The 57,671-nt window shown below is 60.2% G+C and carries 37 protein-coding genes and 14 pseudogenes (1 of these 51 running past the window's edge); 27 read left to right on the top strand and 24 right to left on the bottom strand.

What is annotated here, in order from left to right; all coding sequences use genetic code 11:
* Positions 1-297 carry the final stretch of an IS1380-like element ISBdi2 family transposase gene (locus HAP54_RS00255; protein ID WP_166204320.1) on the top strand. Its footprint begins 1,047 nt before the window's first position, so 297 of the gene's 1,344 nt are visible here — the last part of the coding sequence; its start codon lies beyond the left edge, outside the window; it ends in the stop codon at positions 295-297.
* Positions 298-478: 181 nt separating this feature from the next.
* On the opposite strand, the pseudogene HAP54_RS00250 reads toward HAP54_RS00255, so the two are convergent.
* Positions 479-1,585, bottom strand: a pseudogene (locus HAP54_RS00250) (IS630 family transposase).
* Positions 1,586-2,052: 467 nt separating this feature from the next.
* Here HAP54_RS00250 and HAP54_RS00245 point away from each other — a divergent pair.
* From HAP54_RS00245 to tnpC (HAP54_RS00210), 9 genes and pseudogenes are all read left to right on the top strand, one after another.
* Positions 2,053-6,711, top strand: coding sequence for a hypothetical protein (locus tag HAP54_RS00245; protein WP_166298507.1), 4,659 nt, complete (start codon positions 2,053-2,055; stop codon positions 6,709-6,711).
* Positions 6,712-6,812: 101 nt separating this feature from the next.
* Complete coding sequence (locus HAP54_RS00240; protein WP_166298506.1) at positions 6,813-8,537, top strand: type I secretion system permease/ATPase; 1,725 nt, start codon at positions 6,813-6,815, stop codon at positions 8,535-8,537.
* Positions 8,538-8,562: 25 nt separating this feature from the next.
* A complete protein-coding gene (locus HAP54_RS00235) occupies positions 8,563-9,918 on the top strand; it encodes an HlyD family type I secretion periplasmic adaptor subunit (protein ID WP_029084573.1) in 1,356 nt (451 codons plus the stop codon).
* Between the two features lie 739 nt (positions 9,919-10,657).
* On the top strand, positions 10,658-11,644 hold the full coding sequence (locus HAP54_RS00230) for an endo alpha-1,4 polygalactosaminidase (protein ID WP_084518734.1): 987 nt from the start codon (positions 10,658-10,660) through the stop codon (positions 11,642-11,644).
* A complete protein-coding gene (locus HAP54_RS00225) occupies positions 11,641-12,627 on the top strand; it encodes a tetratricopeptide repeat protein (RefSeq protein WP_029084575.1) in 987 nt (328 codons plus the stop codon). Before HAP54_RS00230 ends, HAP54_RS00225 begins: the two co-directional genes overlap by 4 nt.
* 297 nt (positions 12,628-12,924) lie before the next feature.
* A complete protein-coding gene (locus HAP54_RS00220) occupies positions 12,925-13,395 on the top strand; it encodes a helix-turn-helix domain-containing protein (RefSeq protein ID WP_224741436.1) in 471 nt (156 codons plus the stop codon).
* 16 nt (positions 13,396-13,411) lie between these two features.
* The gene (tnpA, locus tag HAP54_RS52330; RefSeq protein ID WP_084518735.1) at positions 13,412-13,726 is read left to right on the top strand and encodes an IS66-like element accessory protein TnpA; all 315 of its coding nucleotides are present in this window, start codon (positions 13,412-13,414) and stop codon (positions 13,724-13,726) included.
* 84 nt (positions 13,727-13,810) lie between these two features.
* On the top strand, positions 13,811-14,158 hold the full coding sequence (gene tnpB / locus HAP54_RS00215) for an IS66 family insertion sequence element accessory protein TnpB (RefSeq protein WP_165125844.1): 348 nt from the start codon (positions 13,811-13,813) through the stop codon (positions 14,156-14,158).
* A 46-nt stretch (positions 14,159-14,204) separates the two neighbouring features.
* Positions 14,205-15,725: pseudogene (tnpC, locus tag HAP54_RS00210) on the top strand (IS66 family transposase); the annotation flags it as partial.
* Positions 15,726-15,907: 182 nt separating this feature from the next.
* Here tnpC (HAP54_RS00210) and HAP54_RS00205 read toward each other — a convergent pair.
* A pseudogene (locus HAP54_RS00205) lies at positions 15,908-16,599 on the bottom strand (IS630 family transposase); the annotation flags it as partial.
* A 233-nt stretch (positions 16,600-16,832) separates the two neighbouring features.
* On the opposite strand from HAP54_RS00205, the gene HAP54_RS00200 reads away from it, so the two are divergent.
* From HAP54_RS00200 to HAP54_RS00155, 9 genes and pseudogenes are all read left to right on the top strand, one after another.
* The gene (locus HAP54_RS00200; RefSeq protein ID WP_166298504.1) at positions 16,833-18,179 is read left to right on the top strand and encodes a polysaccharide biosynthesis/export family protein; all 1,347 of its coding nucleotides are present in this window, start codon (positions 16,833-16,835) and stop codon (positions 18,177-18,179) included.
* A 125-nt stretch (positions 18,180-18,304) separates the two neighbouring features.
* Positions 18,305-19,333, top strand: a complete 1,029-nt coding sequence (locus HAP54_RS00195; RefSeq protein WP_029084933.1) for a GAF domain-containing protein — start codon at positions 18,305-18,307, stop codon at positions 19,331-19,333.
* A gap of 59 nt (positions 19,334-19,392) precedes the next feature.
* Positions 19,393-20,406: a tetratricopeptide repeat protein gene (locus HAP54_RS00190; RefSeq protein ID WP_156929071.1), complete on the top strand. Its 1,014-nt coding sequence runs from the start codon at positions 19,393-19,395 to the stop codon at positions 20,404-20,406.
* On the top strand, positions 20,403-21,920 hold the full coding sequence (gene pelF / locus HAP54_RS00185) for a GT4 family glycosyltransferase PelF (protein WP_166298503.1): 1,518 nt from the start codon (positions 20,403-20,405) through the stop codon (positions 21,918-21,920). Before HAP54_RS00190 ends, pelF begins: the two co-directional genes overlap by 4 nt.
* Positions 21,921-23,300 (top strand): exopolysaccharide Pel transporter PelG, encoded by a 1,380-nt coding sequence (pelG, locus tag HAP54_RS00180; RefSeq protein ID WP_166298502.1) that lies wholly within the window; start codon positions 21,921-21,923, stop codon positions 23,298-23,300. It abuts the gene before it with no gap.
* Positions 23,301-23,865: 565 nt separating this feature from the next.
* Positions 23,866-24,882, top strand: a complete 1,017-nt coding sequence (locus HAP54_RS00175; protein ID WP_063619004.1) for an SDR family NAD(P)-dependent oxidoreductase — start codon at positions 23,866-23,868, stop codon at positions 24,880-24,882.
* A 447-nt stretch (positions 24,883-25,329) separates the two neighbouring features.
* Positions 25,330-26,091, top strand: a pseudogene (locus tag HAP54_RS00170) (IS110 family transposase); the annotation flags it as partial.
* Positions 26,092-26,993: 902 nt separating this feature from the next.
* Positions 26,994-27,758: a Crp/Fnr family transcriptional regulator gene (locus HAP54_RS00160; RefSeq protein ID WP_051346837.1), complete on the top strand. Its 765-nt coding sequence runs from the start codon at positions 26,994-26,996 to the stop codon at positions 27,756-27,758.
* Positions 27,759-27,837: 79 nt separating this feature from the next.
* A pseudogene (locus HAP54_RS00155) lies at positions 27,838-28,796 on the top strand (glutamine--fructose-6-phosphate aminotransferase); the annotation flags it as partial.
* A 21-nt stretch (positions 28,797-28,817) separates the two neighbouring features.
* Here HAP54_RS00155 and tnpC (HAP54_RS00150) read toward each other — a convergent pair.
* The 4 genes and pseudogenes from tnpC (HAP54_RS00150) to HAP54_RS00135 form a co-directional block, all read right to left on the bottom strand.
* Positions 28,818-30,409, bottom strand: a pseudogene (gene tnpC / locus HAP54_RS00150) (IS66 family transposase).
* Positions 30,410-30,415: 6 nt separating this feature from the next.
* On the bottom strand, positions 30,416-31,279 hold the full coding sequence (gene istB / locus HAP54_RS00145; protein WP_166294386.1) for an IS21-like element helper ATPase IstB: 864 nt from the start codon (positions 31,277-31,279) through the stop codon (positions 30,416-30,418).
* A gap of 8 nt (positions 31,280-31,287) precedes the next feature.
* Positions 31,288-32,778 (bottom strand): annotated as a pseudogene (gene istA / locus HAP54_RS00140) (IS21 family transposase); the annotation flags it as partial.
* Between the two features lie 114 nt (positions 32,779-32,892).
* Positions 32,893-33,453, bottom strand: a pseudogene (locus HAP54_RS00135) (sigma factor-like helix-turn-helix DNA-binding protein); the annotation flags it as partial.
* A gap of 175 nt (positions 33,454-33,628) precedes the next feature.
* Here HAP54_RS00135 and tnpC (HAP54_RS00130) point away from each other — a divergent pair.
* A pseudogene (tnpC, locus tag HAP54_RS00130) lies at positions 33,629-34,348 on the top strand (IS66 family transposase); the annotation flags it as partial.
* Between the two features lie 1,036 nt (positions 34,349-35,384).
* Here the strand turns inward: tnpC (HAP54_RS00130) and HAP54_RS00125 are convergent.
* From HAP54_RS00125 to HAP54_RS00115, 3 genes and pseudogenes are all read right to left on the bottom strand, one after another.
* A complete protein-coding gene (locus HAP54_RS00125) occupies positions 35,385-35,642 on the bottom strand; it encodes a hypothetical protein (protein WP_156929117.1) in 258 nt (85 codons plus the stop codon).
* 2,025 nt (positions 35,643-37,667) lie between these two features.
* Positions 37,668-37,862: a DUF3892 domain-containing protein gene (locus HAP54_RS00120; RefSeq protein ID WP_029085162.1), complete on the bottom strand. Its 195-nt coding sequence runs from the start codon at positions 37,860-37,862 to the stop codon at positions 37,668-37,670.
* Positions 37,863-38,696: 834 nt separating this feature from the next.
* Positions 38,697-39,118 (bottom strand): annotated as a pseudogene (locus tag HAP54_RS00115) (helix-turn-helix domain-containing protein); the annotation flags it as partial.
* A gap of 214 nt (positions 39,119-39,332) precedes the next feature.
* Between HAP54_RS00115 and HAP54_RS00110 the strand changes: the two are divergent.
* Both HAP54_RS00110 and HAP54_RS00105 read left to right on the top strand, forming a co-directional pair.
* Positions 39,333-40,676, top strand: coding sequence for an IS1380-like element ISBdi2 family transposase (locus tag HAP54_RS00110; protein ID WP_166204320.1), 1,344 nt, complete (start codon positions 39,333-39,335; stop codon positions 40,674-40,676).
* A gap of 341 nt (positions 40,677-41,017) precedes the next feature.
* Entirely contained in the window at positions 41,018-41,590 is a 573-nt protein-coding gene (locus tag HAP54_RS00105; protein ID WP_156929135.1) for a hypothetical protein, read from the top strand.
* Between the two features lie 158 nt (positions 41,591-41,748).
* On the opposite strand, the gene HAP54_RS00100 is transcribed toward HAP54_RS00105, so the two are convergent.
* Together HAP54_RS00100 and HAP54_RS00095 are read right to left on the bottom strand one after the other, a co-directional pair.
* The gene (locus HAP54_RS00100; protein ID WP_166298500.1) at positions 41,749-42,165 is read right to left on the bottom strand and encodes a hypothetical protein; all 417 of its coding nucleotides are present in this window, start codon (positions 42,163-42,165) and stop codon (positions 41,749-41,751) included.
* A gap of 237 nt (positions 42,166-42,402) precedes the next feature.
* Positions 42,403-42,567: a hypothetical protein gene (locus HAP54_RS00095; protein WP_166298499.1), complete on the bottom strand. Its 165-nt coding sequence runs from the start codon at positions 42,565-42,567 to the stop codon at positions 42,403-42,405.
* 27 nt (positions 42,568-42,594) lie between these two features.
* Between HAP54_RS00095 and HAP54_RS00090 the strand changes: the two genes are divergently transcribed.
* Complete coding sequence (locus HAP54_RS00090) at positions 42,595-42,885, top strand: hypothetical protein (RefSeq protein ID WP_029085208.1); 291 nt, start codon at positions 42,595-42,597, stop codon at positions 42,883-42,885.
* Positions 42,886-43,077: 192 nt separating this feature from the next.
* Here the strand turns inward: HAP54_RS00090 and tnpC (HAP54_RS00085) are convergent, their stop codons facing one another.
* The 4 genes from tnpC (HAP54_RS00085) to HAP54_RS00070 all read right to left on the bottom strand — a co-directional run bounded on the left by tnpC (HAP54_RS00085) (position 43,078) and on the right by HAP54_RS00070 (position 47,150).
* Positions 43,078-44,742, bottom strand: coding sequence for an IS66 family transposase (gene tnpC, locus HAP54_RS00085; protein ID WP_166294112.1), 1,665 nt, complete (start codon positions 44,740-44,742; stop codon positions 43,078-43,080).
* A gap of 45 nt (positions 44,743-44,787) precedes the next feature.
* Positions 44,788-45,135 (bottom strand): IS66 family insertion sequence element accessory protein TnpB, encoded by a 348-nt coding sequence (gene tnpB / locus HAP54_RS00080; RefSeq protein WP_028182053.1) that lies wholly within the window; start codon positions 45,133-45,135, stop codon positions 44,788-44,790.
* Positions 45,132-45,530: an IS66-like element accessory protein TnpA gene (tnpA, locus tag HAP54_RS00075; RefSeq protein WP_166294114.1), complete on the bottom strand. Its 399-nt coding sequence runs from the start codon at positions 45,528-45,530 to the stop codon at positions 45,132-45,134. Before tnpA (HAP54_RS00075) ends, tnpB (HAP54_RS00080) begins: the two co-directional genes overlap by 4 nt.
* A 276-nt stretch (positions 45,531-45,806) precedes the next feature.
* The gene (locus HAP54_RS00070; RefSeq protein WP_166204320.1) at positions 45,807-47,150 is read right to left on the bottom strand and encodes an IS1380-like element ISBdi2 family transposase; all 1,344 of its coding nucleotides are present in this window, start codon (positions 47,148-47,150) and stop codon (positions 45,807-45,809) included.
* A gap of 223 nt (positions 47,151-47,373) precedes the next feature.
* Here HAP54_RS00070 and HAP54_RS00065 point away from each other — a divergent pair, with 223 nt between their 5' ends.
* The 4 genes and pseudogenes from HAP54_RS00065 (at position 47,374) to istB (HAP54_RS00050) (ending at position 51,064) form a co-directional block, all read left to right on the top strand.
* Positions 47,374-47,604 carry a hypothetical protein gene (locus HAP54_RS00065; protein ID WP_175619346.1) on the top strand — a complete coding sequence of 77 codons (231 nt, stop codon included), beginning with the start codon at positions 47,374-47,376 and terminating at the stop codon, positions 47,602-47,604.
* Positions 47,605-47,723: 119 nt separating this feature from the next.
* The gene (locus HAP54_RS00060; RefSeq protein ID WP_029085180.1) at positions 47,724-48,260 is read left to right on the top strand and encodes a GNAT family N-acetyltransferase; all 537 of its coding nucleotides are present in this window, start codon (positions 47,724-47,726) and stop codon (positions 48,258-48,260) included.
* Positions 48,261-48,701: 441 nt separating this feature from the next.
* Positions 48,702-50,192, top strand: a pseudogene (gene istA / locus HAP54_RS00055) (IS21 family transposase); the annotation flags it as partial.
* Positions 50,193-50,200: 8 nt separating this feature from the next.
* Entirely contained in the window at positions 50,201-51,064 is an 864-nt protein-coding gene (gene istB / locus HAP54_RS00050) for an IS21-like element helper ATPase IstB (RefSeq protein ID WP_166294386.1), read from the top strand.
* Positions 51,065-51,140: 76 nt separating this feature from the next.
* Here istB (HAP54_RS00050) and tnpC (HAP54_RS00045) read toward each other — a convergent pair whose 3' ends face one another.
* From tnpC (HAP54_RS00045) to HAP54_RS00005, 9 genes and pseudogenes are all read right to left on the bottom strand, one after another.
* Positions 51,141-52,805, bottom strand: a complete 1,665-nt coding sequence (gene tnpC / locus HAP54_RS00045) for an IS66 family transposase (RefSeq protein ID WP_166294112.1) — start codon at positions 52,803-52,805, stop codon at positions 51,141-51,143.
* Positions 52,806-52,850: 45 nt separating this feature from the next.
* Positions 52,851-53,198: an IS66 family insertion sequence element accessory protein TnpB gene (tnpB, locus tag HAP54_RS00040; RefSeq protein ID WP_028182053.1), complete on the bottom strand. Its 348-nt coding sequence runs from the start codon at positions 53,196-53,198 to the stop codon at positions 52,851-52,853.
* An 84-nt stretch (positions 53,199-53,282) separates the two neighbouring features.
* Positions 53,283-53,594, bottom strand: coding sequence for an IS66-like element accessory protein TnpA (gene tnpA / locus HAP54_RS00035; protein WP_166298498.1), 312 nt, complete (start codon positions 53,592-53,594; stop codon positions 53,283-53,285).
* A gap of 406 nt (positions 53,595-54,000) precedes the next feature.
* Positions 54,001-54,468, bottom strand: a complete 468-nt coding sequence (locus HAP54_RS00030; protein ID WP_165125826.1) for a peptidoglycan-binding domain-containing protein — start codon at positions 54,466-54,468, stop codon at positions 54,001-54,003.
* 645 nt (positions 54,469-55,113) lie between these two features.
* A pseudogene (locus tag HAP54_RS00025) lies at positions 55,114-55,532 on the bottom strand (transposase); the annotation flags it as partial.
* 16 nt (positions 55,533-55,548) lie between these two features.
* Positions 55,549-55,824: pseudogene (locus tag HAP54_RS00020) on the bottom strand (transposase domain-containing protein); the annotation flags it as partial.
* A gap of 275 nt (positions 55,825-56,099) precedes the next feature.
* Positions 56,100-56,447: an IS66 family insertion sequence element accessory protein TnpB gene (tnpB, locus tag HAP54_RS00015; protein ID WP_029084864.1), complete on the bottom strand. Its 348-nt coding sequence runs from the start codon at positions 56,445-56,447 to the stop codon at positions 56,100-56,102.
* Complete coding sequence (gene tnpA, locus HAP54_RS00010; RefSeq protein WP_165125823.1) at positions 56,444-56,839, bottom strand: IS66-like element accessory protein TnpA; 396 nt, start codon at positions 56,837-56,839, stop codon at positions 56,444-56,446. The genes tnpB (HAP54_RS00015) and tnpA (HAP54_RS00010) overlap by 4 nt, the downstream gene beginning before the upstream one ends.
* A gap of 311 nt (positions 56,840-57,150) precedes the next feature.
* Positions 57,151-57,291: pseudogene (locus HAP54_RS00005) on the bottom strand (IS66 family transposase zinc-finger binding domain-containing protein); the annotation flags it as partial.
* Between the last annotated feature and the right edge of the window lie 380 nt (positions 57,292-57,671).

The raw sequence follows: 57,671 nt of genomic DNA, 5'->3' as shown, positions 1-57,671 counted from the left end.
CTGCATAAGACACAGCTCGCCTCCGATCGCACCAGCTGCCGTTCGGCGCTCGCCAATCAAGTCCGCCTCGTTCTCCACACCGCCGCTTATTGGCTGATGCTGACCGTGCGCGACGCGATTCCCAAAGCCCGGGAATTGGCCACAGCCGAGTTCGCGACGCTGCGTCTTCGTCTCTTGAAACTCGCTGCCCGTGTCGTCGAGACCACGAGCCGCATTCGCCTTGCGTTTGCCGCGGCATGTCCCGAAGCCGACCTGATCCGCGGCTTGCCAGGCGCGCTGCTGCCTCTCGGTCCTTGACCGGCGGGGCGTCCGCCCCCCGTTCGCCCAACCTACACCTCAAGCGCGTTGCAAAGTACGGGTCGGTCAGGCGGTGAAAAGCCGAAGGCAATCCCGCGCGCCTCGTCAGAGCAGATGTGCGGCCACATCAATCGGACTAAAAAAAGCACTCTCACGAATAGGACGGGCTAGTCACGTGAATCTAAAGTTCGCCACATAATGTCTGTTGGGCTTTGTGGCAGAAGCGTTTGACGGAAGCCAAAATCTGGTCTGCGGACTTGGTCCATTTGAAGGGCTTCGGGTTTTGGTTGTGCAGGTCGATGAAGGTCCGGATGTCGGCCTCGAGCTGCCTGACGGAGGTGTGAACACCTCGCTGGATTTGCTTTCTGGTGAGTTCAGCGAACCAGCGCTACTGATTGATCCACGACGCGGAAGTCGGCGTAAAATGGACATGATAGTGAGGCCGGCGGGTGAGCCACGCTTTGATCTTGGGTGTCTTGTGGGTGGCGTAGTTATCCATAACGATATGGACATCGAGGCCTTCAGGAACTTGAGCATCGATCTCTTTTAAAAACTTCAAGAACTCGACTGCTCGGTGGCGCTTGTAGCATTTGCCGATGACGAACCCTGAGGCGACATCGAGCGCGGCAAACAGCGAGGTCGTACCATGCCGCACATAGCTGTGCGTACGACGTTCCGGCACGCCAGGCATCATCGGCAAGACCGGTTGCTCGCGATCAAGCGCCTGGATCTGGCTTTTCTCATCGATGCTGAGGACAAGGGCTCGGTTCGGTGGGGACAGGTAAAGGCCGACGATATCGCGCACCTTGTCGACGAACAGTGGATCGCTCGACAACTTGAATGTCTGGCTACGGTGCGGCTGCAAGCCGAACGCCGACCACATTCGGCGGATCGTGGTGTGGGAAAAGCCAGTCTCCGCAGCCATCGAGCGGATCGACCAGTGCGTCGCGTCGGCTGGCGTAGTACGCAGCGTTCGCTCGATCACGGCTGCAACCTGATCGTCGTTGATGGTGCGAGGGCGGCCAGGGCGGGCCTCGTCGAGCAGGCTATCACAGCGATCCTTCAAAAACCGGCGGCGCCACTTGCCAACGGTGTGCTCGTGGATGCCGAGTTCGGCAGCCACGGACTTGCTTGGCAACCCGTCCGCACACCGCAGGATCGCGCGGCATCGCTCAGATAGCGACCGGGCAATACGATGACGACGAACTTGTCTCTCCAAGTACGTCCGCTCCTGCGCACTCAGCACCAACGGCTCGATCGGCCGGCCTCTCACACCCGCATTCGCCACAAGCGCTCTCCTCTATCGAGAGAGATTCGAGCTATCATATAATGTGACGAACTTGCGTTCCAGATGACTAGGAAGAGAGCCGCTTAAGTGAGTTTCCGGATGTCAGTCGGGCCCATTTGTCCAAGAAGCGAGCCCACTCGATTGACTGGGGCGCGGAATTCGTCTGTGGCGGCGCATGGCCTCTTTGGCGATGGCTGAGACCCAGCGCTCTCAAGGAATGTGAGACGAAGTCTGACACGCAACAGGGATTCCCGTTGGACAGGCTTGCTCCTTTTGCATTTTAGTATGCCGTCAACAAGAGGCAGGTCACCCGCCTTGTCGAAGTCAGATCAATCGCAGCATTTCGAATCCCGCGATAATTCGGCGCGACGTCGGAAGGATATTGTCTCCGTGCATCAGGTCATGCGGCCTCGCAACGTCATAGCCATGGCGAAGGAAGACGCAAAACGGTTTGAGGGATCACACAAATGGCGGCAACAATTGGAAACTTGACGCTCGATGGGCGATTCGCCGATTGGTCGCTGAATGACATTGTCGAGAGACCGGGAAACACTGTCGCCAATTATCAGGTCTATGGCGCGCTCGTTGACGATGCGACCGGCAAGAACTATGTGGTCGGCATCAACGCGGCTGTCGCGACCGATCCGGTCATCGCCGCTAATACCTCGATCTATCTCAATACGGATCAAAATGCTGCAACCGGATATTTGGTTTTCGGCAGTGCAATAGGGGCTGAATATGAGGTGAAGTTCCTGCTCGACGCGAATACCGTGCTTCAACCCTACCTGTACTCGCGCACATCTGCCGGCACAGAAACCCTGCTCAACAAGGGCGCGCCGCTCAATTTCGGCGTTTCCAGCGATGGCGAAAGCGTCGAAGTCGCGATCCCGCAGGCGCTGCTGACGCCGACCGGCGGTCCCGCACCCACCTCGATCAACTTTGCCGCGTTGATCAATAACGGAGAGGTGGCTCTGCCCGGCGATTTCACCAACCCGCAATACGTCATCACCGATCCATCGACGCTGGTCCCGGTGGATCACACCATCAAGAAGGTCGGCATCGTTTTTTCCGCGACCACCGCCGCGCTGTATTTCGGCGGCTCGGCGGCTGGTCAAACCGCTTATGCCGATCTGTTCATGGCGGCGCAGCATCAGGCGGCGGCTGCCGGGGTCTCCTATGACCTCCTGACCGAGGCCGACCTCACCAATGTTGCCAAGCTCTCGCAATACAGTGCGCTGATCTTCCCGGACATGGAGAATGTCCAGTCGAGCCAGGTCGCCTCGATCGTGAGTGCCTTGAGCCATGTGGTGTACGGCTATCACGTGCCGATCATTACGGCGGGCAATTTCCTGACCAACGATGAGATCGGGGCGCCGCTGCCGGGCAATTCCTACGCCAACATGCAGGCGCTGCTGGACGTGACGCTGGGCGGGTTCGGTACGGCAACCTATTCGGTAACGGCAGATCCCGCGGCGCTTGCCAATCACAATCCGATCATGGCCGGCTACGCGGCCGGCGAACTCATCGGCGGCGCCAGCGGTCAGTTCGCTGGGACGCCGGCGGGCTACTACACCAACACGGGATACCAGACCTTCTCCGGCGTCACGCAGCCGGCCACGACGCTCGCGGATATCAACGTTCAGGGCGGAGCCTCTGTCGCCGGCGTAGTGCAGACGACCACCGGCGGCACCAACACCTTGTTCGCGACCACCGGCCTGCTCGGCGACAGCAACCTGCTGCAGCACGCCATCCAGAATGCGGTGTTCGGCACCACGCCGAGCCTGTCGCTAGATACCTCCCGCATGGCCGGCATCGTCGCCTCGCGCACTGATCTGGACCAGTCGCAATTCCGGTCCGACGTCTCGCCGGAAGGCGGCCAAGCCGGTATCTACGACCTTCTGATCCCGATCCTGCAGCAGTGGAAACAGCAATATAGTTTTGTCGGCACCTACTACGCCAACATCGGCGACAACGCCAATCCGAACAACGAGAACTTCACCAACTGGGCGGTTTCCGCACCCTACTATCGGTCGATCGTCGCGATGGGCAGCGAGATCGGCAATCACTCCTATACCCACCTCATCAATCCACCGGTCTCCACCTGGAACGAGAACACCAACACGCTCTACGTCACGCCGCCAGCCAACGGTTCGGCGCCCAACTGGACCTTCAATTACGAGTTCGGACAATCGAAGACGATCTTGCAGCAGCAGATCGGCGTCGCGATCGCCGGTGCGGCCGTGCCCGGCGCCGCCGAGACCGTGAGTACGTCCCAGCAGATCATGCAGTACTACCAGAGCGTGGCGGGCGGGCTCACCGGCTACGTCACCGGCGGCTGGACCGGGGCAGGGGCCGGCTATCCCAACGCCTTTGGCTATATTGATCCGACCAATACCGGTTCGGTCTATATCGCGCCCAACATCACCTTCGACTTCACTGAAATCCAGTTTCAGAACAAGACACCCGAGCAGGCGCTGGCCGACTGGCAGGCGCTGTTTAATCAGCTATCGGCCAATTCCCAGGCGCCGATCATCGTATGGCCGTGGCACGACTATGGCGCTACCAATTGGGATACCAACGGCGCCGGCGGTGATCCGGGTTATACGACCCAGATGTTCACGGACTTCATCGCCTACGCCTACAATGCGGGCTATGAGTTCGTGACCATGGAGACGCTCGCCGCCCGCATCGCCGCGCAGCAGAAGGCGACGATTTCCGAAACCACCAATGGCAACGTCATCACCGCGACGATTACGCCGGATTCGACGGCGCCGGACCTTGGCGGGATGGCCTTGAACGTCACCAACGCCGCCGGTCAGGTCATTCAGAACGCCGGCAACTGGTACGCCTACGACAGCGACAGCATCTTTCTGCCGTACGGCGGCGGGACTTTCAAAGTCACCCTCGGCGCGACGCAGGACGATGTCACGCATATCGAGGCGCTGCCGATGCGCGCCGACCTCCTGTCTGTGACCGGCGACGGAGCGAACCTGGCCTTCTCGATGACAGGCGACGGCGTGGTCGACATTCACGTCAAGACGCCGGGCGCGAATATCGTCTCGATCCAGGGCGCACCGCTCGCCACGCTCAACGGAGCCGATCTGTCGCTGGTATTCAATGACGGGCTACTGGCGGTCTCTACGAGTTCACCGCAGGGTGTGCAGGTTCAGCATAATGTCACGGTCTCGGACGGTGCGGCCGCTGTCGCGTCGAGCGGCAACGACATCTTCTTTGGTGGCTCGGCCAACGACATCATCAACGGTGGAGGTGGCAACGACGTCCTCAACGGCGGTGGCGCTACAAATACCGCAGTCTATTCCGGCATCGTGAACAATTACAGTTATACGCAGAATGCAGACGGCAGCGTTACCGTGGCCGACCTGCGTGCAGGTGCGCCCGACGGCACGGATACCGATATCAACATCCAGAACTTCCAGTTTGGCGACGGCCTTGTGCTGACTCAGGCCCAGTTGGCGTTTTCCGTTGTCATGGGAACACCGGGCAACGACGTCTTGACCGGCTCCGCCATTGCTAACTCAGGCCAGATCATCCTCGGGCTGGCAGGCAACGACACGCTGACGGCGGGCATCGGCGGCAACACCATCCTGGACGGCGCCGATGGCAATGACACGCTTCGCGACGCAGGTACAGCCGCTGCGGCAAGCCTCGTCGATACCATGAGCGGCGGAGCCGGCGACGACACCTACGTCGTGACAAGGGCGAATGATGTTATTGTCGAGCAAACCAATGCCGGTACGGACACGGTTCGCACCAACCTTAGAAACTATGTGTTGCCCAACAATGCGGAGAACCTCGTCTACACGGCCAGCGCCGGCATCACCGCCACCGGTAACGCGCTGGGCAACACGTTCAGTGGCTTTGACGGCACAAGCATTCTCAACGGCGGCGACGGCACCGATACCGCCTTGTTCACCGGCCAGTTCGCGCAGTACAGGGTCGCCGCAAATCCGGACGGCAGCCTCAGCCTGACCGATACGAGGGCAGGTTCGCCGGACGGCACCACGACCTTCAGCAATTTCGAGTTGTTCCAATTCAACGGCGGGCTCGTCCTGACGGCCGCGCAACTCGGTGGCAGCACGGGGATTCCACCGACGGCGGTCAACGGAACCACCGGCAATGACGCGCTGACGAGCTCGATGACGGGCGCGATCATTTCGGGGCTTGGAGGTGCTGACACCCTGACAGCCGGCGCGGCTAACCAGACGCTGGACGGCGGCGCTGGGGCGGACATTCTGAATGACAACGGCCAGAGCGGGATCAAGCTGCTCGGCGCCGCGGGTAACGATACCTTCATCGTGAGCAACCCTGGCACCATCATCGCAGAGTCCGCCAACAACGGCACGGACACCGTGCAGACGACGCTATCGACCTACCAGTTGCCAGCCAACGTCGAGAGGCTGGTCTATACCGGCAGCGAAAGTTTCACCGCGACGGCAACAGTGGCCGGCGAACAGATCACCAGCGGAGCGGGCGCCGATTCATTGGGCGATGCCGGTCTCGCCAATGTGGTCCTCAGGGGCGGCGGCGGCGCAGACACCTTCACCGTCACCAGTTCTTCGACCACCGTGAACGAGACGGCGGGCAGCACGAACGCGACCGTGATGACCACGCTCGCCAGCTACACATTGCCGGGCAACGTGCAGAATCTGACTCACTTCGGAACCGGTAACTTCACCGGCAATGGCAACGGTCTGGCGAACACCATCACAGGCGGCATCGGCAATGACACGCTCTTCGGCAATGGAGGCAAAGACCACCTGGAGGGCGGAGTGGGGAACGACAGGCTCTCCGGCGGCGACGGCGCCGATACGTTCGTGTTCAATCATGCCGGCTTCGGCAAGGACGTGATCACCGATTTCACGGCCAATATGACCAACGCCAACCACGATTTTCTGGAGCTATCGTCGTCCATGTTCGCCGCCGGTACGACCGAGACCGCGCTTGTCAATGGGGCGGCCCTCAACGCCGCGGGTGGGCCGGTTACTGTGGTGCAACAAGGCAGCAATGTGCTGATCACGCTGGATCCAACAGACACGATTACGCTGAATAATGTGACGTTGTCGATGCTCAAGGCCAGCGCCACCGCTGACATCCATTTCGTTTGATAGCTGACCAGCGGGAGAGAGGAGCAGCCGAGTAATTGCCGGACGCCGATCTATCAGTGCTCCGGCACGTGTCGTTTCTCTATTGCAATAGGTACAGGACATTGCCGAAGAAGCCGGGCGATCAGCCCAAGAACCAAACTTCCGATCTTGCCGGGGCCTTTGCGGGCTTTCGCGGTGCGATTCTGGCTGTTTCAGTGATATCGGGGATCATCAACCTGCTGACGTTGACCGGTTCCCTCTACATGCTTCAGGTCTATGATCGCGTATTGGCGAGCCACAGCGTGCCGACGCTGGTATCTTTGTCTGTCCTGATGTTCGTCCTGTACGCTTTCTATGGCGTCTTCGACCTGCTGCGCAACCAGGCATCGGGCCGCGCTGCGGTTCTGTTCGATCGCCGCGTCGCTGGCTCGGTGCAAGCCATGGCCGTCAACCTGCCCCTCAAAGGTGCGTCAAGATCGACGGCGCAGCAGCCGGTGCGCGATGTTGACACGATCCGTACCTTTCTCGCCAGCGGCGGTCCGGTCGCCTTCCTGGATTTGCCCTGGATGCCGCTCTATCTCGCTGTTGTGTTCTTGCTGCATCCTTTGCTCGGGGTGATGTGCCTTGCGGGGGTGCTGCTCCTCGTCCTACTCACGTTCCTGTCCGAATTGCTGTCGCGCCACGAGGTGCGGGCGAGCGCGCGCGCTGACGCCGCTCGTAAGGCGATAGCCGACGCCAACGCGAGAAATGCGGAGACGCTGCAGGCGATGGGATTCGTCGGCCGCGCCGTCCATCGGTTCGAAAGGGCCAACCAAAGTTATCTGACGCTGCAGGTCAAGGCGAGCGACGTGACCTCGAAGCTGGCTGCCGTCTCCAAGTTCCTGCGCTTGACGCTGCAATCGGCCATCCTGGGGTTGGGTGCGTACCTGACCATTCGCGGCGAAGTCACCGGCGGGGCAATCATCGCTGCCTCGATCACCACTTCCCGGGCAATGGCCCCGGTCGAGCAGGTAATTGCGCACTGGCGCAACTTTCTGGCCGCACGGCATAGTTTTGATCGGCTGTCGAAGATGCTCGACAGGTTTACGGTCGCTGCGCCGTCGTTGGCTCTTCCGCCTCCAGTCGAGCGGCTGACGCTGGCGAATGCAACGGTGTGTGTGCCCGGTACCCAACGTCCTGTTCTGTGCGACGTGGGTTTTGAGCTGCGGTCCGGCCAGGCGCTGGCGATAATCGGTCCCAGCGCGGCAGGCAAATCGTCGCTGGCGCGTGCAATTACCGGCGTGTGGCCGCTGCTGCATGGGTCCGTTCGCCTTGACGGCGCCGAGCTCGATGGCTGGACGTCCGACGAATTGGGCAAGCATATCGGCTATCTACCGCAGGACGTTACGCTGTTCGAAGGGACCATTGCAGAGAACATCTGCCGCCTCGAGGAGGAGCCGGACAGCCGGGCCATCATCGCGGCGGCCAAGGCCGCCGACGTCCACGATATGATCCTCCACCTTCCCGTTGGCTACGAGACCAATGTCGGCCCCGATGGCTCGGCGCTTTCCGCGGGCCAGCGCCAGCGCGTCGCGCTCGCCCGCGCGCTGTTCGGTGACCCCTTCCTGGTCGTTCTCGACGAGCCCAACTCGAACCTCGATGCCGAAGGTGAATGCGCGTTGTCAGCGGCAATCCAGGGCGTTCGGGACCGTGGCGGCATCGTGCTTGTCATTGCGCATCGGCCCAGCGCGCTCAACTCCGTCGATCACGTCGCCATGATCAATGCGGGGCGATTGAGCGCATTCGGCCCGAAAGACGAGGTGCTGAAGAAGGTCTTGGTCCATCCGGTTCGGACCGCTGTCAGTTGATGAGTTGAAACGGAGTGATTTCGGCATGACGGCTTCGGTTGTAGCCCTGAACAAAAACTTGCGGCGCTCGACAGGAGCCCGCCCGGCGGCTTCGCCGGTGGATGTCGCCGAGCTGCGGCGTCCACTTGCTACCGGCCTGGCTCTTTCCGGCCTGGTTGCACTTGCCGTTTTCGGTTGGGGCAGCGTGGCGACCCTGTCGGGAGCCGTAATCGCGCATGGGATCGTTGTGGTCGACGGCAGCAGCAAAAAGATTCAGCATCAGCAGGGCGGGGTGATTGGAGAGATTCTCGTAAGAGACGGCAGTCGCGTCTCCGCCGGTGATCTGCTGGTCAAGCTGGACGGGACGCAGGCGCGCGCCTTGCTGGGCATCGTCACATCGCAATTGACCGAGTTGGTTGGCCGGAAGACGCGCTTGGCCGCCGAGCGTGACGATCGGGACGACCTGGAGTTCCCACCCGGCTTCACAGCATCCGGCCAGGAAGCGGAGCGGGTCGCCAGCGGAGAGCGGCGGTTATTTCATGCGCGACTGGGATCGTTGAACGGACAGAAGGCGCAACTCGGCGAGCGGATCAAGCAGAACGAAGACGAGGTCAAGGGGCTGACGCTGCAGAACTCCGCCAAGGCCCGCGAAGTAGCGTTGATTCGTGAGGAGTTATCGCGAGTCAATGATCTCTATAAGCGAAATCTGCTGCCGGTAACACGCGTGCTAAGCCTGCAGCGCGACGAGACCCGGATTGAGGGCGAGATCGGAACACTGGTGGCGCAAATCGCCAAAATCGGTGGCGAGATCGCGGAAACGCGGCTCAAGATTCTCGCCGTTGACCAGAACCGCTTCTCCGACGCGCAAAAAGAGCTGCGTGAGGTCGAGGGCCGCATCGCAGAGCTGCAGGAAAGAAAAATCGCGGCTGAGGATCAGCTGCGGCGGGTCGAACTCAGGGCTCCGATCGACGGGATCATTCACGAACTCAGCGTCCATACCGTCGGCGGCGTGGTTAACCCGGCCGAACAGTTGATGCTGGTCGTTCCCAGCAGCGATTTATTGTCTGTCGAGGTTCATATCCCAAGTACAGATATCGACCAGCTGAAGATCGGACGGCAAAGCATGTTGCGATTCACCGCTTTCAACCAGCGCACGACGCCGGAGGTGGAGGGAGTGGTGACCCGGTTGTCTCCGGATGCCACCCGGGACAAGGAAACAGGACAGTTCTACTATACCGCTCGTATTACTCCCGACAGCGGCGAACTCGCTCGGCTTACCGATCACAAGCTGCTTCCCGGGATGCCGGTCGACGCCTTCATCGAGACGTCAGCACGAACCGCGCTGTCATATCTGACGAAACCGCTCACAGATCAGTTCGAACGCGCTTTTCGCGAGCGCTGAAGGCTTAGCTGAAGAGTCGCCTCGATCTACAACGTCAGCTCTGCTTCGGTCGTTCTGGACCCGGTTCGTTGCGATCTTGCCTTGTCGAATGCCAATGGCTTGTCCACCGCGTTAGAACCGCCGAGTATGCGCTGGGTCTGATACAAATCAGATTTTTTCGTTGGTTCGCAGAAAGCGTACCAATTACAATTGCGTCGGAGAAGCTGCGTCTTGTCCCTAACACACCCTTCCGGGAGCAAGGGTCTAAGGATTCAACTGCATTTCAGGAAACGAGTTGGTTAGGCGGGATACTATCATTATGGCATTTAGCTCCAGCGGCGTTGACGAATGAATGAACTCATTTCGCCGGATCACCGGTCTTCGGGCAATGGATGGGCCGACCAACTTACAGCCTATCGCCAGCGGACGAGGGGCCGCAGCCGTAGTCTTGAGCGAGACGCGTCTGAGATCTGCGTGTTTGAACGGCCTGTTGCCGTCGACACGAGCAGTGGGGCGGCACTGTGTCCTCAACCACGACCAATGCCATGATGACCGTAAACGGGCAGTATGGAGCAATGGTTGGCGTGGTCGAAAACGAGCCGGCCACCGGATGTCACGTTGTTCGCGTGCCAACTTCCGAAGCTGACTCCGATTCGCTAGTCGCGATGATCTGTATTTTGTTTCGTCGCTGTACCGAAGAGTCGAGCCGCGCCTTTGCGTCAATTCTGTCGTCACGCCTTCGGCTCTTGGAGATACGTCGATGAAGTTCTGCAAACGGGTGCGACCGTCGCGCAACCGCTCGCTGGCCAAAGGCGAGATTGCTTCGCTCTTGCGGAGGGGCAGAGAAGTCTGGCGATTACCCATGGCCCGTGAGGAGAGGGCACATTTGATCAGCCGCCGACAACTTGGGATCCTGCTAGGCATCATATCGTGTGCTCCGTCTCTCTTGGGAGCAGCCCAGCTGAGCGAAAAACGGAAGAAAGGCCAAATCCCTTTCCTCGTCTATTATGGCGCGAGCACAGATCCAGCCATTGGCGCCTTTGCCCTTGCGGCGCTCGACAGCGATTTAAATCTCGCGCCTCTCGACCGATTCCGTCGCGACGCGACTTACTTGGGCTATCTCAGCTTGAGTGAGGTCCACTCTGGACGCCCTTATTTTGTCGAGCTCGCTGCTGAGGGCTTGCTTTTCGGAGCGAACGCAAACTGGCCAGACGCACGGTTCATCGACTTGCGACATGAAAACTGGCGCCGGCGCGTGGTAAAAGACCTCGTTCCCGGAATTCTTCAAAAAGGCTTTGATGGAGTGTTTCTTGATACACTTGACTCGGCCGAATTCCTTGAGAGGCAGGACCCGAGCCGTTATGGAGGAATGGTTGAGGGCGCTGCCGATCTCGTCCGCGCAATTCGGACGGCCTTTCCGGGCATTCTGATCATGATAAACCGGGGCTTTGCGGTACTCCCGCTGATCGCAGGTCATTTTGACATGGTTCTCGGCGAGTCAGTCCGCACTACGTTCGATGCCGGAACGGGTCGTTACAGCTTCGTCTCAGAGTCGGATTACGAGTGGCAGCGCCAGCAGTTGTGGGCGGCTGGCGGCCGCGACCCCAATCTGCAGCTCTTCTCGCTCGACTACTGGGATCCTAATGACAAAGAAAACATTGCGAAGATCTACACTGAGGAGCGTGCAAACGGGTTTATTCCCTATGTTGCCACGCCAGATCTCACCCGGATTGTACCTCCTCCATGAAGCCCTTCTTTCCGCGCCTCAATCACGGTCCAAAGCTTGGCGACTTGCTGCCCGCGGCTCCGTCGATTCCGGTGTTCCTGATTGTTCTCGTGCTCATGGCAGTTTCGCTCAGCGCGCTTTTGGTCCCTCGCGGAAGCGAACTGGCGCTCCTCGAGTTGGAGGCCGGCAATACGCAAGTCGCGCTCAATCTGCTTGAGCAAATGTTCGAGGCTGGCGACCGATCACCGCCGACTGTTGCAGCGTTAGCGAAGGTCCGAGCTCGTTCCGGTGACGTCGCCGGTTCAATCCGATTGCTGATAGGCCAACTGGACGAGCACCCGCGCGACATTGGGCTAATGCGGCTTTTGGCTGGCCAATACCGGCAGTTAGGCCGTACGGATGACTGCGCGGACATCCTGGTACGGGTTAAGGCCCAGCACCCGACTGCCGAGGTGAGACGTGAACTCGTGCGGACGTATTTGCAGATCGTTGAGGTCGAGCTGCGGCGCGGCCGTGGGCACAAAGCGGTTGCTGCCTTGCGTCAGACGCTGCCGTTTCGATTCGCCCAGGGGCGCCCGCCCGAACTTTCCCATGAACCGGAGCTTCTCCATCCGTCGGTCCTCGTCGACGTCGCCCGGGCTTACATCCGTTTAGGTCTCGTACATGAGAACTGGGCGGTCATGGACGCACTGCTGCGCCAGCAGCCCTCTGCAGAAGCAGAAATGGCATGGGCCCTTGCTGCGGCGGGGGCGGGGCGGGCAAGTGAACTCTTTCATTGGCTTCAAGCCCGCAAGGTGGGCTCGATTAAGCCAGAGTTTCTAAAGGAGATTACCTTCCTGGCCTATCATGCGAAAGCGCACAGCGTCGCGGCGGATGCTGCGAGGCGTCTCGTCGCCGCTCGGGGCAATGATAGCGATCGCATGTTGATGGCTGAGGTCTTCACCGCAGCCGGTTTATCTTGGCTCGGAGCTTCTTCCCGGCGCTCTCTCACTGTCTCCCCATAGGAGCCGACCTAACGAACCGGGATATGCTTTAAACGTAGCATGCAGACCGTGGGCTACAAAGGCGACTGGTTTGTCGGGAATAAGGTTTCGGAGAGTTCACTCAAGTCAGCTTGAGACTATTGGAAATATTGTATTTGAGCCCGGTGCATCATCCTTCACGAAGCCCTCGCCGAACATGATGGCGGATGCGTCTTCGCCCTGGCTAGTGTCCCGAGTCACAAGTTCGCAATCGCAGAATCGCAGCAGGTTCGCGTCGCTGTGCCAAGGCTGGAGGCAGCAGCAGTGACGGAGGATCTGATGGCGGTCCAGCAACTTGCCTCCCTGACATTGAGTGATGAAGAGCGCACCGAACTGAAGGCGCTGACGACGCGGCGGAAGACGGCGCAGGCGCTGGCTCTGAGAGCCCGGATCGTGCTGACCTGCGCGGAAGGCGGTCAAAACAAGGAAGTGGCGGCCAAGCTGGGCTTGGGCCGGTCAACGGTAGGCAAGTGGCGGCGGCGCTTTGTGGAGCAGCGCGTGGACGGGCTGCATGACGAGCCCCGCTCCGGGGCGCCACGTACGGTTGACGATGTCCGTATCGAAGCCATGATCGTGAGGACGTTGGAGAGTTGCCCCGAGAACGCCACTCATTGGAGTTCCCGCGGCATGGCGAAGGCCAGCGGCCTGTCGGTATCGACGGTGCAACGCATCTGGCGGGCCTTCGGGCGTATCCCTCCGTTGAGGGCCGCCTTGTTTGGCGGACGCGAGCGCTGCAGGTCCCAGGGGTAATCCTAGGAGAAGCGCTATGACGATTTCGCGGGCAGAGTTGATCACAACGGTCGAGCGGCGGCGTCGGTGGTCGCAGGATGAGAAGGAACGGCTAGTTGCAGCATCGCTCGAGCCCGGAGCCACTGTTTCCGAGGTGGCTCGCATGGCCGGCCTTCATGTGAGCCAGCTGTTCAGGTGGCGCAAAGAGCTTTGCAAGCACAGTGAGACGAGTATAGCGCCGTTAGTGCCGGTCGAGATTGGGCCGTCTGTGCCGCCGCGAGATGTGGCCGAAGCGCCATTGCGCGACGGCGCCGGCGCGTCGACGGAGGAGCCATGGCATCATCGAGATTGATCTTGGTAGCGGACACCGCATCCGGGTCGATGGCGACGTTGATGGAGACGCGCTGCGTCGAGTTCTCGATGCCCTGGTGCGCCGATGATCCCGGTTCCGACCGGCGCGCGTGTGTGGCTCGCGACAGGCTACACGGATATGCGCAGAGGCTTTCCGTCGTTGGCGCTCCAAGTGCAGGAGGTGCTGCGCAAAGACCCGCTCAGCGGTCATCTGTTCGTCTTCCGCGGTCGCCGCAGCGATCTTGTGAAGATGATCTGGGACGATGGCCAGGGAGCATGCCTGTTTACCAAAAGACTCGAGAGAGGGAGGTTCATCTGGCCATCGGTTGCCGGTGAATCGGTAACGATCTCGCCGGCGCAGTTGAGCTATCTGTTGTCCGGGATCGATTGGCGCAACCCTCAAGAAACCCAGCGCCCGACGCGGGTCGGATAGCCGTTTTACGGTTTGAATCTGCTGCTTGATCTGATTCAATGGCTTCATGATATCGAAGCCGGACGATCTTCCATCGGACCTTGCGAGTGCCCTGGCGGCGCTGCAGGCCGAGCGTGAGGCGCGGCTGCGAGCCGAGGCGGTGGCTGCCAGTGCGCGGGCGGAGCTGTCGGACAACGAGGCGCTGATCGCGCATCTCGAGCTGCGGATCGAGAAGCTCAAACGCGAACTGTACGGGCAGCGCTCCGAGCGCACGGCACGGCTGCTCGAGCAATTGGAGTTGGAGCTCGAAGACCTCGTCACCACGGCGAGCGAGGATGAGCTTGCCGCGCAGGCCGCCGCGGCGAAGACGCAGAACGTCCGCCCCTTCATGCGCAAGCGGCCGGTGCGCAAGCCATGGTCGGGATGACATCGAACGCGAGCGCGTCGTCATTGAGGCTCCAACGACCTGTGCCTGCTGCGGTGGATCACGGCTGGCGAAGATCGGAGAGGATGTGACCAAGACGCTGGAGGAGATCCCGCGCCGGTTCAAGTTGATCGAGACGGTACGCGAGAAGTTCACCTGCCGCGATTGCGAGAAGATCAGCCCGCCGCCCGCGCCGTTCCATGCCACGCCGCGTGGCTTCATCGGCCCGCAATTGCTGACGACGATCGTGTTCGATAAGTTCGGCATGCATATCCCGCTCAACCGCCAGGGTGCGCGCTTCAAGTGCGAGGGGATCGACCTGCCGTTGTCGACGCTGGCCGACCAGGTCGGCCACGGGACCTTCGCCGTCATGCCGCTCTTCCACTTGATCGAACGCCATGTACTCGCGGCCGCTCGCCTTCATGGCGACGATACCACCATCCGTATCCTGGCGAAGGGCAAGTGCACGACCGGCCGGATCTGGACTTATGTGCGGGATGACCGGCCTTCGCCGGGCCTGCGCGGCCGGCGGCGGTGTATTACGCCATCTCAAGCGACCGACGAGGCGAGCATCCCCAGAAGCATCTGGCCGCCTTCGCCGGTATCCTGCAAGCCGATTGCTACAACGGCTTCGAGCCGCTGTTCGACCCGCAGAAGAAGGCGCGGCCGATTACGCCGGCGTTTTGCTTTGCCCATGCGCGGCGGGGCTTCTTCGAGCTGGCTGACATCGAGAAAAATGCTCGGGAAGGTAAGAAGGGCAAACCGGTCTCCCCGATCGCGCTGGAGGCAGTCAGACGCCTCGATACGTTGTTCGAGATCGAGCGCGCCATTAACGGCCGCGGCGCCGACGAGCGGCGCGCCGTGCGCCAGGAAAAGAGCAAGCCGCTTCGCGAGGACGTGCACGCCAGGTTGCTGCGTGAGCGCGAAACCCTCTCGCGCTCCTCCGAGGTCCTGAAGCCGATCAACTACATGCTCAGGCGCTGGGACGACTTCGCGCGCTTCCTCGACGATGGCAGGATCTGCTTGACCAACAATTGTGCTGAGCGCGCATTGAGGGGCATCGCCTTGGGAAGGCGCAACTGGACCTTCGCCGGCAGCCAGCGTGGCGCCGACCGTGCCGCCATCATGCTGACGATGATCACGACCTGTCGCCTCAACGAGGTCGGGTAAACCAGTTCATGGACGAGCGCTTCGAGCGCGCCAAGTTGTTTTGGACCCGATCCGCGAACTCCCATACGGGCCCGCGGCATGTCATGGCCGCAGCAAAGGCCGGACACATGTCAGCACCCGATACGCGCGCCGTTCGTTCCAAAAATTCAGCTTGCTTCCACGGGGCGTCCACACATGTCCATGATAACGGTATCGCCCGGCCGCAGCGATGGGGCGAGCAATTGCTCGACGTAGGCCGGGAAAGCGTCGCCATCCATTGGACCGTCCAGAACAAGCGGCGCGATCAGACCGTCGGAGCGCAATCCAGCGGTGAATGTCGTCGTTTTCCAATGTCCGTGTGGGATAGCTGCACGACATCGCTCGCCGCGTGGCTACCGCCCGTAAAGCCGCTCCATTTTGGTGTTGGCGCTGGTTTCGTCGATGAAGACGAGACGCTCAAGGTCAAGATCGATTTGCCCTTCGAACCACTCCTCACGCGCGGCATTTATATCGCCGCGCCGTTGCTCGGCGGCGTGCGCTGTCTTTCTTTAAGTGTGATCTTTCTGCGCTCGAAAAAACGCCAGAGCGACGCGATGCCAGTCGATGTTCCACGACGCTTCAACAGTTCTCGCAACTCGGCGAGCGTGATATCCGGCTTCGCTGTCACCGCCTCCAGAATCAATTGCGAATGCGCTTCGATGCGCTTCGATTTGCGGTCACCGCCCTGGCGTTTAGGAACGATGTCGCCAACTTCCTTGAGGCGACCGCGCCAGCGGATCGCGCTGGCCGCGCTGACACCAAAGCGCTCGGCAGCCTGTCGACAGGACATGCCACCGTCAATCGCTGCTACCACCCTTTGGCGAAGATCAACCGAAAGCGCCCTGGCCATACATGCTGGCCTCCCTCGCCAGCATGTAGCTTGAATCTGACTCGCGCCGTTTTGGGAATCCCCACCCGATTCGTTCCGGTCGGAAAATGCTCTAGTGGCGGCCTGAGTTTCACATGAGAACGACTAACGTCTTCTGATCCGGATCAGAATATGTTTCGTGCAGAACCAGGTCGAGCGCGCTAAACCTGAAGGTCACGGTACGATGTGATCTGAAACAAATAAGGCCACCGCCGATGAGCAGAGCGCGGCTGATCCAGCTCAACACTCCAAATCCTTTGCGGCGAGGGAAAGTCGGTGCGTTTCTTGCGGCGAAATGGATTTTTTTGCTGTTATTCTGTTTGGGTCGGCCGGCCGCTGCCCATGCCGAAGAATATCGCCTTGGTCCGCAAGATAAGATCCGAGTAAGCGTGGTTGAGTGGTTCGCCGCAACGAATGAGCTTAGATCCCCTCTCACGGGAGAGTACACGATCAGTCCCGCTGGAATGATCTCTCTACCCCTATTGGGAGATACTTCCGCCGCAGGTCTGGACCTGCCTGCGCTGGCCAAGGCGATCTCACAAAAACTCCGGGCTAAATTGTCCCTGAGGGAGCTGCCGACCACATCGGTCGAGATAATAGAGTTCGGGCCGTTCTATGTTCTGGGCGAGGTGGAGCGACCGGGAGCGTACCCCTATCGTCCTGGGCTAACCGTCCTTCGGTGTGTCAGCCTGGCAGGGGGGTTCTACCGCATAAACCCTGCGGTTGCGGTTCAAGCCGAAAGGGATGCCGCCACAGCCAGAGCTACCTTGCAAGCGGGGGCGGCCAGGATCGATGAGCTCCGCGCACGGGAAGCAAGGCTAAATGCGGAGCTCAGCGGCGGGAAAACCGTCGAATTTCCTGCTGACATGTTGAAACGCAAATGGAACTCGTCCATCGCCCAGCTGTTGCGTTTGGAAGAAACCATCTTCGAAGCCCGCCGTCGCGCTTTCGAGACCGCATTGGAGTCTGAGAGGAACGCGGCCACGCTGTTGGAAAAGGAGTTGGAAGCTCATCAGGGACAGGGGGCCAGCCTCAAGCGCCAAGCGGACGGTATTCAACGCCAGGTAGACAACCAACGCAACCTTCAGGCCAAGGGACTAGCACTCTCTGGCCGAGAATTCGACCTGGACCGCATCCTGGCTGACGTAGAAGTCAAGCAGCGGGATCTCGAAAGTCGGGCCTTAAGGGCCCGGCAAGATCGCGGCAGAGCTGAAGCGGCGGCGCTTAATGCCGAGAACCGAAGAAGGGAGGAGATCGCCAGCGAACTGCAGCAGGTTCAGGCAAAGCTGGCTGAACTTTGGCAGCAGGTGCGGACAGCTCAGCCAATCACAACTGAAGCCGAGCGTGTCCAAGGCAAGAACCGGGCGTTCACCTTCAACATTGTCCGCAAAAACCTAGAGAGCGGAAGTGAGACTGAGATCACTGCAACTGAATCGACGCCGATCCTGCCCGGAGACATGCTGAGAGTTCAATTCGGTAGCGATCAGCCATACTCTCCAGGACCAGGTAGATCTGCTTTCAAGACGGGCGCGCTGGAAGGCGCTCCTAAGGGAGCCGAATAGCTTTGCAGATCCAGGCTGGTTACGGGATCAATCCATTGGCGCCGTTCTGATTGGATCACGCCAACGTCCAAGGGTACGGCCGCACCCGGCTATTACTTATACTTCTCGATCCCATGAGATCTCAGATGGCAGAACACAAGGGAACAGAACACGGCACCCGGTCGCCGCGGCGCATCTTTGGGGTGCGCCTTTCCGCGCTACTCGAAATCATCGGCTTCCTGGCTGTCACTCTCGTCTTCTCTTTACTCTTCGACGCTGGCAATCGCTTCTTGAACGTCTCGCCACACCCGTTCTGGATTCCTGTTCTCCTTGTATCTGCTTACTACGGAGCAAACGAGGGATTAGCTGCGGCTATCCTTTCGGCAGCGGCCCTGCTTACCGGAAATCTGCCCGAGCAGGGGTCTAGTGAGGACCTCTCTGCTTGGCTATTGCGGGTCACCGCCGAGCCCGTGCTCTGGTTTGTCGCGGCCATCGTGCTTGGACAAGTTGGAGAGAGTCATCGGCGCGAGCGTGACAGACTGCGTCGTAACCTGCAGGAAGTTGGTCAACAGGCTGATGTCATTTCGCATGCTTACGAGCAGCTCGCCCAAGCGAAGAGTAGCCTAGAGAAGAGGGTGGCGAGCCAAGTGCAAACGGTACACACTGTGTATGTTGCGTCGCGCGCGATCGAGCGACAGAGCACACATGAGGTGTTAATCGGGATCGCTGATCTAGTCCGGTCAGTCATGTCGCCGATTAAATTTTCGCTTTTTTTGCTCAATGGGCAGATCCTGGAGGCCGCGGCAACCGAGGGATGGATCCCAAGCAATCTGCTCGTGCACGAATTCGACGGCTCTTCTGCCCTCTTTGAGGCCATTGTCTCACGTCGGCAGTTTCTTTGTGTAATGAATCCCGTTCATGAAGCCGTTCTGGGGGGGCAGGGCGTGTTAGCCGGGCCACTGGTGTGCGAAACCGGTGAAATCCTAGGCATGCTCAAAATCGAAGAAATCGATTTTCTCGATCTCCACCCTTCCTGCGTGCAGAACTTTCGGATCCTGTGTGAGTGGATCGGCACAGCCTTTGCGAATGCTCAACGCGTCGAGCAACTCCAAGATGGCCTGTACGTCAAGGAGCTGCACCCACATCCGCAAAGCTTGGCAAAGCCACGTCCGTGATCCGCTGGCCCACCAGGCACGGCACCCGTTTGTACGCTTGGATCACTGCAGCGATAGTCTTGGCCGCCGAGTTGACGCTGGCTCAGCTAGCAGTTTCGGGGGGCGATGATCGCATTCCGGTGCTGGTGGTAATTCACGTGGTGCTTGCAGGGGTCTCGGGAGCCTCCGCGAGTTGGCTGTATCGGCGCGGAGAACACAGTCCAATTTTCCTGCTTTTTGTCGTCTCGGTGATAGCTCTAGGCCCCATCGGGGCAGCAGGTTCAACGATTGCCGCCTTGCTTCATTTGGTTTTTGTCCGCCGAGCAATTCCCTTCGAGCGCTGGTATGCGTCACTGTTTCCGGGCGCGGAGCATGATCAAGTCCGAGCTCTCTATGCGACGATTGCACTGCGCGGTGCCGGCCCGGGGGCTCGGTGTACCGCTGCCCCGTTTACAGATATTTTGGCGCTGGGGACGGTAAAACAAAAGGAAACCGTAATTACTCTCATTACAGACAACTTCATCCCCGCGTTTTCCATAGCCCTTCGCAGGGCTTTGAACGATGCTGAGCCAGCAATTCGGGTCCAGGCGGCGTCAGCCGCCGCCCGAATTGAAAATCAATTCCTTGTGCGATCGATGGCTATCGCGGAGTCACGGGCGGCACCGCGCGACGAGCCGGAGCGACTGCTGAATCTGGCGCGTCTCTACGACGAATACGTGCAGACGGGACTCATGGATGAAACACGGGCGAATGCCACGCGCCAACAGGCGTTAGAACTGTACGAAGTTGTGCTCAGCAGGGGCGTTCAGAATCCTTCCATTGTGGAATCCTTGGCTCGACTTCTCATAGAACTTGGCCGAGCCGATGAGGCGGTGATAAGGCTTGAGGCCTGGCTCGCGAAAGCTCGCTCGACGAGGCTACTTGCGCGCTATATCGAGGGTCTCTTCGCCCTCAGGCGCTACGACCAAATACGGAAGGTCTGCATCGGCTTCGTCGACGAGCTCTCGACGGCCGACCTCCCGGACGGCGTGCGCGAGTCAATTAGTTTGTGGTCAGCCCCAGGAGCAATTGCCGAGGAGGCGCGCGCTCTATGACGATTGGTAAATTGAAAGCCGACGTGTGCCTCATCCTAGAGGGCGCTTATCCGTATGTGGCAGGAGGCGTCTCTAGTTGGACGCATGATCTCATGAAGGCTCAGCACCACCTCACGTTCCACATTGTTGCCCTCTCCGCCGATACTTCCCCTAAGACACTCCGATTCAAACTACCGGCGAACGTCACAGGGATTACCGAGATTGTGCTCCAGCAGTCGGAAACTCGCATTCCGGAGGGGCGTGCGATCGGGCGCCTTATTGCAGACTTGGAGCCGCCGCTCGCTCGCCTTCTCAGACAAGGTGGGTTGACGGACTACCGGGCTGTGCTAGCCGCGATTCGGCGGCAGCCGACAATTGCGACCCGAGCAGCTCTCATGAATTCTGAGCCTGCTTTTGAAATGCTCCAGCGTATGTACGAGCAGTCCATCCCCGGCAGCTCATTCCTGAACTACTTCTGGAGCTGGCGAGCACTGGCTGGTGGGCTCTTCTCCGTCGTTCTGGCTGACCTTCCGTGTGCACGCCTCTATCACGCCGTCTCGACGGGTTATGCAGGGTTGGTGATGGCCCGGGCCGTGATCGAAACCGGGCGCCCCGGACTCCTGACAGAGCATGGGATCTACACCAACGAGCGTCGCGTCGAGATCGCGATGGCGGATTGGCTGGCAGATAAGCTGCCAGGATCTCTTGATATCGAGCGAGGACGACGCGATTTGCGAGACGTCTGGATCGATGCCTTTACAGGCTACTCGCATGCCTGTTACGAGGCCGGCAGTCGGATCACGACCCTCTATACCGGCAATCAAATCCTGCAGATCAGGGACGGTGCGCCCGAAGACAAGCTCACAATTATACCTAACGGGATTGATTATGAAAGCCTTTCACGAATTCCACGCGACACCTCGCGTTGGCCCCCCACGGTGGCACTCATCGGCCGCGTAGTCCCAATTAAGGACGTCAAAACATATATTCGTGCAGCCGCCTTGCTACGTGATTTGGTGCCAGGGGTCCGTGTGCTGCTGCTTGGCCCGACGGACGAGGATCCCGGATATTTTCGCGAATGCCAGGAGATGGTCTCCTATCTTGGCCTCTCCGATACTTTCGAATTCACAGGGCCAGTAAAATTGCACGACTACCTGGGACGCGTCGATGTGATCGCCCTTACCAGCATAAGTGAAGCTCAACCTCTCGTCCTGCTCGAGGCGGGGGCGGCCGGTGTGCCTAGTGTAGCCACTGACGTCGGTTCGTGTCGGGATATCATATTTGGTCGTGCTGACGAGGAGCCCCCGCTCGGACCGGGCGGTTTCGTGACCCCTCTTTCGAACCCACTCGCTACGGCAAAAGGACTTGCTGACCTGCTGATCGACCCTGACCTAAGGAAACGCTGCGGCGAAGCGATCCGACGGCGAACGAAGAAGTACTATAATAAGAGGATTGTGGATCAACAATATCGCGCCCTTTATGAGGAGTACCTTGCCATGCCTGATCATGTCGTGAGCGCGGCGGCTGTCTGCTAAATGGCCGGGATTGGTTTCGCACTCCGGCGCCTTTCCCGGCATGACACTTTAACCGCCGGGCTGCTGAGCCATGCCCATGCAGCGGCGGTGTCGGCCGGTCCCTGGCTCTTCACTGTGGTTGCTCTGGGCGGCGTGGAAATGTTCGGCCGGGGCCTACTTCCTCGCGAGGAACTGGCTCGCTTCTCGACCGTGATCATCTACAACTTCGCTTTCTCGTTGGTGCTCGCAGGCCCAATTGTGCTTGTCATCACCCGGCATCTGGCTGACAAAATCTATGCTAAGGACATCGAGGATGCGGCGGGAATGCTGCTGGGAGCACTCGCGTTACTGTACGGCGTGCAGGCCTTAATTGCCATTCCGTTCTATGGCTTTGTCGTGGACATGCCCGCCACAGATCGTGTTCTCGCAATCGTCGGATTTTTTGTGGTTGGGGGAATTTGGCTCGCGTCAGTCTTTCTATCGGCGCTCAAAAGCTTCGAGACAATCAGTGCTGCATTTGGTGTCGGCATGGCGGCGGCTCTCTTCCTCGCTATCCTGCTGACGAAATTTTTTGGAGCCACAGGTACATTGGCCGGTTTCACGGTCGGTCTTGCACTTGTATTTTACATCCTTGTCGCTCGCATTTTTGCCGAGTACCCCTATGATGTCGTCCGCCCTTTCGCTTTCCTGCGTGCATTTCGTTCGCACTGGGAGTTTGCCGTGATCGGCCTTTTGTACAACGCGGCGATCTGGGTCGACAAATGGGTTATGTGGTTGTCGCCCGGACATAAAGTCATCGCGGGTGCGATGGTTGTGCACCCAGCCTACGACGGTGCTATGTTTCTAGCTTACCTGACGATAATACCGGCAATGACTCTCTTTTTGGTATCGCTCGAAACCCGTTTTTTTGAAAAATATCTTCAGTTCTATCGCGATATCGCAAGCCATGCCACCAACGCCGAAATACGGCGCAGCCATGAGGAGATCGTTGGCGCGCTCAGGGAGGGGTTCCGTAATATCGCTGTACTCCAAACGGTCATTTGCTACGTTGCGATTCTCGTCGCGCCAGGGCTCATTGGCATGGCACGCGATGATCTCGAACTGGTTCCGATTTTTCGATTCGGCGTTCTCGGCGCCCTCTTCCAAAGCCTGCTTTTATTCACATTGGTTATTATCTCGTACTTTGACCTTCGCCGAGTCCTGCTCGCGGTGACGGCAGTGTTCTTCTTCCTAAATGCGGCTCTGACCTGGGTGTTTATCCCGTTGGGCGTTGGTTACCAGGGTTACGGCTACTTTCTCGCAACATTACTGTCTTTCGTTTTTGCTTATGCAATGGCGGCGCGACGCATTTCACGGCTGCCATACATCACATTCATTGCAAATAATCCGGCGCTACGTTGATTTGGTGTTCGAGAATGAATCCGTCGCAAAGCACGAGAATGGAGTTCCTGCCATGCGTAAAGACTTTTCCCTAAGTTGATAGGAAACTCGATGGAAGCAGTGACAATCACGCAAGTACTGGGCGATGAGGCGGTGCGCCTTGTCGGTACGAGCAGGCGGTCTGACCAGGCACACCCGGTCCCTCCGTGGCGAATTGTTGGTGTCAGGTCGGCTATTTGCCTGAGGCCGTCCCCGGGCTTGCCGCCCCATCGAAACGACCTGGTCCAGCTTGATCGATCAATCCGGTTGCAGCAGTGGGGCAATTTTGACCGACCGACTTTCGGGCTGAACTAATCGAGCGCGGAATTCTGATCGAAGTCAGTAGAAAAGGACAATATCAGTACAACGCTAAGTGCCGAGACATTGAAATCCGTCTTGGTTTGGAGCACCATCTTAAGGGGAGGTGATGAGCGACGTCGACCGGTGCGGCGCCATTCCAAGCGCGGGACCTTGTCTGCCCATACCAGCGAAATTGCGCTCCGACTGTTTCAAATAAGCGCCATTCCAGGGAGTCCTCTCAATTATTATGGCAACGTATCTCGTTACAGGGGGCTGCGGGTTCATCGGCTCGCATCTCGCGGATGCCCTCATTGCAGCAGGCCATTCCGTTCGCATCTTGGATGACCTCTCTACGGGCAAGCTGGCGAATAAGCCGCAAAAAGCTGATTTCATCCGAGGGGATGTTACCGACGAGAGGAAAGTCGCTAAGGCGATTAGCCAGATTGACGGGTGCTTTCACCTTGCAGCCATTGCATCGGTAGAGCGGAGCAATCTGGATTGGATCGGGACACATCGGACGAATTTGACGGGCGCCATCACCGTGTTCGATGCAGCCCGACGAGCGAAGGCTGCAGGCTCGGTCCCCGTGGTTTTTGCATCCTCCGCCGCGGTGTATGGGGACAACGCGAACATCCCGTTGGCTGAGACGGAAGCCGGAAAGCCGCTATCGGCCTACGGCGCGGATAAGCTGGGCTGCGAACAGCACGCCTTCGTGGCAGGGAAGGTCCATGGCCTGCCCACCTGTGGTCTAAGGTTCTTCAATGCCTACGGCCCGCGCCAAGATCCCGCGTCGCCCTATTCAGGTGTCATTTCAATTTTCTGCAATCGTCTGAAAGCTGGACAGGGGATCACGATTTTCGGTGACGGCCAGCAGACACGCGATTTTATCTTTGTGGGCGACGTTGTGCGCGCACTCTTGGCAGCAATGGAGCGGGCGTCAGCTGAGGGTAATGTCTACAATGTTTGCACAGGCCGGAGGACGTCGGTCTTGGATCTCGTTCACACAATTACTGGCATCCTCGGCACCACTGTGTCGCCAAACTTTAGCCCGGCCCGCGCCGGGGATATCCGAGCCTCGCTTGGCGATCCGTTGCGGGCGTGCCAGGAACTCAAGTTTGAAGCCCAGACGGATTTGAGAACAGGCTTGGCTATAACTCTAACATCTCTTTTAGATGCAGCAGGACCAAGTGATCCCGGCTGCTTCTCGAACGAAGTGCGAGATTCGGGCGATCTTGGTTTTGCTCCAGACTGTGGACAGAGTTAGGCCGCTCTACGCGCTGTTTTGGTTGCGATTGATCGATCCGGTGGCAAAATGCAGGCGGCGAGACACATCGAAGGCGACAGTATGGACGACGTGTTCGGCCATCTTGATCCACGGCTCCAGAGAATTTGGGCCGACGGTAGCAGCGGTCGGATTGCAAGGCGATGGTCTGCGACGGACGACTGGCTGCCACCTCAATGGCTCGATTCTAGTGCGGAAAATAGAAATTGTCTGTCGAATGGCCTGTGTACTGCGGCGCGGTTTTGAGACACTCGGCTCAGCCTATTCAGGCGGCCAACTTTAGATCGGCCGTTGCGGTCTGATCAAGCCGGCATTGATCGGCTCGCACCTGGGCTGGGGTACGATATCCGTGCCGGGCGACGAGCCCGGTTTCGTTGTCGCGATTGGCGAACTCGACGAGTGCGGTTCGCAGCTCTTCGATGGTGTCACAAGCGGGGTGAACCCCGGGTCTGTGCGATGATCAAGGCACCGACTCCCGAGGAAGAGGACCGCCGCCGCCTCTGCCGCGAGCGCAAGGTACTGATCGTCGAGCGGGTCCGGCACGTCAATCGCGTCAAGGGGCTGCTGTTCTCACAGGGGATATCTGGCTACGAGCCGCTGCGCAGCGACCGGCGACGATGGCTGGATACGCTCCAGACCGGCGATGGTCGCCTATTGCGGGTTCACCTGAAGGCGCAGGTTTGCCGTGAACTCGATCGGTTGGAACTGTTGCTCGAGCAGATCAAGGCGGTGGAAGCTGAGCGGGATGTGCTGCTTGCCGCGCAACAAGTCGCAGCGCCGGCGCCGGCGGCGATGTTGCTCGATATCAAGGGCATCGGGCCAGAGTTCGCCGCCATCCTCTGGTCGGAAGGGCTCTTCCGACACTTCGGCAATCGACGCCAAGTCGCTTCTTATGCGGGCCTAACGCCAACACCCTGGCAAAGCGGTTCGGTTGATCGCGAACAGGGCGTGTCTAAAGCAGGCAATCCGCGATTGCGAACAACGCTCGTCCAACTCGCGTGGCTATGGCTGCGCCATCAGCCGCACTCGGCGCTGGCCCTGTGGTTTGAAGATCGGGGCAGGCGCAATGGCGGCCGTCTTAAGAAGACGACAATCGTGGCGCTGGCGCGCAAGTTGCTGGTAGCGCTCTGGAAATATGTGACCGCAAGCGTTGTCATCGACGGAGCCGTGATGAAACGTACCTGGCGATAAACGCTGACCGAATCCTTAAATCTTCCAGGACTTGATCAGTCCTGGCGGATCCAGGTGGACGAACCGCACCCGAACATGGCCTAAAAAGCCCGTCTTCAAGAATGGTCTCGTCTTCCTGAGCCCCGACCGCCGCAAGCGGGATATTGGTGCAGCCGTTTCGCGCGGCGACCGAATGTGAGGTTGATCGTGCTCGGAACCGAGCCGCGTCCAGGCAATCGGGCTCAGCCTCGGATACCGAACAGATACTGGAGATCTGCGGATGTCACCCTAATACGCCCCCCTTGACTTGAACCTCCCCATGTGAGGTTCGGATGAAGCGCTCTGCGACGCCGTTGCCTCTGGCTCTCGCACGAAGGAGGGCGAAGCTTCGATCCCCAGGCATTCGATTTCGTCATGGAAATCGTCGGATATGTAGTTGGAGCCATGATCATGACGCAGCTTCAATCCGCGCGCCCCCCCGGGCGCCATGGCTCCGAAGCCCCGATGCACCCCCTGACGCACCGGCTCCGGGGCCTCGAAGCGATTGGCCGACCGCGATGCATGAATGCCGACGACTTCCGAATTGGAGTGTTCCACGGCAACGAAGACATTGGCCGTGAGATGGTGATCGTCTGCGTCATGTCCGTTCCCCACATTTCATTGACCTTGCCAGTGATGATCGTCCCATCGTGCGGCTTGCTAACTTTCGCCGGGGCCCTTTCGGCTTACTCCTTCTTAACGAGTAGATAACCGGGACGTTGCTGCTAAGGCTGCCCTCCAATATTTGATCTGTCTATTTCCGAACGCTCGATATTTTACTTCGACGCGGGACTTTCCAAGAGGTCTTCCAAATGACTTTCCGTCAAATGACGATTGTCGAGGGCTCCTGGTCAACGCCAACGCTTCAATCAACGATGAGTCCAATGCTGGATGAAACGGAGGTTTCCCGTTTTGTCAAAGTGATCGGTGCAAAAGGTGACTGCTTGCACCTCCGGTCGCAACAACGCGTTCCGCTTCCTCCGGCCGGAAGAGTGCTCATCCTGCGGGAAGGCATGCTCGCAATCGATGCGATGCCCGCAAAGGGAAAGCTCCAGGTACTGGATTTCCTGGTTGCGGGAGACGTTGTATCGGCGTCGAGCGTCCTTCCCGCGCCCGGATATTCGTTGCGAGCAATCACCCGGGCGTCGTTGGTCTCTCTGGATCCTCCTGCAGTCGACCGGTCGATTCCAGCTCAAGATTATTGGGCATTTCTGGTCGCCCGATCCTTGAATCAGCTGGCTCGCGCGAGCATTCATCAGTTGTTGATTGGTCGTCTCGAGACCGAGCAGCGCGTCGCCTCATTCATTCTGAGTTTAGCGCTGCGGAATCTCCGCAAGGGGATGCGCCAAGTGTCCGTCGATCTCCCCATGTCGCGCACTGACATTGCCAACTATCTCGTCATCAACTGCGACACGTTGAGCAGGACGATGATGAGATTATGCGATAGCGGCTTGATCGAAAGACATAGCCGCCATGTGCTTCGAGTTATCGACCTTGAGGCGCTGAGGAGGAGATCCCCCCTCGCGTCGTTGCTGTCAGCAGTATTCGAGAGGAGGGACGGCCAGGAGAGCGGTTCCGCGAGTTGCGTGGAAGAAAGCGCATCCGTGCCTTCGATGCTGAAGATCACGGTCTCAGTTCTCTTGTGGTAACAGGCGCCCGATTGTCGCGTTCCAGCGCAAAGTATCCTTTATGCCTCGCGGCGAATTGTAGATACATCGGAGTAGGAAGATGTGTGGAATCGTCGGTTTCGTGGGGCGAGGACCGGCCGCCGCCGCGATTCTGGATGCATTGAAACGACTTGAATATCGAGGATACGATTCAGCGGGTATCGCCACGATAGAGCGCGGTATCCTGATGCGGCGGCGCGCAGTCGGAAAGCTCAAGAACCTCGAGAAAAGGCTGAGTTCTGAGCCGCTTGCCGGCCGCATAGACATCGGCCACACCCGCTGGGCAACCCATGGCCGTCCAAATGAGGAGAACGCGCATCCGCACGCGGTTGATGGCGTTGCGGTCGTTCATAACGGCATCATCGAAAATCATCGCGAGTTGCGTGACGAGCTTGAGCGGGCAGGGGCGCGCTTTGTCACCGAAACAGACTCCGAGGTGGACGCCCATCTTGTAGACCAGCAGCTGAAGAGGGGTTGCAAGCCGGTAGAGGCGGTACGCGCCGCGCTGCCGTGACTGGAGGGAGCGTTTGCGCTGGCGTTTCTGTTTCAAGGCTACGAAAACCTGATCATTGGGGCGCGCAAGGGATCTCCGCTTGCGGTCGGGTATGGACGGGGCGAATGTACCTCGGATCCGATGCGATTGCTCTTGCGCCGATGACCGACATGATCAGTTACGGCGACCTCGCAGTGGTTCACGCGGCAGGGAATCGACTTTCTCAATATGAAAGGCGAATACCTTCAACGTCCGCCAGCCAGGATCGCCGCCTCGACCATCGCCGCCTGCAAAGGCGAGCATCGGCACTTTATGCTCAAGGAGATTCACGAACAGTCGAGGGTGGTTGGCCAGACGCTCGCACAGTACATTGATATCGCGAGCAGCATGATCAAAATGCCCGCTCTGGCGGAATTGAATTTCCGCGACATCAACAGGGTGTCCATCACAGCCTGTGGCACCGCCTTTCACGCCGGGCTCATTGCCGGTATTGGTTCGAACGTTACGCAGGCCTCCTGGTCGAAATGTAAGCGGCAAGCTGAGGCCGTTCACGCGGCGTGGTTCCATGGCATAAGCGCCTCGATCTGGCTGCTCGGCCAGCCGTTGGCGATGCGCTGAAGCGTGAGGGTGAGCCAGGCGAACGGATCGACGTTGTTCATCTTCGCTGTCTGCAGCAGTGTCGCGATGGTCGCCCAGGTTCGTCCGCCGCCGTCGCTGCCAGCGAAGAGGCTATTCTTTCTCGTAATTGTTTGTGGCCTGATGGCGCGTTCGACGATGTTGGAGTCGAGCTCAATGCGGCCGTCGGTCAGGAAGCGCTCGAAGATGGCACGGCGCGAGACGGCATAGCGGATTGCCTCGGCCAGTTTTGATTTGCCGGAGATCCGCCGCAAGGTCTGCTGCCAGAGATCAAAGAGATCTGCGACGACCGCCGCGGAGGCTTGCTGACGCGCGGCAACGCGTGCGTGGGGACTTTGACCGCGCACGGTCTTCTCGACCTGCCAGAGCTTTGCCATCCGCTCGACCGTCGTCGTTGCCACTTTCGAGCTTCCTGCAACATGCAGCTCGTAGAACTTGCGTCTGCTGTGTGACCAGCAGCCAGCCAATGTGATGCCATCATTGCCGCGATCGGCGCGCGCCAACTTGTTATAGGCGGCATAGCCATCCACTTGCAGGATGCCCCGATAACCATTGAGATGGCGGACCGCGCATTCGCCGGAGCGGCTGTCTTCGAAGCGATAAGCCACCATCGGGGGACCGCTGCGGCCAAAGGTGCGGTCATCTCTGGCATAGGCCCATAAGTAGGCCGTTTTCGTCGATCCGGAGCCGGGAGCGAGCGTCGGCAGGGTGGTTTCGTCGGCAAAGACCCGTTCGGCCTTCTTGACCTCGCTGAAGATGTAGTCGGCCATGATCTCGAGCTCGAAGCCGAGCTTGCCCATCCATTGCGCCATCAGCTGGCGGTCGAGCTCGACATGATCGCGCGCGTAGATCGCCTCCTGCCGGTAGAGCGGCATGCCATCGGCGTATTTGGCGACCGCGATCTGGCCAGAAGCGCTTCCGTCGGAATGCCTCCTTCAATGATATGGGCCGGAGCCGGCGCCTGGATTACGCCGTCCGCGTTCTTGAAGGCATACTTGGGACGGCGCGTGACGATCACACGGAACTTCGCTGGCTCCACATCCAGACGCTCCGACACGTCCTCGCCGATCACCACCTTCTGCTTGCCGGCATGCTCAGCAAGGTCTTCCGGCTCAATGACGGTTTCGATCCGTTCCAGATGGGGCGCAAAGCCCTTGCGCCGACGCGGTGCACGCTTGCCATCCGCTTGCTCACGGCCCTTGCTGACCTGGGCCTTGATTGCAGCGATGCCGGTCTCAATTTCCTCGAAGACAAAGGCCTGCTGTTCATCGTCGCCGTTCGCAGAGCCGAGCTTTTCCGATCGTCGGCCGAACCGGGCGCGGTCGAAGGCCTTCAGGATCTGCGTCAGCCGCTCGATACGCGCATCGGCATCGGCGTTGCGCACCCTGAGATCGGCGACTTCGCTCTCCAGAGCATCGGCGCGGGCCGCCCTCTCGGCCAGGGCAAGCACCATGGCTCTCAGCGTCTCTACGTCATTCGGGAGGTTGAGATCGGGCGGCGTCATTGGCTGTCAATCGGCCTGCAAATTTGACCCCTCATCGGCGTCCAATTTTGACCCCTTCGTGCGGCGGGCTTTGCTGGTAGCGCTCGTCTCGTCGGAGCTGGCCGGGATAGCGGAGGCGAGACGAGCGCGGGTGGCGTGATCGTCGTCTCGGCTCTTGAACCGCCAGCTATCGTTGCCGGTCTCGACAATGTCGCAGTGATGGGTCAATCGGTCGAGCAGCGCTGTGGTCATTTTGGCGTCGCCGAACACGCTCGGCCATTCGCCGAAGGCGAGATTGGTCGTCACGATGACGGAGGCGCGCTCATAGAGCCGGCTGACGAGGTGGAAGAGGAGCTGGCCACCGGACTGGGCGAAGGGCAAATAGCCGAGTTCATCCAGCACGATGAAGTCCATCCGGGTCAGATGCTCGGCGAGCCGTCCTTGCCGTCCGTTGCGGGTCTCGGTCTCGAGGCGATTGACGAGGTCGACTACGTTGAAGAAGCGGCCGCGGGCACCGGATCGGATGCAGCTTCTGGCGATGGCAATGGCCAGGTGGGTCTTGCCTGTGCCGGTGCCGCCAACCAGCACGACATTGCGTTGCTGGGCGATGAAGCCGCCGCTGGCGAGATCATTGACGAGAGTCTGATTGATCGGCGTGCCGTCGAACTGGAAGTCGGCGATGTCCTTGGCAAGCGGCAGCTTGGCAATGGTCAGCTGGTATTTGATCGAGCGGGCCTGCTTCTCGTTGATCTCGGCGTTAAGCAGGTCGCCGACAATGCGCTGAGGTTCGTGCTGGCGCTTGACGGCAGTTGCCATGATCTCGTCGAAGGCAGCCTTCATGCCGTAGAGCTTGAGCTCGCCCATGAGGTCGAAGATTTGGGTTCGTTCCATCAGATGGTCCTCCGGAGGTTGTCGTAGCGGGCACAATCGGCGATCGGTGCATGACGGAGCGTCAGTGCGGCCGGCGTCATGATGTTGGCCGGTGGGGCGGGTTCACGTTGACGGGCCAGGATGTTGAGCACGACATCGGCGGAATGGACGCCATGACCGAGCGCTTCGGCACAGGCCGCTTCCACCGCGGACAGACCGTCAGTCAGCACCGCGGTGAGGATGTCGACCATCTGCCGATTGCCATCGTCGGTGCTGGCAAGCTTGCGCCGGATCCGCTCGATCGCGGCCGGCAGCACCCAGTCTTTGAAGGGAGCGCCGTTGCGCAAGGCACCGGGTTTGCGAGCCAGCACCGGCACATAGTGCCAGGGATCATAGGTCGTCTCGCCGCGGCCAAAGGATCGCGGGTGCTCGGCAACGATGCGTCCATCCTGACGGATCACGATGCGGTCGGCATAAGCCTGGACTTCGACCGGCCGTCCGACTGCGCTGGCTGCGACCGAGTACTTGTTGTTGTCGAAGCGCACCAGGCAGGTCTTCGAGACCGATGCCGTCACCGCATGGAAGCCGTCGAAGCGGCCGGCATAGGGAACGAGCTTGGGACGCTCGGCTTCGAACACTTCCCAGATCGTCTGATCGACCAGCTCCGGGTGGCGATGAGCCTTGGCGTAGGCGATGCATTTGTCGAGCAGCCAGGCGTTTAACTCGTCGAGGTTTTTGAACCGCAGCCGCGGCGTGAAGAAGCGCTCCCGGACCAGCCCGACCTGGTTCTCGACCTGCCCCTTCTCCCAGCCCGACGCCGGCGTGCAGGCGACCGGATCGACCAGATAGTGGCTGCACATCTGCAGGAAGCGGCGATTGTAGAGACGCCCTTTACCGACGAAGATCGTCTCTACGGCGGTCTTCATGTTGTCGTAGATGCCGCGGGTGCAGGTGCCTTTGAACAGAGCGAACGCCCGGTCGTGGGCGTCGAACACCATCTCCTGCGTCTCCCGCGGATAGGCCCGCACGAACAGCATGCGGCTGTGACAGAGCCGGACATGGGCGGCCTTCACCATCACCGTGGTCCCGCTCAGCAAGACCACCTCGTGGCTCCAGTCGAACTGGTAGGCTTCGCCTGGGGCAAAGCTCAGCGGGACATAAGCCGCCGCGGTCGATTGCCCGCGTTCTTTGCTCCACCGCCTGGCGTAACGCCGCACGGCATCGTAACCGCCGTCGTAGCCGCGGCCGCGCAGCTCTTCGAAGATCCGGATCAACGTCAGCTGTTCACGAGCCGATTTGGCCGCGTTCGCCGCCAGCAATCCGTCAAGCTCTACTGCCCATCGTCCCAGCTTTGGCCGCGGCTGCACCTGCCGCTCGTACTCGAAGGAGGTCTCTCCCGACCTCAGCACCTTCCGGACCGTGTTCCGCGACACCTTCAGGTCACGGGCGATCTCCTTGATCGTCTTGCCCTTGATGAAGTGCTCGCGCCGGATCCGGGCAATTGTCTCCACGATCAGCATCCCCCACCACCTGCTTCGTTCCAAAGCAGGCAGCGCAACAGATCAATCTGTAGGGGGTCAATTTTGGACGCCGATCCCCCGGCTTAGGGGGTCAATATTGCAGGCCGAATGACAGCTTGGGCAGGCCTCGGCGTAGGTATAGTTGGAGGCGCCCATCGCTGCGACGAACAGCTTCATCGACTGCACTTCCCCACTTGAGGGGGCGATGACGTCGATGGTGTCGCCGGCGAAATCCACGAAAACCTTCTCGCCGCCCAGATGGGTCTGCCGCATCGAAGGCCGGGCTCGCCCCTTCCAGGCCTCGTAGGTCGTGCAGAACCATGTGTAGCCGAATCCATCGGGATGGCTGGCGCGATACTCGTCCCACAGCAGCCGGCGGGTCACGTTGCGCCGGCGCAGCTCCTTGTCGACATAGCCCCAGTCGGGAACGGGCCGCTGTGGGCTCTGTGACGCAGGCCTCGGCGCAGGGAAAAGCAGCAGCTCCAGGTCTTCGTCGGTCATTCCGACCGGCAACGGCCAGTTCAGTCCGGCAGCCCCGGCTCGGCGCAGATAGCTGTGCACGGCTCCGTTGCTGATGCCCAGGGTGCGCGCGATGGCTCGCTCCGGCAAGCCTTGAACATGTTTTAAGCGGAGAACCTCTTTGATCCGGCGCATCGACAATCTCTGGGTGGGCATCGGCCTTCCTCGTTCACTGACGAGGCAGTTCCTAAGCCGGTTGAGTTGTCGGCCGAAGCGGGCTGAGCCGCTGAAAAGCTGCTCACGATCCCGCGAAATCCGTGCTCACGATCGTCTGAAATCTCTGCTCACGATCCCCTGAAATCCGTGCTCACGATCCCGCGAAACATGCACCTTTGGCCGCAGCGGTCCCCCGATGGTGGCTTATCGCTTCGAAGACAGCCGCTCCGGCGAATGCGCGGTCCGCCATCTCAATGGTTATCGGGGCATCCTGCAAGTGGATGGCTATGCCGCCTATAACAAGTTGGCGCGCGCCGATCGCGGCAATGATGGCATCACATTGGCTGGCTGCTGGTCACACAGCAGACGCAAGTTCTACGAGCTGCATGTTGCAGGAAGCTCGAAAGTGGCAACGACGACGGTCGAGCGGATGGCAAAGCTCTGGCAGGTCGAGAAGACCGTGCGCGGTCAAAGTCCCCACGCACGCGTTGCCGCGCGTCAGCAAGCCTCCGCGGCGGTCGTCGCAGATCTCTTTGATCTCTGGCAGCAGACCTTGCGGCGGATCTCCGGCAAATCAAAACTGGCCGAGGCAATCCGCTATGCCGTCTCGCGCCGTGCCATCTTCGAGCGCTTCCTGACCGACGGCCGCATTGAGCTCGACTCCAACATCGTCGAACGCGCCATCAGGCCACAAACAATTACGAGAAAGAATAGCCTCTTCGCTGGCAGCGACGGCGGCGGACGAACCTGGGCGACCATCGCGACACTGCTGCAGACAGCGAAGATGAACAACGTCGATCCGTTCGCCTGGCTCACCCTCACGCTTCAGCGCATCGCCAACGGCTGGCCGAGCAGCCAGATCGAGGCGCTTATGCCATGGAACCACGCCGCGTGAACGGCCTCAGCTTGCCGCTTACCCAAGAGCTTCTGTTCCGTCGTGAACCGATGCCGGCGGGCAACGCCGATGATGACTTGAAACTTCGAAAACGTCTCGGACATAGGCGTATGCCTAGGACTAGGCCTAGCTCCTCCGGCTAACGCCGGTGTCCGGTCAAAACGGGGGCAGTTCAGGGGCCACCGCCGAAATCCATCACGGTGCGCACCCCGGTGCGCGGCGGAGGCTTCGTCGAGAGGACCTGGCAATCTCGATGGTCGGTCTGGCTCAGAACGCTGCGCGGGGAGCTCCCGCGGCGCGCAGGTACAGGGCAACGCGGCCGGTCTACGGCTAATTTTGACCGGTCGGGCGTGCTGGACGCGCGACAGGAGCTTGGCAAATCGTAGACGCTTGGCGTCCGATCGCCCATGACACTGCGTCTGCGACGAGCCACACACCAACGATGGTGGCGACGACGACTATCGTGACATATGCAAGTTGATGCTGGCGAGGTGGCGCGATCATAGAATGAGCCTAGTCTAGGGTAGGACGCTGTCGAGAGACGTCATGGCAATTGCGGGCCGGTTACTCAAACTCCGTGACATTAATCCATTGTGGGCAACGGCACGATCGAGGCGCAGACGGTAGCCGTCATACATACTTGATCTCCTGGAACCACTCGGGGCCAGCCGGGGCGGCCTTTCCAACCGTCGGAAGGCAAAACTCAAAATTTTGGCACTCGGAAGATAGATATTTGGCGGCAGTCTTACGACCAAGAGGGCCGCTATTTTTTAGGCGATAATCCCATTGATCGAGGCGCCGACGTTAGCGATTATCATAAGACGCTATTAGGTCCTGCTATTCAGCCTAAACCCAAGACGAAAACCTAGCCTCGGCCGCCCTGTATTACTACGAACTTCCGACGCCGATCCGCGGGCGTCTCCGTGGGCAGCGCACGCCACGCCCGGCGCCTTCGCTGGCGTCGTGCGCGGGGCTTCATTGAGCGCGGCAAAAGATTGTAGTAGCAGACGTACACAGCGCGAGTCATGAATCACTCCTATTCTTTCCCGCAGGTTGGCGGCGCTTTGCCTGCAGCTCGCAAACCCTTACGCGACAGGTCTTGTCCGAGAATGCTGACCCGTTTGTTCAGCGCGCGGCGCAACGCATTGCCCTCACATGCCGTCATCCTGCCAGCAGACCGCTCGGACATACAATCCATCATGACCCGTTGAATCTCGACTAGTGTCATACCTTCGATCTGGGCAATGCGCCTCTTAACTGCGGCGCGCAAGTTAGTAGTAGTCTTTTCAGACATCGATAGATTCCTGATGCTCCACGGGAGTCCGTCCCGAAAGGCTAACGGCGGCTGACGTTACTGCATCAACATTGGATCGGGCTCCTACCTACTCTAGGGGGCAGCCGGCCGACCGGATCGCGGTCGGCACCAGGCGCATGCTCCTCCATCCTTCAAGCCAGAGGTCCGAAACGCCGGGCTTCGCTCGGTCGCGAGCCTGATCCGGCGCGACGGCGGAGGAAGAGGTCCATGGCTTTCGTTTAACTAGCTTTGGCCCTGTTGTTTGGCTAGCGTGAATTCCCGAGTCCGCTGCTGTTGTTCAGGTCTTGACGGAGTTCCGAATGCGATGCGCGCCATTTCTTAGGAAGGCAGTCACTTTTTCGCAGCAAGTTGATCGATGGTGTTGATAGCCAAGGGCTTTCTGCCGCAGAACGGCTGGCTATATGGATTTATACGAGCCATTTTGCTGCGTGGTACCATCAGATAAATTCCGAGCTTTGGTCACGAAGCCATACTGGCATTACGTTCCGAGGGACCGATGCCAAGATTGTGGATATTAGGAAGTACAACCGTCCGGGAGGGATTGTCACTTGGCTGAGGGGAGAGCTATTGCGGAGCGTTTTTTTGCTCGCAAACATAAAGAAAAAGAGAAATTGACGCCCATTCAACGCCGGCAAAATTCGGGTCGCGCTTAACCGCCGAGATGCCGTTGCCAATACGCTATAAAGTCCACCGACTTGCCGCGCTTCAAGGCTAGCCTGGCAATCGGGGCTTACCTAACCTCGTTCGAGGCGGCCGGCCCCTCAAGCCGCAGTTTTTGCCGAAAGGCCGCGTCACGCTTACCTCTCGAAATAGATCGAGTCTTCGGATCACAACGGCTTGGTGATCTTCTCCCGATGCTTTCGTGGCCGTGAGCCAAGAAGATCCGGCAGAGTTGGCAACTGGGGGGGGGGCTCGAGACGCGGCTCCGTGGCCGGTTCGTCCTGGCCCTTCGCCTGGTGTCGGCGGCTGATCACAAGGCCAATGAGGCCGACGACTACCAGCACGGCCCCTACGAGAATGAGCCAGTGCGGCAATTGCAGCCATCCTGTCGCGGTCCTGATCGTATCCAATCTACTTCTTCACCTTGAACGATTTGCTTGGGAGGCAGGCGATTAACTGTGCACGAAAATTCGCGAGATGCCATTGGTGTAACTTCTCCTCTGGAAGTTACACCGCCAAATCAGCGTCTCGCAGGAGATCGTCACGACCGAGCCGCATGCGGAAGCTTGCGAGCGGCTTCTAGCTTCACTGCCATTTCTTCGAGCTCTCGAAGGTCAGTTATCTTCATTTCTTTCACGTATGGTCGTAGGCCTTCCAAGGCGGAAGACCTAAAGCCGACAGCCTGATCTCGACAGGTCGGCCGAACAATGCTGATTACTGCTTCTCTGCGGGGACGGCGGCGTCGCTTGGGGGTGGTGCAGCTGGGGATGACGGCGGCGAAGTCTCCGCCACTATTAGTCTTCATATTTGAAGGCCTTTCTTAGAAAAGGCCTCAGGGACTCTTGACAGGAGAGTCTTGTGGTCGGCAACGTGCCGCTTGTGAACAACTTCCGCAGCGAGTCCCCGAAAGCTGGTTGCGGATCACGGAAGCCGGGGTGTCCAGACCCCGGTATTTCCGTAGGTGCGCGAATCTGCACACCATCGGGAATGTTGGATGATTCGCCTGTTCCGAGTCAACCGGCCCCGACACAACCTTGGCTCTTTCCGCCGTCAATTACCCTGAACTTCCAGCGCCGATCCGGGGCGGTGTCGGTGCGGTGAGCCGCGCAGGCGCCACAGCGAGAGCAACGTCCACAAGCTGCGCAATGTCCACGCCTTTGTCCGCCACGCCCAGCGCCTTCGCTGGCGTCGTGCGCGCGGCTTCATGAGCGCGGCAAAAGATTGCAGTGGCAAACGTATACAGCGCGACCGATGTCGGTTCTGTGACTCACTTCAAGGCTTGCCAACGGTCCGGACCGCCGCCCCCGTGTGACCACGACTTCAAGTCACATTACGACACGCCGGTCACGAGCAATCCTGAAGACTCAGAAGACTGTCGGGAAGAAAACGATCGTTCTCGGTCTTGAGGTACTGGCGACCATCGTGTTCTTCGACGATCACCTTGACCGTCTTGCCCTGCTCAGTGACCTCATAAGCGCTTTTGTCGCGTCTGACGTTTGCAATGGCTGTTTCTTCCAAGTTCTTGCCATCCTGAACCACCGACTGCTTGAATACGCAATGCGGCTAGTCATGGCTCACTCCTATTCGTCTCCAGCGGCAGAACGGCATCCAGCAAATCCCCAATCAACCAAGCGAGGATGCCCCAATACTGGGGAGCGGCCTTACGGCGCGACGTAGTGCATTATTATCCCGACCAGCAGGACGGCGCTTAAGACCGCAAGGCCAATACAAATGCGGGCCGAGGTTGAATAAGACCGAAAGTGTGATCGTTCGAACATGCCACGCTCCTCTTGTCCTTGACGCGAGCGGGTACCGCTCCTGTGTTGTGTCCAAACTTCATGCCGCGAGTTCTTTCTTTAGGCGTACAAGCTTGGCGACCCGGCTTCGGGATCGCGGCCTTCTCACTGCGCTTAGCTCTCCCGCGTCGCGACAAGGTCTCGTCCGAGAATGCTGACCCGTTTGTTCAGCGCGTGGCGAGCATTGCCCTCACATGCCTTCATCCTGCCAGCAGACCGCTCGGACATACAATCCATCATGAACCATTGAATCTGGACTAGCGTCATACTTTCGATCTGGGCAATGCGCTTCTTAACTTCGGCGCGCAAGTTGGCAGTCTCATAGACATCGTCAGATCCTGATGCTCCACGGAGTCCAGCCCGAAAGGCTAACGACGTTTGACGGTACAGCATCAACATTGGATCGGGCTCCTACCTACTCTAGGGGGGCAGCCGGCTGACCGGATCGCGGTAGACACCAGGCACATGCCCCTCCATCCTTCAAGTCAGAGGGACAAGCAGGGCTCTATCGCGCGGGGGCGGGATGACAACCGACGCGACGGCTCACGCCATTTAAAAGGGGCTATCCATGTGTGGCGATCCGATCCCGATACTTGGTCCACTGCGCCCGCCGACGGGTGACATCGGGACGATCCTGCTCGGCGGCAATCATCGTCTTTTTTTGTAACTGAGCTTCTCGGCGTGGACGAACTCCCACATCGTGCGGTAATCGACCTTCAGGCCACGCTCAGCGAGTTCGGCCACCAGCCCGCGCACGGTAAAATCGTTTCGGCACCGTTGCATCAGCCATTCGCGGTGCGGCCCCGCAATCTTCTTTGGCCGATAGCCCCCGATCTGGTCTGGCTTGACGCTACCGGTCTCGTGGAAGCGCTGTACCCAGTTGATCGCCGTGCTGATGCCCACCCCAAATTGAGCCGCTGCCTGATGCCGCGACAGGCCACCTTTGATGACAGCTCTCACTACCCGCTCACGAAGGTCGTCCGAATAGGCTCGTCCCATCCATGCTGGCCTCCTTCCCAGCCAGCATGTTGAATCAGAAGCCTTCCGATTTGGGAATCCCAAATCGATTCAAGCTAGACCCATCCCGCTCTAGCCCGTCTTATTCGTCAGAGTGCGCCTGAGAGGCTGGCGAGCGTGGTGTAAAGCGCTGATGCGGCGTAGGATTCGGTTGCAAAGCCAACCCCATCACCTCAACCGCGAACGCCAGGACGCCATGACCGATGATACGATTCTGCCCTTCTCGTTTCCAGCCGTTCACGCCAAGAAAGTCACAGCTGCCTTCGATGGCGGTCGGCTGACCTCGAACGGGGGCGTGATGCTTCTGGCGATGGCCGAGCGGCGTCTCGGCTTGGCCGACAATTTGGCCCGGGTGTTCCCGGATCGGCGCGATCCGACGCGGGTCGTGCACAGCCTTGTCGATATGTTCCGCGCGCGCATGTTCGCGATCTGCTGCGGCTACGAGGACGCCGACGACCTCGATCATCTGCGGTCCGATCCCGCATTCAAGCTGGCCTGCGGACGGCTGCCGGACACGGGTCGCGATCTGTGTTCCCAACCGACGCTGTCGCGGCTGGAGAATGCTCCGCGCCTGCGCGACGTGATCCGACTGACCTACACTTTGGTCGACGCATGGATGGATAGCTACCCGCGCGAGCCGGCATCCGTCACGCTTGACATCGATGATACCTGCGATGTCGTCCACGGCCATCAGCAGCTCTCGCTGTTCAACGCTCATTATGACGAACGCTGCTTCCTGCCGATCCACGTCTACGACACGGAGAAGAGCCGGCCCGTGGCGGTCGTGTTGCGGCCCGGCAAGACGCCGGGCGGCGTCGAGGTGCGTGCCCATCTGCGCCGCCTGATACGGCATATCCGGACGCGGTGGCACAACACGCGAATTACGTTCCGTGGCGACGGGCACTATGCCCGGCCGGAGGCAATGGCGTGGTGCGAGACCAACGGCATCGACTACATCTTCGGTCTGTCCGGCACCAAGCCGCTCGCCAGAAAACTCGACGAGGCCGCCGACGACATCCGCACGCGACGCGCCATCGAGAACCTGCCGGTTCTGCGTGGCTATACCGAGACGCGCCACAAGGCCAAGTCCTGGGATCGCGAACGGCGTACCGTCGCCCGTATTGAGGCGACGATGCTCGGCCTCGACATCCGTTTCGTCGTCACCAGCCTCGATGTCGGCTCGGCCGAGTGGATCTACGACAGCCTGTATTGCGCGCGCGGCCAAGCCGAGAATCTGATCAAGCTGCATAAGACACAGCTCGCCTCCGATCGCACCAGCTGCCGTTCGGCGCTCGCCAATCAAGTCCGCCTCGTTCTCCACACCGCCGCTTATTGGCTGATGCTGACCGTGCGCGACGCGATTCCCAAAGCCCGGGAATTGGCCACAGCCGAGTTCGCGACGCTGCGTCTTCGTCTCTTGAAACTCGCTGCCCGTGTCGTCGAGACCACGAGCCGCATTCGCCTTGCGTTTGCCGCGGCATGTCCCGAAGCCGACCTGATCCGCGGCTTGCCAGGCGCGCTGCTGCCTCTCGGTCCTTGACCGGCGGGGCGTCCGCCCCCCGTTCGCCCAACCTACACCTCAAGCGCGTTGCAAAGTACGGGTCGGTCAGGCGGTGAAAAGCCGAAGGCAATCCCGCGCGCCTCGTCAGAGCAGATGTGCGGCCACATCAATCGGACTAAAAAACGCACTCTCACGAATAGGACGGGCTAGTGGTTCCTTACGCGGACCATAGTGACGAAGTTCACGTCACGCCTCAGAAGGTGCCCGGCACAATCGAGCATGCAGAAGGGCAATCCTTCGTACTGCACTATCGAGATGTAGGCGGAAACCTTAGCGTTCGCGCGATTCGCGTTTGGAGTATCCGTCACACGGATTTTGGAGTGCCAGTCCTGGTCGCAAGGTGTCATCTTCGCAAAGCAACGCGCTACTTCCGAGTTGATCGCATCGATGCTGTCGCGGATTTTGATGGAGTTGTGATCGAGCCAACCAGCAAATTCCTTAGCGAAACGTTTGGCGTGATCTGGCCGCCATCTGACGCGGAGATTGAAGCGGCCAACGAATTTAAGATGAAGTGGACTCGATTGAGGGCCATGTGCCGCGAAAGCGGCGGGTTGCTCTTAACCGCCGTTGGTTTGGCTGACGGAGAACTCATTCCAGATGAGGTCGGAGTTATACTTGATTTTATGGGGACGTGCTGTGCTCGTTCGCAGTTTGAGTTGAACGGAAAGGATGAGGATCGTTTGCGTCTCTACATTCGCCGGCTTCGGCCGACCACAGAATCGATAGATCGCGCAGTCGAACATCTCGCACGAGGCAATTCAGGTCACATGGTCGCCACGCTATCGGCATGCGCAAAAGTGATGGAGGCGGATGGCAACATAGACCCGGAGGAGATCAAAATGCTCGACGGATTCTCGCGGTCCATGACCGGGCTTCCGTTGCAATATCCATAACGGCGAGGAACCGTTCTTGCTGCCGACGCAGAAGACCAGCACCGTCTTGAAGCCGGCGTTTCGATCGACGGGGCCGGACCAGTAGCGGAGGAAATATGCGGGTTTCGGCGCCAGGGCATGCCCGATTGATTCCGCGGCTGCGCGGGAGATGCAAATTATCAAGTAAGTGCCCATCGGCGCCGTGACGGCAGCATGTTCTCGATTTTGACAATGTCGCGCAGCAGCTGCATCTCGGTCGCGTTGAGCCACGATCGCAGCTCTCCGAACTCGAGCAGATTGTCGACGTCAGGAATGCTGCGGATCTCGGCGAGACGACCCAGCTCGAAACCATCAAGCAGCTGCGCCAGGCCCGCGCCAACAAGGCAAAGGACGGCAAAACCGCGCTCGAGCAGCTCAACGCGCTGCAGGGCAACGCCAATCCGACCGAGGCCGAGACCGCGCAGATCGGCGAGCTCGAGACCAAGGTCGACGCGCTCGAGGCCGAGGTCGCCGAGCTCGACAAGCAGATCTCGGCCGAGGAAAAGAAGCTGCGCGCGGGCCGTCGCGAAAGAGGCGGCTGTCCTGGCGAAGGTCAAGGGCTATCAGCCGGCGGAGATCGTCGGGGAGATCCGCCAGGGCGACCGGCACGTCATCCTGTTGAATGATCCCTCGGCGCCGGTGCCGGCCGGCAAGGTTGCCTTGTCGACCATGCTGCCGCTGACGGATCGCGATTTGATGCCAGGGAACGGGCTTAGCAGCTCTACCGTTCAAAACGCTGATCCCTGATGCGGTCCCCGAGCGTGGCGCAGATAAACGCGATCGACCGCAAACTGTCATCGAAGGCGCCGCGCCTGGCCGCGATGCCGCCGGCCGAATTCGAGGCCGCGCTCGATCGTCACCAGGAGGAAATGCGCGCCGGCGTCGGCCGCGATCGCCGGCGCCGAGGTCAACATCATGGGCGTCGACGACGCGACCAGGCGAATCCGGGGGCAGATCATCGCATTCGAGCTGCAGGTCCGCGGCTAATGGGCAAGGTGTTCGACGGGGCTGATTATGAGCGCAAGCTCGACGCCGCGCGCAATGGGATCTCGACCAGTGAGGAGGCCCGTTTCGTCATCACGGGCGACCTGGCCGGCCTCAACGCGCGGAAGGCGTTCCAGGAAGCAAAAGAGCGCGCGCTGATGAAGGCGCGCAAAAAGATGCTCGACCGGATCGAGCAAGAGCAGGCGGACCACGCGCTCAACGATTGGATTCCGACAGAGGTCGAGGAGATCGTGACCGGGCCGAATGATGAGATCGTCTCGGTCGATGGCTGATGCGCATCGTTTTCCGCTATCTGGCGATGCAGGACATCGTCGATTTCGCGCTCGAGACGTTGCGAGAGCGATCGCCGGTCGGGCTCGGTCGGAGATCCGCATCCCGGTCTCTACCGTACGCATACGACGAAGGCCGCCTGATTGACGCATGCGCGTGGGCGTGGCGATCTGTAAGATAGCGTTGGGTGAAGGTCAGGCGGCCTGCTGATCGGTGGGGTTGTTGGCTTGCCGCAGGAGCTTCCATTCCCAGGGCAGCAGTTCGCGCAGACGCGAAGTGGGAAGATCGGCGATCCGGGCGAGGACGTCGGCGAGCCAGGCTTTGGGATCGACGTTGTTCAGGCGGCAGGTCGTGATCATCGTCAGCATGATGGCAGCGCGGTCGGCGCCGCGCAGGCTGCCGGCGAAGGTCCAGTTGCGCCTGCCCAACGCGATGCCGCGCAACGCTCTTTCAGCGGCATTATTGCTGAGGCAGATCCTGCCATCATCGAGGAAGCGGGAGAAGTCGTCCCAGCGCCTGAGCATGTAGTTCATGGGCTTCAGGACCTCGGAGGAGCGCGACAGGGCTTCTCGCTCGCGGAGCAGCCAGTCGTGCAAGTCATCGAGAAGCGGCTTGCTCCTCTCCTGGCGTACGGCACGCCGCTCGTCGGCATTGCGGCCGTTGATGGCGCGCTCGATCTCGAACAGAGCGTCAAGACGCCTGACCGCCTCCAGCGCGATCGGGGAGACCGGTTTGCCCTTGCGGCCTTCCCTGGCCGTTTTCTCGATGTCGGCCAGCTCGAAGAATCCCCGCCGCGCATGGGCCAGGCAAAATGCGGGCGTGATCGGCATCGCTTTTCTTTTCGGATCGAACAACGGCTCGAAGCCGCTATAGCAATCCGCCTGCAAGATACCGGCGAAGGCGGCCAGATGCTTCTGGGGATGTTCGCCCCGTCGGTCGCTCGAGGCGTAATAGACCGCCGCCGGCGGCGCAGGCCCGGCGAACGGCTGGTCATCCCGCACATACGTCCAGATCCGCCCAGTCGTGCACTTGCCCTTCGCCAGGATGCGGATGGTGGTGTCGTCGCCATGTAGGCGCTCGGCCGCGAGCACATGGTGCTCGATCAGCTGGAACAGCGGCATAACGGCGAAGGTTCCGTGGCCGACCTGGTCGGCCAGCGTCGACAGCGGCAGATCGATCCTCTCGGCCTTAAAGCGCACGCTCTGACGGTTGAGCGGGATATGCATGCCGAACTTGTCGAACAGGATTGTCGCCAGCAGTTGCGGACCGATGAAGCCACGCGGTGTGGCATGGAACGGCGCGGGCGGCTGGCTGATCTTCTCACAATCGCGGCAGGTGAACTTTTCCCGCACCGTCTCGATCAGCTTGAACCGGCGCGGGATCTCCTCCAACGTCTCGGTCACATCCTCGCCCAGCTTCGCCAGGCGCGATCCGCCGCAGCAGGCGCAGCTCGTTGGCGCCTCAATGACGACCCGCTCGCGTTCGATGTCGTCCGGCCAAGGCTTGCGCACCGGCCGCTTGCGCGTGAAGGCCCGAACGTTCTGTACCTTTGCAGCCGCGGCACGCGCGGCGAGCTCATCCTCACTCGCCATGGTGATGAGTTCTTCGAGCTCCAATTCCAATTGCTCGATCAGCCGCGCCGTGCGCTCGGACCGCGGCCCGTACAGTTCGCGTTTGAGCTTCTCGATCCGCAGTTCGAGATGTGCGATCAACGCTTCGTTGTCCGACAGCTCCGCCCGCGCGCTGGCGGCATCCGCGACTGCGATATCGCGCTCAACTTGCAACGCCTTGCGCTCGGCCAGCAGCGCCATGTAGGCGCTCGCAAGATCCGCAGGAAGATCGTCTGGCTTCGAGCTCATGAAGCCATTGAATCAGATCGAGCAGCAGATTCAAACCCAAAACGGTTATCCGACCCGCGTCGGACGCTGGGTTTCTTGCGGGGTGCGCCAATCGATTCCGGACAACAGATAACTCAACTGCGCCGGCGAGATCGTTACCGTTTCACCGCCAACCGATGGCCAGATGAACCTTCCTCGCTCGAGTCTTTTGGTAAAAAGGCATGCTCCTTGGCCGTCGTGCCAGATCAGCTTCACAAGATCGCTGCGGCGACCGCGGAAGACAAACAAATGACCGCTGAGCGGGTCTTTGTGCAGCACCTCCTGCACTTGGAGCGCCAACGACGGAAAGCCTCGGCGCATGTCCGTGTAGCCTGTCGCGAGCCACACTCGCGCGCCCGTCGGAACCGGGATCATCGGCGGACCAAAGCATCGAGAACGCGACGTAGCGCATCTCCATCAACGTCGCCATCGACCCGGATGCGGTGCCCGCTACCAAGATCAATCTCGATGATGCCCTGGCTCTTGCGTCGACGCGCCGTTGGCGTCAACGCCGCTTCGGCCACCTCCCGCGGTAGCGCAGACGGCCCAATCTCGACCGGAACAAACGGCGCTATGCTCGCTTCGCCGTGCCTGCAAAGCTCCTTACGCCACCTGAACAGCTGGCTCACATGAAGCCCGGCCACGCGAGCCACCTCGGAAACATTGGCGCCGGGCTCGAGCGACGCTGCGACGAGCCGTTCCTTCTCATCCTGCGACCACCGGCGCCGCCGCTCGACCGTTGTGATCACCTCCGCCCTCGAAATCGTCATAGCGCTTCTCCTAGGATTACCCCTAGACCTGCAGCGCTCGCGCCCATCAAACAAGGCGGCCCTTAGCGGAGGAATACTCTCTACCGGGATAGCCACACGGTTTTTCTAACCCGTCCTATTCGTGAGAGTGCGTTTTTTAGTCCGCTTGATGTGGCCGCACATCTGCTCTGACGAGGCGCGCGGGATTGCCTTCGGCTTTTCACCGCCTGACCGACCCGTACTTTGCAACGCGCTTGAGGTGTAGGTTGGGCGAACGGGGGGCGGACGCCCCGCCGGTCAAGGACCGAGCGGCAGCAGCGCGCCTGGCAAGCCGCGGATCAGGTCGGCTTCGGGACATGCCGCGGCAAACGCAAGGCGAATGCGGCTCGTGGTCTCGACCACACGGGCAGCGAGTTTCAAGAGACGAAGACGCAGCGTCGCGAACTCGGCTGTGGCCAATTCCCGGGCTTTGGGAATCGCGTCGCGCACGGTCAGCATCAGCCAATAAGCGGCGGTGTGGAGAACGAGGCGGACTTGATTGGCGAGCGCCGAACGGCAGCTGGTGCGATCGGAGGCGAGCTGTGTCTTATGCAGCTTGATCAGATTCTCGGCTTGGCCGCGCGCGCAATACAGGCTGTCGTAGATCCACTCGGCCGAGCCGACATCGAGGCTGGTGACGACGAAACGGATGTCGAGGCCGAGCATCGTCGCCTCAATACGGGCGACGGTACGCCGTTCGCGATCCCAGGACTTGGCCTTGTGGCGCGTCTCGGTATAGCCACGCAGAACCGGCAGGTTCTCGATGGCGCGTCGCGTGCGGATGTCGTCGGCGGCCTCGTCGAGTTTTCTGGCGAGCGGCTTGGTGCCGGACAGACCGAAGATGTAGTCGATGCCGTTGGTCTCGCACCACGCCATGGCCTCCGGCCGGGCATAGTGCCCGTCGCCACGGAACGTAATTCGCGTGTTGTGCCACCGCGTCCGGATATGCCGGATCAGGCGGCGCAGGTGGGCACGCACCTCGACGCCGCCCGGCGTCTTGCCGGGCCGCAGCACGACCGCCACGGGCCGGCTCTTCTCCGTGTCGTAGACGTGGATCGGCAGGAAGCAGCGTTCGTCATAATGAGCGTTGAACAGCGAGAGCTGCTGATGGCCGTGGACGACATCGCAGGTATCATCGATGTCGAGCGTGACGGATGCCGGCTCGCGCGGGTAGCTATCCATCCATGCGTCGACCAAAGTGTAGGTCAGTCGGATCACGTCGCGCAGGCGCGGAGCATTCTCCAGCCGCGACAGCGTCGGTTGGGAACACAGATCGCGACCCGTGTCCGGCAGCCGTCCGCAGGCCAGCTTGAATGCGGGATCGGACCGCAGATGATCGAGGTCGTCGGCGTCCTCGTAGCCGCAGCAGATCGCGAACATGCGCGCGCGGAACATATCGACAAGGCTGTGCACGACCCGCGTCGGATCGCGCCGATCCGGGAACACCCGGGCCAAATTGTCGGCCAAGCCGAGACGCCGCTCGGCCATCGCCAGAAGCATCACGCCCCCGTTCGAGGTCAGCCGACCGCCATCGAAGGCAGCTGTGACTTTCTTGGCGTGAACGGCTGGAAACGAGAAGGGCAGAATCGTATCGTCGGTCATGGCGGGCGTGGCGTTCGCGGTTGAGGTGATGGGGTTGGCTTCGCAACCGAATCCTACGCCGCATCAGCGCTTTACACCACGCTCGCCAGCCTCTCAGGCGCACTCTGACGAATAAGACGGGCTAAATGGTCATGTCGTCAGCGACGTTTCGGCATTCCGTCGCGGCGACCAGGTCAATATCTCCAACCCGGTCCCTTACGCGCGCAAGATCGAGATCAGCCGGATGAAAATGAAGGTCGAGCCGAAGGTCTACCAAGATACTGCGCTGCTCGTCGCGGCGCGGTTCGGCAATCGCGCCTCTGTGAGATTTACGTTCATGCCGGTCCGGTTCGGAGACATTGCGGCCTATGCCGCATTCGCGCAGCAGATCAAGGTCGGCCGGCGCCGAATGTTCGACAAGGCAGGCCAGGCGTGGCTTGTTCGTCAGCCAGCGCTCGAGATCAGGTCACGCTAGAGCGCTGAGTACTGCTTTGGACGACGCAAAGCGAGCGTGTCAGGCGACGCCGGCACATTGGCAAGAAATGTCGGCTTTGTCAGCTTTTTGTCAGCTTGTCTACATAACAACTCGTTGCGATGAGAACCAATTACAACAATGCCTACGGGCAAAGTGTGGACCAGCAGCGCGATGCGTTGGCCGGCACTTCTGGCGCAGATACAACTGCTTTTACGGCCGCTTTAGCTGCTGAAGGGCCAGCCTCTTTCGCTGTTGACAAGAGGACAGGTGAGTCAGTCAGGCTACACAGAGTAAGTAGCAATATTGGCAACGCCCAAAGCGTTTCTTTGTTTTCTGATGCCAATGAACGCAATAAGGTGGGAAGTATGACCGTGGCGCCGGGGCGCGACAATTTGCGAATTCTCACCATAGAGAATGTCGGCCGGTCGAGGTACAAGGGGGTCGGGACGGCTATGATCGCAGTCGCCGATCACATTAGGGAGTCCGCGGGCCTTTCCACGCTATCCCTTCTCTCTCAAGATGAGGGAGCTTCAGAATTTTTCTACAAGAAGGGATTCCGGTTTACGGACGAGGACAAGAATGCGGAAATGCGGACTCTCATTTCCAATCCACGATACGCTCCAGATGAAATCCTTATGGGCGAGATGGAGCGCTAGCATACCTCAGGGGGCAGGGCTGGCCAGGCCCCCTGAGAGAAACCAGTTCATCTATAGTTAAGGCTTGTGCCGGCCGTCATGGATTGGACGGCCGGCCAAGCGCTGGCGTAGAACAGCCGCAACTAAATCTCTGGTGCAGGTGCCGCATTGGGCATCTGACATGGATCCCGACTTTGGGGCCAGGTACTTAGAGTTTTACGCCTGATTGGCGCACCCCGGGGACATGAACAGGCGATGGACATGAACAGGCGATCGCCGCTCGCGGTGGGCCGACCACGAAAATCAGGCGCTGAGCGCCCCTGATTGCGCATTTCATCGTACGCATACTGTCATTCGGCCTGCAATATTGACCCCCTAAGCCGGGGGATCGGCGTCCAAAATTGACCCCCTACAGATTGATCTGTTGCGCTGCCTGCTTTGGAACGAAGCAGGTGGTGGGGGATGCTGATCGTGGAGACAATTGCCCGGATCCGGCGCGAGCACTTCATCAAGGGCAAGACGATCAAGGAGATCGCCCGTGACCTGAAGGTGTCGCGGAACACGGTCCGGAAGGTGCTGAGGTCGGGAGAGACCTCCTTCGAGTACGAGCGGCAGGTGCAGCCGCGGCCAAAGCTGGGACGATGGGCAGTAGAGCTTGACGGATTGCTGGCGGCGAACGCGGCCAAATCGGCTCGTGAACAGCTGACGTTGATCCGGATCTTCGAAGAGCTGCGCGGCCGCGGCTACGACGGCGGTTACGATGCCGTGCGGCGTTACGCCAGGCGGTGGAGCAAAGAACGCGGGCAATCGACCGCGGCGGCTTATGTCCCGCTGAGCTTTGCCCCAGGCGAAGCCTACCAGTTCGACTGGAGCCACGAGGTGGTCTTGCTGAGCGGGACCACGGTGATGGTGAAGGCCGCCCATGTCCGGCTCTGTCACAGCCGCATGCTGTTCGTGCGGGCCTATCCGCGGGAGACGCAGGAGATGGTGTTCGACGCCCACGACCGGGCGTTCGCTCTGTTCAAAGGCACCTGCACCCGCGGCATCTACGACAACATGAAGACCGCCGTAGAGACGATCTTCGTCGGTAAAGGGCGTCTCTACAATCGCCGCTTCCTGCAGATGTGCAGCCACTATCTGGTCGATCCGGTCGCCTGCACGCCGGCGTCGGGCTGGGAGAAGGGGCAGGTCGAGAACCAGGTCGGGCTGGTCCGGGAGCGCTTCTTCACGCCGCGGCTGCGGTTCAAAAACCTCGACGAGTTAAACGCCTGGCTGCTCGACAAATGCATCGCCTACGCCAAGGCTCATCGCCACCCGGAGCTGGTCGATCAGACGATCTGGGAAGTGTTCGAAGCCGAGCGTCCCAAGCTCGTTCCCTATGCCGGCCGCTTCGACGGCTTCCATGCGGTGACGGCATCGGTCTCGAAGACCTGCCTGGTGCGCTTCGACAACAACAAGTACTCGGTCGCAGCCAGCGCAGTCGGACGGCCGGTCGAAGTCCAGGCTTATGCCGACCGCATCGTGATCCGTCAGGATGGACGCATCGTTGCCGAGCACCCGCGATCCTTTGGCCGCGGCGAGACGACCTATGATCCCTGGCACTATGTGCCGGTGCTGGCTCGCAAACCCGGTGCCTTGCGCAACGGCGCTCCCTTCAAAGACTGGGTGCTGCCGGCCGCGATCGAGCGGATCCGGCGCAAGCTTGCCAGCACCGACGATGGCAATCGGCAGATGGTCGACATCCTCACCGCGGTGCTGACTGACGGTCTGTCCGCGGTGGAAGCGGCCTGTGCCGAAGCGCTCGGTCATGGCGTCCATTCCGCCGATGTCGTGCTCAACATCCTGGCCCGTCAACGTGAACCCGCCCCACCGGCCAACATCATGACGCCGGCCGCACTGACGCTCCGTCATGCACCGATCGCCGATTGTGCCCGCTACGACAACCTCCGGAGGACCATCTGATGGAACGAACCCAAATCTTCGACCTCATGGGCGAGCTCAAGCTCTACGGCATGAAGGCTGCCTTCGACGAGATCATGGCAACTGCCGTCAAGCGCCAGCACGAACCTCAGCGCATTGTCGGCGACCTGCTTAACGCCGAGATCAACGAGAAGCAGGCCCGCTCGATCAAATACCAGCTGACCATTGCCAAGCTGCCGCTTGCCAAGGACATCGCCGACTTCCAGTTCGACGGCACGCCGATCAATCAGACTCTCGTCAATGATCTCGCCAGCGGCGGCTTCATCGCCCAGCAACGCAATGTCGTGCTGGTTGGCGGCACCGGCACAGGCAAGACCCACCTGGCCATTGCCATCGCCAGAAGCTGCATCCGATCCGGTGCCCGCGGCCGCTTCTTCAACGTAGTCGACCTCGTCAATCGCCTCGAGACCGAGACCCGCAACGGACGGCAAGGACGGCTCGCCGAGCATCTGACCCGGATGGACTTCATCGTGCTGGATGAACTCGGCTATTTGCCCTTCGCCCAGTCCGGTGGCCAGCTCCTCTTCCACCTCGTCAGCCGGCTCTATGAGCGCGCCTCCGTCATCGTGACGACCAATCTCGCCTTCGGCGAATGGCCGAGCGTGTTCGGCGACGCCAAAATGACCACAGCGCTGCTCGACCGATTGACCCATCACTGCGACATTGTCGAGACCGGCAACGATAGCTGGCGGTTCAAGAGCCGAGACGACGATCACGCCACCCGCGCTCGTCTCGCCTCCGCTATCCCGGCCAGCTCCGACGAGACGAGCGCTACCAGCAAAGCCCGCCGCACGAAGGGGTCAAAATTGGACGCCGATGAGGGGTCAAATTTGCAGGCCGATTGACACGCATACGACGAAGGCCGCCTGATTGACGCATGCGCGTGGGCGTGGCGATCTGTAAGATAGCGTTGGGTGAAGGTCAGGCGGCCTGCTGATCGGTGGGGTTGTTGGCTTGCCGCAGGAGCTTCCATTCCCAGGGCAGCAGTTCGCGCAGACGCGAAGTGGGAAGATCGGCGATCCGGGCGAGGACGTCGGCGAGCCAGGCTTTGGGATCGACGTTGTTCAGGCGGCAGGTCGTGATCATCGTCAGCATGATGGCAGCGCGGTCGGCGCCGCGCAGGCTGCCGGCGAAGGTCCAGTTGCGCCTGCCCAACGCGATGCCGCGCAACGCTCTTTCAGCGGCATTATTGCTGAGGCAGATCCTGCCATCATCGAGGAAGCGGGAGAAGTCGTCCCAGCGCCTGAGCATGTAGTTCATGGGCTTCAGGACCTCGGAGGAGCGCGACAGGGCTTCTCGCTCGCGGAGCAGCCAGTCGTGCAAGTCATCGAGAAGCGGCTTGCTCCTCTCCTGGCGTACGGCACGCCGCTCGTCGGCATTGCGGCCGTTGATGGCGCGCTCGATCTCGAACAGAGCGTCAAGACGCCTGACCGCCTCCAGCGCGATCGGGGAGACCGGTTTGCCCTTGCGGCCTTCCCTGGCCGTTTTCTCGATGTCGGCCAGCTCGAAGAATCCCCGCCGCGCATGGGCCAGGCAAAATGCGGGCGTGATCGGCATCGCTTTTCTTTTCGGATCGAACAACGGCTCGAAGCCGCTATAGCAATCCGCCTGCAAGATACCGGCGAAGGCGGCCAGATGCTTCTGGGGATGTTCGCCCCGTCGGTCGCTCGAGGCGTAATAGACCGCCGCCGGCGGCGCAGGCCCGGCGAACGGCTGGTCATCCCGCACATACGTCCAGATCCGCCCAGTCGTGCACTTGCCCTTCGCCAGGATGCGGATGGTGGTGTCGTCGCCATGTAGGCGCTCGGCCGCGAGCACATGGTGCTCGATCAGCTGGAACAGCGGCATAACGGCGAAGGTTCCGTGGCCGACCTGGTCGGCCAGCGTCGACAGCGGCAGATCGATCCTCTCGGCCTTAAAGCGCACGCTCTGACGGTTGAGCGGGATATGCATGCCGAACTTGTCGAACAGGATTGTCGCCAGCAGTTGCGGACCGATGAAGCCACGCGGTGTGGCATGGAACGGCGCGGGCGGCTGGCTGATCTTCTCACAATCGCGGCAGGTGAACTTTTCCCGCACCGTCTCGATCAGCTTGAACCGGCGCGGGATCTCCTCCAACGTCTCGGTCACATCCTCGCCCAGCTTCGCCAGGCGCGATCCGCCGCAGCAGGCGCAGCTCGTTGGCGCCTCAATGACGACCCGCTCGCGTTCGATGTCGTCCGGCCAAGGCTTGCGCACCGGCCGCTTGCGCGTGAAGGCCCGAACGTTCTGTACCTTTGCAGCCGCGGCACGCGCGGCGAGCTCATCCTCACTCGCCATGGTGATGAGTTCTTCGAGCTCCAATTCCAATTGCTCGATCAGCCGCGCCGTGCGCTCGGACCGCGGCCCGTACAGTTCGCGTTTGAGCTTCTCGATCCGCAGTTCGAGATGTGCGATCAACGCTTCGTTGTCCGACAGCTCCGCCCGCGCGCTGGCGGCATCCGCGACTGCGATATCGCGCTCAACTTGCAACGCCTTGCGCTCGGCCAGCAGCGCCATGTAGGCGCTCGCAAGATCCGCAGGAAGATCGTCTGGCTTCGAGCTCATGAAGCCATTGAATCAGATCGAGCAGCAGATTCAAACCCAAAACGGTTATCCGACCCGCGTCGGACGCTGGGTTTCTTGCGGGGTGCGCCAATCGATTCCGGACAACAGATAACTCAACTGCGCCGGCGAGATCGTTACCGTTTCACCGCCAACCGATGGCCAGATGAACCTTCCTCGCTCGAGTCTTTTGGTAAAAAGGCATGCTCCTTGGCCGTCGTGCCAGATCAGCTTCACAAGATCGCTGCGGCGACCGCGGAAGACAAACAAATGACCGCTGAGCGGGTCTTTGTGCAGCACCTCCTGCACTTGGAGCGCCAACGACGGAAAGCCTCGGCGCATGTCCGTGTAGCCTGTCGCGAGCCACACTCGCGCGCCCGTCGGAACCGGGATCATCGGCGGACCAAAGCATCGAGAACGCGACGTAGCGCATCTCCATCAACGTCGCCATCGACCCGGATGCGGTGCCCGCTACCAAGATCAATCATCGATGATGCCCTGGCTCTTGCGTCGACGCGCCGTTGGCGTCAACGCCGCTTCGGCCACCTCCCGCGGTAGCGCAGACGGCCCAATCTCGACCGGAACAAACGGCGCTATGCTCGCTTCGCCGTGCCTGCAAAGCTCCTTACGCCACCTGAACAGCTGGCTCACATGAAGCCCGGCCACGCGAGCCACCTCGGAAACATTGGCGCCGGGCTCGAGCGACGCTGCGACGAGCCGTTCCTTCTCATCCTGCGACCACCGGCGCCGCCGCTCGACCGTTGTGATCACCTCCGCCCTCGAAATCGTCATAGCGCTTCTCCTAGGATTACCCCTAGGACCTGCAGCGCTCGCGCCCATCAAACAAGGCGGCCCTTAGCGGAGGAATACATTTCATCTACCCCCGCAACAAGACGCGGATACTGCAACTCTGTTGCTCGGGCGACTTGGTGGGCACGAACCGCGTAGCGGGCGCGTGTGAAACCGTTTCGGAGCCGCAGTTGGATTAGAATTGACTAAGCTACCCAGGATCTCAGCAAGCTACGCCGACACTTCGTTGGTCATGGACGTTCAGCTTTTTATCGGGGCGAGGGCGGGGCCCGAGGACCTTACCCTCATCCCAAAAGGGGCTCTTTGATCCTAACGCTGTTCGCGCGCGCTGGTCGTTGTGACGCTTTTGAACTCCCTTTGCTTCATGTCGAAGTTAAAACGCGCTCGATCAACTCCAGAGGGCGGCCCACGTCTTGGGGCCGACAATTCCGTCAGCCTTCAACGGGGTACCATCGAAATCAACGTGAGATGCCTGGAATACCTTCACCGCAGCCTCAGTGTGCGGGCCAAAATCGCCGTCTACGGCCCCAGGATCAAGCTGAGGGTCCGCATAGTGTTTGAGTATCTCCTGGAGGAGCCTCACACCGCTGCCCTTTGAGCCCTTCTTGACCGTCTCTGGCGTTAGCCTGAACCAAGTCGCCGGCCCCACGATGCCGTCAACTTTTAGGGGAAACGAGAACGCCCAGTCATGCCCTACGGATCGATCAGTTTGATAACTTCTGACCGCCTTTCGGGTCACAGGTCCGAAGATGCCGTCATCTGTTCCGAGAGGAAGATAATATCGCTCAATCAACGCCTTTTGCGCCCTCTTTACCGCATCACCTTTCGAGCCCAGTTTGATGATAGGTTCGGCCATAGCGATCATTCCCTTGGTTGCCTAGTATCATTTGGCATTGTAGCAGCTGGCATTGTAGCAGCGCGAGTGTAGATGCGCGTTCACTAGCGTACCTTACCTGGGAGACTGATCACCTCCTGGATCTGGTGGGGTCTCTGATGAAAATGGCCCGCACACCCGGACCAGCGCATTCGGCCAAGCTTAGAGGCACCAGGAACCCTCATTTCATTGATGATGCCGCGGCTTAGTTTGATAGAGGCAGTATTATGCCTTATTCACCGTCGTCGAGTCGGTCGTTCTTGGCCCGGCTCGGAACTTCCGAACGAGCAGCTCACTCGGCGATTGGAGACAAAGCTGACATCCAAGGCCAGAGGCGCGGAACGTGCCAATATCAATACGGTGGCGCGAAGTTCGGTACGCCCCTGACCATGGGAGAGGCGGAAAAACGTGGCCAACGACATTGCGGCCTCGGTCATAGCAATGCGATTTGTCGTCGGACGAATCGAGCGTGTTTGGTGTGCGCGATTGCTTCCCATCTCCGCCGGATACTGTTGTAAAACTCGACTGATCTCGATTGCCAGCCTTCGCTGTGACTTCTTGCGCGGTTTGTTGGTTGGGTCTGCTTTTGTTGGGGTATTGTATAGGTAGTTGTGCCCGAGGGGATGCCTACGCCGGGCGAATCGCTGTCCGGGGAGGTGGGACACGACAGAGAAGCTTGGCTAGCCTCCTAAGGTTTTGTGCGGTTGCCGTGGGCAGGACTTCGTCTCTGACGCCGCTCAAGCCCCGCAGCCGGAACCGGTCGAGCCTGAGAACGCGTTTCATGTGCGCAAATCGCATCTCAACCTTCTTGCGCTCCCGGCGCGACTGTTCGAAGGCTTCTGTATTGGCCAAAGCGCGGACGCGATCACGCACATCTTCGTCAAGGTCGCGGGTAATTTTGCGCACGGTTGCGGTCGTGCACTTCGGCTTTAGTGAGCACAGGAGCGATCGTTCTTGCTGGCCCTGTAGTAAGCGATATGACCTTGATCGATATTGCCTGTGCTGGCCAGCTCCGCGCCACCTGGGCAGACATAGATGTTGCCCTTGATCAACGGTAAGCGCTTAGCCGCGACCCCGTCGGTGCAAGCTTGACGTCTTGCGGAATCGCCACGGCATGAGGTCTTCGATGCTGCTATGGGGATGGCCGTCGATGATCGTCTCGAGTGTTTCGGCGATGTAGGCGGCCGGGTTGACGTCGTTGAGCTTGCAGGTGGCGACGATCGACGCGAGCAGCGCCCAGTTTTCCGCGCCGACTTCATGACCGGCGAAGAGCGCATTTTTTCTGGTCAGGCAGACTGGCCGGATGGCGTTCTCGACCGGGTTCGTGTCGCATTCCAGAGTCTTCGATACCATCTCGCCGAGCTTGTGCAGCCCTTCACTGCCGCACTTGCCACACGCGCAAGGCATGGGTTCGATGATACGTTCGACCGGCAGGTTATCCGGTAGGGGGCGTCGCGGCGGCCGTGGATTTTGCGCGTGGCGCAATGATCATCGCATGCGCAGCGGCAAGGTCGGCGGGAAGCGCATCGGTGGGCGTCGTCACGAGGGCGAATCAACCATATTCGCGGCAAAAAATCCCGCTGGATTCCTGCCGTGAGTCAAAGAGCCACAGCTTAACCGGAAGCCTGTGGACGCCAGGTCGCCTGCGGCATCCGCCAGTCAATTCCGGACAGGAGATAGGATAGTTGCGCAACGCTGATCGTCACAACGCCGTCCGCCAGCGACGGCCACAAAAAGCGGCCGCGCTCCAGCCGCTTCGTGAACAGACACGCGCTCTGGCCATCATGCCAGATGATCTTGATCAGGTCGCCGCGGCGGCCTCTAAAAACGTAGAGATCGCCAGCGTGAGGGTTCCGTTTCAAACCCTCCTGAACCAGACGCGCAAGGCTAGGGAAGCCTCGGCGCATATCGGTATGGCCGGTCGCGAGCCAAACCCGTACATTGCCCGGTATGGCGATCATCGGCGCTCAAGCACCTCGAGGACCCGCGCCAGCGCCTCCGGATCGACGTGTGCATCCACCCGGATGCGTCGTCGGTTGCCAAGATCGATCTCGATCAATCCAGTACGCGCGGCCGCCACGGAGCGCACTCGACCGTCACCCGCAGGCAAAAGCTTCGGAGTTTCCTCCACTTCTGTAGCGACGATCTGCACCGGCGCAAAGGAAGGTACAACCTGCTCTGATGTCCGCGCTTGTCGACGCCAGGTAAATACCAGGCCGGCCGCTACTCCGTTGCGACGCGCAACCTCTGTCACCTTCGCGCCTGGCGCCAACGTCTCCTCGACAATCCGCGCCTTGTCATCCTGCGACCAGCGCCGCCGCCGCTCCAGCCCGCCCAAAACCTCGACCCGCATCGCCTGATGACCTTAAAGCTAGACTTAAGGTCGCACGCTTCGCGAATTACCACGCGTCACGCAAGACGGCGCCCGTCGGATGCGTACCGCTCGGCGAGCGTCGAACCACTTGAGATCATCGACAGTTGTTTCTCGAACCACGGCTTTAACGCGGCGACGATGGCAGCGAGTGCTCCTTGCGCGCGGCCAGCCGGATGTCCGGCGATGAAGCGCGTACCATGGCTTCGATGGCGTAAAGCTGTGCGATGTGCCGAACCGCGGCCTCGGCGACTTGCTGTTGCGGGCCAATTTGACGAAGCGCCGGCGTGACCAAGCACTCGCCATTGCGCCGGGATCACGTCGAGGCGTTTGGTGACATCCTCGCCGATCTTCGTCATGGCGCCGCAACCGCACGGACAAAGCGTGCTCGCAGGCTCGATGATCCGTTCCACCCGAGGCAAATGGGCAGGCAAGCAGCCGCGATTGCGATGAGAACCTTGATCCGGCACGCTCCGCGATCGGCCCTGGATCACAGCCTCGGCTCTCTCCTGAGCCGCGTCCAGGATGCCCTGCGCGACCTCACGTCTTCGAGCGGTAAATGATACTGATCTGGTCGCAGCTTTTCGGACTTCGCGCCGAACCTCTAGCCCCCCTTTGCACGGAACGATAAGGCTTGTCGGCAAGCTAATCAGTTCTGATCGTACTGCTTCATCCCACACGGGCCTGAGGTTTTCAAAAAGTAGTTCATCGCGTCAAAAGATCAAAACGAGCCCGTCGACACTGCCGGTCGAGAGGTTGAGCTCGTGCTCAGTGCTCAGCAGAAACTCATGTCTTGCCTAGTACCTACTGTTCT

This window comes from Bradyrhizobium sp. 2S1, assembly GCF_011516625.5.
In the GTDB taxonomy this organism is placed as follows: domain Bacteria; phylum Pseudomonadota; class Alphaproteobacteria; order Rhizobiales; family Xanthobacteraceae; genus Bradyrhizobium; species Bradyrhizobium septentrionale.
This window is presented reverse-complemented; position numbering and strand designations above follow the sequence as displayed.

Coding starts and splice junctions, on each gene's coding strand:
- tnpB (WP_028182053.1), bottom strand. CDS start 45,135: ATGATCCCGGTTCCGACGGGCGCGCGAGTGTGGCTCGCGACAGGCTAC.
- istB (WP_166294386.1), bottom strand. CDS start 31,279: ATGGAACGAACCCAAATCTTCGACCTCATGGGCGAGCTCAAGCTCTAC.
- HAP54_RS00070 (WP_166204320.1), bottom strand. CDS start 47,150: ATGACCGACGATACGATTCTGCCCTTCTCGTTTCCAGCCGTTCACGCC.
- HAP54_RS00235 (WP_029084573.1), top strand. CDS start 8,563: ATGACGGCTTCGGTTGTAGCCCTGAACAAAAACTTGCGGCGCTCGACA.
- HAP54_RS00125 (WP_156929117.1), bottom strand. CDS start 35,642: ATGTCTGAAAAGACTACTACTAACTTGCGCGCCGCAGTTAAGAGGCGC.
- HAP54_RS00060 (WP_029085180.1), top strand. CDS start 47,724: ATGAGAACCAATTACAACAATGCCTACGGGCAAAGTGTGGACCAGCAG.
- HAP54_RS00090 (WP_029085208.1), top strand. CDS start 42,595: ATGGGCAAGGTGTTCGACGGGGCTGATTATGAGCGCAAGCTCGACGCC.
- tnpC (WP_166294112.1), bottom strand. CDS start 44,742: ATGAGCTCGAAGCCAGACGATCTTCCTGCGGATCTTGCGAGCGCCTAC.
- HAP54_RS00110 (WP_166204320.1), top strand. CDS start 39,333: ATGACCGATGATACGATTCTGCCCTTCTCGTTTCCAGCCGTTCACGCC.
- HAP54_RS00200 (WP_166298504.1), top strand. CDS start 16,833: ATGAGCAGAGCGCGGCTGATCCAGCTCAACACTCCAAATCCTTTGCGG.
- istB (WP_166294386.1), top strand. CDS start 50,201: ATGGAACGAACCCAAATCTTCGACCTCATGGGCGAGCTCAAGCTCTAC.
- HAP54_RS00160 (WP_051346837.1), top strand. CDS start 26,994: ATGCTGGATGAAACGGAGGTTTCCCGTTTTGTCAAAGTGATCGGTGCA.
- tnpA (WP_166294114.1), bottom strand. CDS start 45,530: ATGACGATTTCGAGGGCGGAGGTGATCACAACGGTCGAGCGGCGGCGC.
- pelG (WP_166298502.1), top strand. CDS start 21,921: ATGGCCGGGATTGGTTTCGCACTCCGGCGCCTTTCCCGGCATGACACT.
- tnpA (WP_166298498.1), bottom strand. CDS start 53,594: ATGACGATTTCGAGGGCGGAGGTGATCACAACGGTCGAGCGGCGGCGC.
- HAP54_RS00225 (WP_029084575.1), top strand. CDS start 11,641: ATGAAGCCCTTCTTTCCGCGCCTCAATCACGGTCCAAAGCTTGGCGAC.
- HAP54_RS00030 (WP_165125826.1), bottom strand. CDS start 54,468: ATGGCCGAACCTATCATCAAACTGGGCTCGAAAGGTGATGCGGTAAAG.
- tnpC (WP_166294112.1), bottom strand. CDS start 52,805: ATGAGCTCGAAGCCAGACGATCTTCCTGCGGATCTTGCGAGCGCCTAC.
- HAP54_RS00065 (WP_175619346.1), top strand. CDS start 47,374: ATGAAAATGAAGGTCGAGCCGAAGGTCTACCAAGATACTGCGCTGCTC.
- HAP54_RS00245 (WP_166298507.1), top strand. CDS start 2,053: ATGGCGGCAACAATTGGAAACTTGACGCTCGATGGGCGATTCGCCGAT.
- HAP54_RS00095 (WP_166298499.1), bottom strand. CDS start 42,567: ATGATCTGCCCCCGGATTCGCCTGGTCGCGTCGTCGACGCCCATGATG.
- HAP54_RS00195 (WP_029084933.1), top strand. CDS start 18,305: ATGGCAGAACACAAGGGAACAGAACACGGCACCCGGTCGCCGCGGCGC.
- tnpA (WP_165125823.1), bottom strand. CDS start 56,839: ATGCGGGTCGAGGTTTTGGGCGGGCTGGAGCGGCGGCGGCGCTGGTCG.
- tnpB (WP_029084864.1), bottom strand. CDS start 56,447: ATGATCGCCATACCGGGCAATGTACGGGTTTGGCTCGCGACCGGCCAT.
- HAP54_RS00230 (WP_084518734.1), top strand. CDS start 10,658: ATGAAGTTCTGCAAACGGGTGCGACCGTCGCGCAACCGCTCGCTGGCC.
- tnpB (WP_165125844.1), top strand. CDS start 13,811: ATGATCCCGGTTCCGACCGGCGCGCGTGTGTGGCTCGCGACAGGCTAC.
- tnpA (WP_084518735.1), top strand. CDS start 13,412: ATGACGATTTCGCGGGCAGAGTTGATCACAACGGTCGAGCGGCGGCGT.
- tnpB (WP_028182053.1), bottom strand. CDS start 53,198: ATGATCCCGGTTCCGACGGGCGCGCGAGTGTGGCTCGCGACAGGCTAC.
- pelF (WP_166298503.1), top strand. CDS start 20,403: ATGACGATTGGTAAATTGAAAGCCGACGTGTGCCTCATCCTAGAGGGC.
- HAP54_RS00175 (WP_063619004.1), top strand. CDS start 23,866: ATGGCAACGTATCTCGTTACAGGGGGCTGCGGGTTCATCGGCTCGCAT.
- HAP54_RS00220 (WP_224741436.1), top strand. CDS start 12,925: ATGGCGGTCCAGCAACTTGCCTCCCTGACATTGAGTGATGAAGAGCGC.